The 57,671-nt window shown below is 70.1% G+C and carries 50 protein-coding genes, 3 tRNA genes and 1 pseudogene (1 of these 54 running past the window's edge); 22 read left to right on the forward strand and 32 right to left on the reverse strand.

What is annotated here, in order from left to right; translation table 11 throughout:
- Positions 1–765: 765 nt before the first annotated feature.
- Positions 766–2,226, reverse strand: a complete 1,461-nt coding sequence (locus V2J85_RS15390) for a DUF2252 domain-containing protein (RefSeq protein ID WP_330821907.1) — start codon at positions 2,224–2,226, stop codon at positions 766–768.
- A 424-nt stretch (positions 2,227–2,650) separates the two neighbouring features.
- Entirely contained in the window at positions 2,651–4,000 is a 1,350-nt protein-coding gene (locus tag V2J85_RS15395) for an ABC transporter permease (RefSeq protein WP_261956726.1), read from the reverse strand.
- Between the two features lie 150 nt (positions 4,001–4,150).
- Here V2J85_RS15395 and V2J85_RS15400 point away from each other — a divergent pair, with 150 nt between their 5' ends.
- Positions 4,151–4,585, forward strand: a complete 435-nt coding sequence (locus V2J85_RS15400; protein ID WP_261956725.1) for a MarR family winged helix-turn-helix transcriptional regulator — start codon at positions 4,151–4,153, stop codon at positions 4,583–4,585.
- 183 nt (positions 4,586–4,768) lie between these two features.
- On the opposite strand, the gene V2J85_RS15405 is transcribed toward V2J85_RS15400, so the two are convergent.
- On the reverse strand, positions 4,769–5,131 hold the full coding sequence (locus V2J85_RS15405; RefSeq protein ID WP_330821908.1) for a winged helix-turn-helix transcriptional regulator: 363 nt from the start codon (positions 5,129–5,131) through the stop codon (positions 4,769–4,771).
- A gap of 303 nt (positions 5,132–5,434) precedes the next feature.
- On the opposite strand from V2J85_RS15405, the gene V2J85_RS15410 reads away from it, so the two are divergent.
- Complete coding sequence (locus tag V2J85_RS15410; protein ID WP_261956723.1) at positions 5,435–6,085, forward strand: FMN-dependent NADH-azoreductase; 651 nt, start codon at positions 5,435–5,437, stop codon at positions 6,083–6,085.
- Positions 6,086–6,335: 250 nt separating this feature from the next.
- On the opposite strand, the gene V2J85_RS15415 is transcribed toward V2J85_RS15410, so the two are convergent.
- The gene (locus V2J85_RS15415; RefSeq protein ID WP_261957534.1) at positions 6,336–7,454 is read right to left on the reverse strand and encodes an MFS transporter; all 1,119 of its coding nucleotides are present in this window, start codon (positions 7,452–7,454) and stop codon (positions 6,336–6,338) included.
- A 260-nt stretch (positions 7,455–7,714) separates the two neighbouring features.
- Here V2J85_RS15415 and V2J85_RS15420 point away from each other — a divergent pair, with 260 nt between their 5' ends.
- Positions 7,715–8,650: a LysR family transcriptional regulator gene (locus tag V2J85_RS15420; protein ID WP_330821909.1), complete on the forward strand. Its 936-nt coding sequence runs from the start codon at positions 7,715–7,717 to the stop codon at positions 8,648–8,650.
- Positions 8,651–8,802: 152 nt separating this feature from the next.
- Here the strand turns inward: V2J85_RS15420 and V2J85_RS15425 are convergent.
- Positions 8,803–8,886, reverse strand: a tRNA-Leu gene (locus V2J85_RS15425).
- Positions 8,887–9,519: 633 nt separating this feature from the next.
- Here V2J85_RS15425 and V2J85_RS15430 point away from each other — a divergent pair.
- The 6 genes from V2J85_RS15430 to pknB all read left to right on the forward strand — a co-directional run bounded on the left by V2J85_RS15430 (position 9,520) and on the right by pknB (position 17,606).
- On the forward strand, positions 9,520–10,353 hold the full coding sequence (locus V2J85_RS15430; protein WP_261956721.1) for an FhaA domain-containing protein: 834 nt from the start codon (positions 9,520–9,522) through the stop codon (positions 10,351–10,353).
- A 10-nt stretch (positions 10,354–10,363) separates the two neighbouring features.
- A complete protein-coding gene (locus V2J85_RS15435) occupies positions 10,364–10,894 on the forward strand; it encodes an FHA domain-containing protein FhaB/FipA (RefSeq protein WP_030412306.1) in 531 nt (176 codons plus the stop codon).
- A gap of 132 nt (positions 10,895–11,026) precedes the next feature.
- Positions 11,027–12,598 carry a PP2C family protein-serine/threonine phosphatase gene (locus V2J85_RS15440; RefSeq protein WP_330821910.1) on the forward strand — a complete coding sequence of 524 codons (1,572 nt, stop codon included), beginning with the start codon at positions 11,027–11,029 and terminating at the stop codon, positions 12,596–12,598.
- Positions 12,599–12,621: 23 nt separating this feature from the next.
- Positions 12,622–14,019 (forward strand): FtsW/RodA/SpoVE family cell cycle protein, encoded by a 1,398-nt coding sequence (locus tag V2J85_RS15445; protein ID WP_030412304.1) that lies wholly within the window; start codon positions 12,622–12,624, stop codon positions 14,017–14,019.
- A complete protein-coding gene (locus V2J85_RS15450; protein ID WP_261956719.1) occupies positions 14,016–15,485 on the forward strand; it encodes a peptidoglycan D,D-transpeptidase FtsI family protein in 1,470 nt (489 codons plus the stop codon). Before V2J85_RS15445 ends, V2J85_RS15450 begins: the two co-directional genes overlap by 4 nt.
- Before the next feature lie 147 nt (positions 15,486–15,632).
- The gene (gene pknB / locus V2J85_RS15455) at positions 15,633–17,606 is read left to right on the forward strand and encodes a Stk1 family PASTA domain-containing Ser/Thr kinase (protein WP_261956718.1); all 1,974 of its coding nucleotides are present in this window, start codon (positions 15,633–15,635) and stop codon (positions 17,604–17,606) included.
- Between the two features lie 105 nt (positions 17,607–17,711).
- Here pknB and V2J85_RS15460 read toward each other — a convergent pair whose 3' ends face one another.
- The 6 genes from V2J85_RS15460 to V2J85_RS15485 all read right to left on the reverse strand — a co-directional run bounded on the left by V2J85_RS15460 (position 17,712) and on the right by V2J85_RS15485 (position 22,388).
- Positions 17,712–18,455, reverse strand: coding sequence for a class E sortase (locus V2J85_RS15460; RefSeq protein WP_330821911.1), 744 nt, complete (start codon positions 18,453–18,455; stop codon positions 17,712–17,714).
- Positions 18,456–18,479: 24 nt separating this feature from the next.
- Positions 18,480–19,970 carry a class E sortase gene (locus tag V2J85_RS15465; RefSeq protein ID WP_419836786.1) on the reverse strand — a complete coding sequence of 497 codons (1,491 nt, stop codon included), beginning with the start codon at positions 19,968–19,970 and terminating at the stop codon, positions 18,480–18,482.
- Positions 19,967–20,605 (reverse strand): aminodeoxychorismate/anthranilate synthase component II, encoded by a 639-nt coding sequence (locus V2J85_RS15470; protein ID WP_030412299.1) that lies wholly within the window; start codon positions 20,603–20,605, stop codon positions 19,967–19,969. Before V2J85_RS15470 ends, V2J85_RS15465 begins: the two co-directional genes overlap by 4 nt.
- Positions 20,605–20,778, reverse strand: a complete 174-nt coding sequence (locus tag V2J85_RS15475; protein ID WP_261956716.1) for a hypothetical protein — start codon at positions 20,776–20,778, stop codon at positions 20,605–20,607. The genes V2J85_RS15470 and V2J85_RS15475 overlap by 1 nt, the downstream gene beginning before the upstream one ends.
- Positions 20,779–20,859: 81 nt before the next feature.
- Positions 20,860–21,582 carry a class E sortase gene (locus V2J85_RS15480; protein WP_261956715.1) on the reverse strand — a complete coding sequence of 241 codons (723 nt, stop codon included), beginning with the start codon at positions 21,580–21,582 and terminating at the stop codon, positions 20,860–20,862.
- A 35-nt stretch (positions 21,583–21,617) separates the two neighbouring features.
- Positions 21,618–22,388, reverse strand: a complete 771-nt coding sequence (locus V2J85_RS15485) for a DUF881 domain-containing protein (RefSeq protein ID WP_261956714.1) — start codon at positions 22,386–22,388, stop codon at positions 21,618–21,620.
- Between the two features lie 121 nt (positions 22,389–22,509).
- Here V2J85_RS15485 and crgA point away from each other — a divergent pair, with 121 nt between their 5' ends.
- Positions 22,510–22,764, forward strand: coding sequence for a cell division protein CrgA (gene crgA / locus V2J85_RS15490; RefSeq protein WP_030412295.1), 255 nt, complete (start codon positions 22,510–22,512; stop codon positions 22,762–22,764).
- A 236-nt stretch (positions 22,765–23,000) separates the two neighbouring features.
- Here the strand turns inward: crgA and V2J85_RS15495 are convergent, their stop codons facing one another.
- Both V2J85_RS15495 and V2J85_RS15500 read right to left on the reverse strand, forming a co-directional pair.
- On the reverse strand, positions 23,001–23,918 hold the full coding sequence (locus V2J85_RS15495) for a rhomboid family intramembrane serine protease (protein ID WP_330821912.1): 918 nt from the start codon (positions 23,916–23,918) through the stop codon (positions 23,001–23,003).
- A gap of 205 nt (positions 23,919–24,123) precedes the next feature.
- On the reverse strand, positions 24,124–24,651 hold the full coding sequence (locus V2J85_RS15500; RefSeq protein ID WP_330821913.1) for a peptidylprolyl isomerase: 528 nt from the start codon (positions 24,649–24,651) through the stop codon (positions 24,124–24,126).
- A 301-nt stretch (positions 24,652–24,952) separates the two neighbouring features.
- Between V2J85_RS15500 and V2J85_RS15505 the strand changes: the two genes are divergently transcribed.
- Positions 24,953–25,666 (forward strand): DUF5324 family protein, encoded by a 714-nt coding sequence (locus tag V2J85_RS15505; RefSeq protein ID WP_330821914.1) that lies wholly within the window; start codon positions 24,953–24,955, stop codon positions 25,664–25,666.
- 186 nt (positions 25,667–25,852) lie between these two features.
- Here V2J85_RS15505 and V2J85_RS15510 read toward each other — a convergent pair.
- Positions 25,853–25,925, reverse strand: a tRNA-Ala gene (locus V2J85_RS15510).
- Between the two features lie 127 nt (positions 25,926–26,052).
- Here V2J85_RS15510 and V2J85_RS15515 point away from each other — a divergent pair.
- Positions 26,053–26,601: a helix-turn-helix domain-containing protein gene (locus V2J85_RS15515; protein ID WP_030412291.1), complete on the forward strand. Its 549-nt coding sequence runs from the start codon at positions 26,053–26,055 to the stop codon at positions 26,599–26,601.
- A gap of 41 nt (positions 26,602–26,642) precedes the next feature.
- Entirely contained in the window at positions 26,643–28,022 is a 1,380-nt protein-coding gene (locus V2J85_RS15520; RefSeq protein WP_330821915.1) for a serine/threonine-protein kinase, read from the forward strand.
- A gap of 31 nt (positions 28,023–28,053) precedes the next feature.
- Here the strand turns inward: V2J85_RS15520 and V2J85_RS15525 are convergent, their stop codons facing one another.
- From V2J85_RS15525 to dnaA, 12 genes are all read right to left on the reverse strand, one after another.
- Positions 28,054–29,391 (reverse strand): hypothetical protein, encoded by a 1,338-nt coding sequence (locus V2J85_RS15525; protein ID WP_330821916.1) that lies wholly within the window; start codon positions 29,389–29,391, stop codon positions 28,054–28,056.
- A gap of 32 nt (positions 29,392–29,423) precedes the next feature.
- A complete protein-coding gene (locus V2J85_RS15530; RefSeq protein ID WP_330821917.1) occupies positions 29,424–31,361 on the reverse strand; it encodes a vWA domain-containing protein in 1,938 nt (645 codons plus the stop codon).
- 242 nt (positions 31,362–31,603) lie between these two features.
- The gene (locus V2J85_RS15535; RefSeq protein WP_003958712.1) at positions 31,604–31,738 is read right to left on the reverse strand and encodes a DLW-39 family protein; all 135 of its coding nucleotides are present in this window, start codon (positions 31,736–31,738) and stop codon (positions 31,604–31,606) included.
- 190 nt (positions 31,739–31,928) lie between these two features.
- Positions 31,929–32,002, reverse strand: a tRNA-Ile gene (locus tag V2J85_RS15540).
- A gap of 88 nt (positions 32,003–32,090) precedes the next feature.
- Entirely contained in the window at positions 32,091–32,792 is a 702-nt protein-coding gene (locus tag V2J85_RS15545) for a DUF3566 domain-containing protein (RefSeq protein ID WP_261956707.1), read from the reverse strand.
- Between the two features lie 15 nt (positions 32,793–32,807).
- Positions 32,808–35,402, reverse strand: a complete 2,595-nt coding sequence (gyrA, locus tag V2J85_RS15550; RefSeq protein ID WP_261956706.1) for a DNA gyrase subunit A — start codon at positions 35,400–35,402, stop codon at positions 32,808–32,810.
- Between the two features lie 50 nt (positions 35,403–35,452).
- On the reverse strand, positions 35,453–37,510 hold the full coding sequence (gyrB, locus tag V2J85_RS15555) for a DNA topoisomerase (ATP-hydrolyzing) subunit B (RefSeq protein WP_315975470.1): 2,058 nt from the start codon (positions 37,508–37,510) through the stop codon (positions 35,453–35,455).
- 298 nt (positions 37,511–37,808) lie between these two features.
- Positions 37,809–38,342: a DciA family protein gene (locus V2J85_RS15560; RefSeq protein WP_261956705.1), complete on the reverse strand. Its 534-nt coding sequence runs from the start codon at positions 38,340–38,342 to the stop codon at positions 37,809–37,811.
- Positions 38,339–39,475, reverse strand: coding sequence for a DNA replication/repair protein RecF (gene recF, locus V2J85_RS15565; protein WP_261956704.1), 1,137 nt, complete (start codon positions 39,473–39,475; stop codon positions 38,339–38,341). The genes V2J85_RS15560 and recF overlap by 4 nt, the downstream gene beginning before the upstream one ends.
- A gap of 52 nt (positions 39,476–39,527) precedes the next feature.
- Positions 39,528–40,406 carry a phosphogluconate dehydrogenase (NAD(+)-dependent, decarboxylating) gene (gene gnd, locus V2J85_RS15570; protein WP_261956703.1) on the reverse strand — a complete coding sequence of 293 codons (879 nt, stop codon included), beginning with the start codon at positions 40,404–40,406 and terminating at the stop codon, positions 39,528–39,530.
- 149 nt (positions 40,407–40,555) lie between these two features.
- The gene (gene dnaN / locus V2J85_RS15575; protein ID WP_261956702.1) at positions 40,556–41,686 is read right to left on the reverse strand and encodes a DNA polymerase III subunit beta; all 1,131 of its coding nucleotides are present in this window, start codon (positions 41,684–41,686) and stop codon (positions 40,556–40,558) included.
- A gap of 897 nt (positions 41,687–42,583) precedes the next feature.
- A complete protein-coding gene (gene dnaA, locus V2J85_RS15580; protein ID WP_330821918.1) occupies positions 42,584–44,467 on the reverse strand; it encodes a chromosomal replication initiator protein DnaA in 1,884 nt (627 codons plus the stop codon).
- A gap of 376 nt (positions 44,468–44,843) precedes the next feature.
- On the opposite strand from dnaA, the gene rpmH reads away from it, so the two are divergent.
- The 9 genes and pseudogenes from rpmH to V2J85_RS15625 all read left to right on the forward strand — a co-directional run bounded on the left by rpmH (position 44,844) and on the right by V2J85_RS15625 (position 51,733).
- Entirely contained in the window at positions 44,844–44,981 is a 138-nt protein-coding gene (rpmH, locus tag V2J85_RS15585; RefSeq protein WP_003956500.1) for a 50S ribosomal protein L34, read from the forward strand.
- 23 nt (positions 44,982–45,004) lie between these two features.
- Positions 45,005–45,373, forward strand: a pseudogene (rnpA, locus tag V2J85_RS15590) (ribonuclease P protein component); the annotation flags it as partial.
- Positions 45,374–45,459: 86 nt separating this feature from the next.
- Positions 45,460–45,777, forward strand: a complete 318-nt coding sequence (yidD, locus tag V2J85_RS15595; RefSeq protein WP_030412278.1) for a membrane protein insertion efficiency factor YidD — start codon at positions 45,460–45,462, stop codon at positions 45,775–45,777.
- A 3-nt stretch (positions 45,778–45,780) separates the two neighbouring features.
- Positions 45,781–46,941, forward strand: coding sequence for a membrane protein insertase YidC (gene yidC / locus V2J85_RS15600; protein ID WP_330821920.1), 1,161 nt, complete (start codon positions 45,781–45,783; stop codon positions 46,939–46,941).
- A gap of 14 nt (positions 46,942–46,955) precedes the next feature.
- Positions 46,956–47,462 (forward strand): Jag family protein, encoded by a 507-nt coding sequence (locus V2J85_RS15605; RefSeq protein ID WP_261956698.1) that lies wholly within the window; start codon positions 46,956–46,958, stop codon positions 47,460–47,462.
- Between the two features lie 137 nt (positions 47,463–47,599).
- Positions 47,600–48,325 (forward strand): 16S rRNA (guanine(527)-N(7))-methyltransferase RsmG, encoded by a 726-nt coding sequence (rsmG, locus tag V2J85_RS15610; RefSeq protein WP_261956697.1) that lies wholly within the window; start codon positions 47,600–47,602, stop codon positions 48,323–48,325.
- Between the two features lie 302 nt (positions 48,326–48,627).
- On the forward strand, positions 48,628–49,698 hold the full coding sequence (locus V2J85_RS15615; protein ID WP_078871841.1) for an AAA family ATPase: 1,071 nt from the start codon (positions 48,628–48,630) through the stop codon (positions 49,696–49,698).
- Entirely contained in the window at positions 49,695–50,807 is a 1,113-nt protein-coding gene (locus V2J85_RS15620; RefSeq protein WP_261956696.1) for a ParB/RepB/Spo0J family partition protein, read from the forward strand. The genes V2J85_RS15615 and V2J85_RS15620 overlap by 4 nt, the downstream gene beginning before the upstream one ends.
- 308 nt (positions 50,808–51,115) lie before the next feature.
- A complete protein-coding gene (locus tag V2J85_RS15625; RefSeq protein ID WP_261956695.1) occupies positions 51,116–51,733 on the forward strand; it encodes a GNAT family N-acetyltransferase in 618 nt (205 codons plus the stop codon).
- A 108-nt stretch (positions 51,734–51,841) separates the two neighbouring features.
- On the opposite strand, the gene trxA is transcribed toward V2J85_RS15625, so the two are convergent.
- From trxA to murJ, 6 genes are all read right to left on the reverse strand, one after another.
- Positions 51,842–52,168: a thioredoxin gene (trxA, locus tag V2J85_RS15630; RefSeq protein WP_030412271.1), complete on the reverse strand. Its 327-nt coding sequence runs from the start codon at positions 52,166–52,168 to the stop codon at positions 51,842–51,844.
- Positions 52,169–52,214: 46 nt separating this feature from the next.
- Entirely contained in the window at positions 52,215–53,189 is a 975-nt protein-coding gene (gene trxB / locus V2J85_RS15635) for a thioredoxin-disulfide reductase (RefSeq protein ID WP_261956694.1), read from the reverse strand.
- A gap of 114 nt (positions 53,190–53,303) precedes the next feature.
- The gene (locus V2J85_RS15640; RefSeq protein WP_330821921.1) at positions 53,304–54,278 is read right to left on the reverse strand and encodes an anti-sigma factor family protein; all 975 of its coding nucleotides are present in this window, start codon (positions 54,276–54,278) and stop codon (positions 53,304–53,306) included.
- Positions 54,275–54,970 carry an RNA polymerase sigma factor SigM gene (gene sigM / locus V2J85_RS15645; RefSeq protein WP_261956692.1) on the reverse strand — a complete coding sequence of 232 codons (696 nt, stop codon included), beginning with the start codon at positions 54,968–54,970 and terminating at the stop codon, positions 54,275–54,277. The genes V2J85_RS15640 and sigM overlap by 4 nt, the downstream gene beginning before the upstream one ends.
- Positions 54,971–55,095: 125 nt before the next feature.
- A complete protein-coding gene (locus tag V2J85_RS15650; protein ID WP_261956691.1) occupies positions 55,096–56,805 on the reverse strand; it encodes a serine/threonine protein kinase in 1,710 nt (569 codons plus the stop codon).
- Positions 56,806–56,912: 107 nt separating this feature from the next.
- On the reverse strand, positions 56,913–57,671 hold the final stretch of the coding sequence (murJ, locus tag V2J85_RS15655; RefSeq protein ID WP_330821922.1) for a murein biosynthesis integral membrane protein MurJ. Its footprint extends 1,461 nt past the window's final position; only the last 759 of its 2,220 coding nucleotides appear in the window; its start codon lies beyond the right edge, outside the window — the gene reads right to left on this strand; the stop codon is at positions 56,913–56,915.

Genomic DNA, 57,671 nt, shown 5'->3' on the forward strand with positions numbered 1-57,671 from the left:
GCTAACCGACCACGGACCGTCCTCCACCGACCACCGTTAACCGCTTACGCCCACCGACCGCCGACCGCCGACCGCCGACCGCCGACCGCCGACCGCCGACCGCAGCTAACCGCTTACGCCCACCGCACGCCGCCCGCCGAGACAGCTCGACACCCCCAATCGGCAGCCCTCGCCCTCAGCCACCTCCCCAAACCGCCGGTGTCACCCCTTCACCTCGTCACCAACCGCAAGCTCACGAGTTCCTTCAGGCACGGCCTCGCCGCGTAACGGCCTCCGGCCCCACTCCCTGAGCGGCAGCCGCCATCAGCCACCGCCCTTGCGGCCACCAATCAGCCAGCACCCAACGCCGCCACGGCCCGAGCAGCCGTGATCAAGAGGCCATCGCTGACGGGCGCCCCTCGAGTGCCGAGCGGCCGTCGGGCCACCACGGATCGTCGCGTTGAGTCGCAGCGCGCCGCGCAACCTGTGGCCGCCGCCCGCCCGGATCCGTGGTGTCAGCGTTGTCGGCACCCGCACCGGCCCGCGTACGGCCCGAGAGACAGCTCCACGGTCCACGACCATCCCTCCGGGCCCAGTCCTCAAGGCCCAGCCGCCGCCCCAGCCTCCCCCGGCCGCCGCCCCCAGCCAGCGCCACCATCAACGGTCGACGCTCGTCAGTCCGCTGAGGCACTCGTCGGTCGGCTGAGGCGATCGTCGATCGGGAGAGGCGATCGTCGAAAGAAGCCATCGTCGACGGCAGAGGCGAGCCCGAAGAGATGTGGCGGCTCATACCCCCATTTCTGCCGCCACACGGCCGTTCTTCACTGCTGTTGTCAGTGCCGTGTGGTCCGCTTCCGTGCGGTCTGCGTAGGCGACGGCGAACTTCGCTATGGCCTCGTCCAGTTCCTCGCTCTTGCCGCAGTAGCCGGCCACCAGGCGTGGGTCGGCGCTGTGGGCGTGGGCTCGGGCCAGGAGCGCGCCGGTCATCCGGGCGTAGTCGTCCAGTTGGTCGCCGGTCAGTTGGGCCGGGTCCACGCTGCCCTTGCGGTTCCTGAACTGGCGGACCTGGAAGGGGAGTCCGGCAGCCGGATCGCCCGTCCCCCGGGCGGGGACAGTGGAGCGGATGCCTCCACCCTCGGTCAGGGGTATGTCCTGCACGGTCGTCCAGCCGAGCAGGATGTCGCTGACGACCTGCATCCTCCGCTGGCCGAGCACCACCCGACGGCCTTCATGCGTCACCGCCGGGGACGGGAAGCCGGCCTTCTCCACATACGGTGCCAGTGCGGAGCTGCGGGCCTCCTTCACCTGCAGGACCAGTGGCTCGCCGCGGTGATCCAGCAGCAGCACCACGTACGACCGCAGGCCCACACTGCCCGTGCCGACCACGCGGAAGGCCACGTCGTGCACCGCGTACCGGGCCAGCAGGGGCAGGCGGTCCTCGGGGAGGGTGTCCAGGTAGCTGGTGAGAGAAGCGGCCACGGCTGCTGCTTCGGCGTCCGGCACCCGGCGCAGCACCGGTGGCGCGTCCACGAACCGGCGGCCTCCGTCCGCCGTCCGCTCGGTCGCCTTCGCCGCGAACCGCGCGCTGGTGTTCTTCCGCGCCTTGGCCGACACCCGCTCCAGCGTCCCCAGCAGGTCCCGGGCGTCGGTGTGTGAGACCAGCTCCTCATCGGCGATCGCGTTCCACGCCTCCGTCACCGGCAGCTTCGCCAGCAGCCGCATCGTGCGCCGGTACGCACCCGCCGCGTCCTGGGCGGCCTTGCGGCACTCGTCCTCAGCCGCACCCGCTTCCCGGCCCGCCAGGACCATCGACGTGGCGAGCCGCTTCACGTCCCACTCCCACGGCCCGTACAGGGTCTCGTCGAAGTCGTTGAGGTCGATGACAAGCCCGCCGCGGGCGTCGCCGTAGAGCCCGAAGTTGGCGGCGTGGGCGTCGCCGCAGATCTGGGCGCCGATACCGGTCACCGGATCGGCCGTCAGGTCGTACGCCATCAGGCCCGCGGAGCCGCGGAGGAAGGCGAACGGGCTCGCGGCCATCCGGCCGACCCGTATCGGCGTCAGGTCGGGAAGCCGTCCGGCGTTGGATTCCTCCACCGCCGCCACCGCGTCCGGGCGTTCGGCCGCGCTCGACAGTGCGGATTGCGCGGCACGGGGCAGCCGCTCCCGCAATGCCCGGCCGGCCGCCTTGGGCGACGGGCCTTCTGCATCGGCCTTGGCAAACCCCGGTACGTACGGCACACGCGTCATGGCGGGCCACCTCCCCCTTCAGGACCTTCACGGCTGCGGCGACTTCGGCGACGCCCACCAGGTCGGTGAGGTCGGTCGGCGAATTCTCTGTCACTGGGCACTGCTTACCGGCCGCCGGACGGAACTGCTTCCGGCCTGCCGACGTGCCATGACGGTACCGACGTCGCGTCATCGCGCGCAGGGCCTGTGGATAACTCTGCGTATGCCCATGCGCCGGTCGTTGAGGAGGGGGAGGAGGCCCGGGAACGGGGAGGAAGAGGGGCCCGTCATGCGGTCAGGCGTTGGCGTCAACCCGCAACCCAGACCCAGCCCCGCACCCGCACCCGCACCCACACCCACACCCACACCCACACCCACAGGCTCGCAGCCGTAGCCGTAGCCGCAGCCGTCAACTGCCAACTGCCAACTGCCAAGCCACCGACCACTACACGCCCACCGCCTCCTCCAGTTCTTCCTCCGTCCTCTCTTCCTCCGTGACCCTGTCCGACGAGCCGGTGCCGGGCGCCGCCGCACGCACCGACCGCTGCGGCCCGGGCTCCGGCACCGTTGCCGCCACCGCGGCCGCCGCCACTGCCGCCGCATTGGCCGCCGCTTCCGCCTCCGCGGCCCGCCGGCGCCGCTCGGCCAGCCCCGCCAGACCGACCATCAACACCCCGGCGAGCAGCCAGCCCACCAGCGTCCAGACGTGCCCGGACAGGCCGTAACCGTCGAAGTAGACGTGACTGCGGAGGCCCTCCACGAAGCCGGCACCGTTCCAGAAGGAGTGCAGCGCGGCGAAGAAGCCGTTCTGCATCTCGGGCCGGAAAATCCCGCCGGACGAAGTGAAGTTGAGCATCACGAAGAGGGCCATCACGCCGAGCGTCGTCCACCGCTTGAGGAAGGTGTGCAGGCCGGTACCGATCAGCAGAACGCCGGCGGAGTACAGCCACGCCATGCCCCACAGGCCCCACAGGCCGTGGTCGACGAGGTGGAACACCGGGCCCGCGAACGCCGTGCCGATGAGGCTGACCACGGCGGACGTGCCGATCGCCAGCGCGGCCCGCAGCCGGAGCGGCAGCACGGCGCCGGCGCCGCCGATCACCGCGACCGAGGCGTACGAGCCGATGCTGATCGCGACCAGCAGGAAGAAGATGCCCTGCCCGGTCGGATCGTCCTCGGCGGGCGGTGCGACGTCCGTGACCTTCAGCGGGGCGCCTTGCTGGGCCGCGAGCGGCGTGAAGATCTTCTGCACGACGGAGGCGCTGGTGTCGGATCCGGCGGTGGCGACGAGCAGTTCGGGCACCGCCGGTCCCTGCGCCCGCCCCTGCGTGCCCTCCGGCACCCGTCCCTGTGTGCCCTCCGGCGCCCGTCCCTGCGTGCGCTCCTGGGTCCGTCCCTGTGTGCCCTCCTGCGGCTGGGCCTGCGCGTGCGCCTTCGCGTGCATCACATACGCACCGAAGATGTCCTGGTGCTTCAGCTGCTCGACCGCCGTCGGCCGATCGGGGACCGTACGCGCCTCCAGGTCACCGCCCGACTTGTCGTTGATCGACTGGGCGAGCAGCTGTGCGCCACGGCTCGATCCGACGACCGCGACCGGCAGGTGGTGGGGTGCCGGATGCGCGAACGCGCCCAGGTAGGCGAACCCCATGCCGATGCACATCAGCAGGGGTGTGACCAGGTGCGCCAGGACATGACGGAGCCCGGCCGCGTGGGTGGCGGGGCGGCCGGCGGGTGCGGCGCGGTGGCCGCCGTGGGGCGCACTTCGGTGGTGGTCGGGACGTCGGACCGTACTCATGGGGCGAGCCTTCTCAGCTGAGGGGTTCTGTCGCTGGCTTGGGGGTGGACTGATCGCAACGGTTGGCACATGGAGTGACCGGCGCGATGGTTGGCAAATACAACTCACGCTTACGTTGTACTCTACAACTACATCTACGAAAGGCAACCCGTGCCCCACCGCGACGACTCCGTCGAGACCATCCAGCAGGAGATGACCGCATTCGCCCGACGGGCCCGCGCGACCGCCGCCCGGATGCATCCCGAGCTGTCGCTGGTCTCCTACACCCTGCTTGCACACCTCGATGACCAGCGCGGATGCCGCGCGACGGACCTCGCGGCGCACTACTTCCTGGACAAGTCCACGGTCAGCCGGCAGATCGCCGCGCTGGAGAAGCTCGGTTTCGTCGAGCGCCGGGTCGACCCGGACGACCACCGCGTCCAGGTGCTGCACCCCACCGAGAAGGGCGCCCAGGTGCTCGCCAATGTCACCGCCAGCCGCCGCCAGGCCTTCCACGAGCGCCTGGCCGACTGGGACGAGACCGACCTCGACCGCTTCGCCACATACCTACGGCGCTACAACGCGGCCCAGGAGCGACTGGGCTAACCGGGGTGGTAACTGGGGCAAACAGTCGGGAGGAAGCCTCAGGCCAGACACACAGGACTGGAAGCCCAGACCGAAGCGTCTGCCCGAAGCCCGTACCCGAAGCCCCCCACCCGAAGGCCCCTACCCGAAGCCCCTGGCCACAGGCTCAGGCCACAGACCCAGACCACTGGCCCAGTCCGCCACCTACTTCCGGAACCGCTGCGGACATTGCCCGCCGTCCGCCAGATAGGTCTCCGCCCAGCGCCCCAGTTCCTTGAGGGCGGGGTCCATCGCGAGACCGGCCTCCGTGAGCCGGTACGAGACACGCAGCGGAGGGCCCGCGTCCACTTCGCGCACGAGCAGGCCGACCCCCGCGAGCTCCATCAGCCGGTCGGAGAGCATCCGCTCGCTGATGCCGGGGATCGCCCGTCGCAGGTCGGCGAAGTGCACCGGGCCGGACATCAGGGTGGCGACGATCAGCCCCGTCCAGCGCTTCCCGAACAGCTCGAAGACGCGCGCCATGCCGTCGTCGACCTGCTTACACGTCGCCTCGCTGTGGTCCGCCATACACCCAGCGTACCGCCCTCTTGTTGGCTACTGCAGAAAAGTAAGCTCCTGTGCTATGAATAGTGACGTACGGAATTCAACCAGCTAGCCAAACGTTGGTCATCCCGTGCTCAGCCAGGGACTGCGCAGCAGCCCCTGCGGGGCCCCTGGGGTCCTGAACCGGTGCCGAACCGGGTGCCGAACCCCTGGTGAGGCCCCCCAACAAGCCCCAGCTCCACCTGCTGAACCCGCCCAACCTGCTGAACACCCGCTGCCCCACCCGGCCCCGACCGGCCGGGGGCACCAACCGAAGGAACGATTCCCATGGCCACGCTTCTGCTCATCGACTCGTCCCTCTCCCCCGAGGGCGCCTCCGCCTCCCGCTCGGTCACCGCGGCCTTCCGCAAGACCTGGGAGGAGCAGCACCCCGAGGGCACCGTGATCTATCGCGACCTGGCCGCCGACCCGCTGCCGCACCTCGACGGCGTCGCCGCCTCCGCCGCGTTCTCCGACCCGGCCACCCACACCCCCGAGCAGCAGGCCGCGTTCGCCGTGCGGGTCAAGCTCGCCGAGGAACTGGAGCAGGCCGACGCGGTCGTCATCGCCGCGCCGATGTACAACTTCACGATCCCCTCCACGCTCAAGGCGTGGCTCGACCAGGTGATCATCATGGGCCGCACCGCGGGTGAGGCGCCGTCCGCCAAGGGGACGCCCGTCACGGTCGTCGCCAGCCGTGGCGGCTCGTACGCGCCGGGCACGCCCCGTGAGGGCATGGAGTACGTGCAGAACTACATGGAGGCCGTGCTGGGCGGCGGCATGGGGCTGGACGTCGAGTTCATCGTCCCCGAGCTGACCATGGCCCCCGTCAACCCGGCGATGGCCGACCTGGTGCCGCTGTACGAGACCTCCCGCGACAAGGCCCACGAGGAGGCCGCCGCCAAGGCCAAGGCCCTCGTCGCGCGCCTCGCCGCCTGAGAACGGGAGCCGGGCCCCGAACTCGGGCCCGAGCCCCCGGAACCCCGGAAACGGGACCGCCCAGCCGCGGGCTCCGAGCACGCCACAGCGCCCGGAACCCGCGGCGGGGGCCCGCCGACGCGCTTCACGAAACGCTCCCCACAAAGCACGCCTCACGAAGCACGCCCCACAAAGCGCGCCTCACGAAACACATCTCACGAAACACGCCTCACGAAGCACGCCTCACAAAACGCGCCCCACGAAGCACGCCTCACGAGGAACGGGACAACGTCACCAAGGCGCCCGTCGCCAGTGCGCCGCCCAGCCACATCACACCGGCCGGCCCCCAGCCGTCCGCGGCCCGGCCGCCCAGGAGGGCGCCCAGGGCGATGGCCCCGTTGAACACCGCCACGAACAGCGCGGAGGCGGCCTCCCGCGCACCGGGTGCGGCCGCCGTCAGCCAGGTCTGGGTGCTGACCGAGACGCCCCCGTAGGCCAGACCCCATACGGCCATCAGGACCGCCGGCCCGGCCGGCCCGGTGCCCCGCCCCAGCAGCGGCACCAGCAGGACCGTTCCGGCGAGCACCCCGCAGATCACCAGCAGCGTCGCGCGCGGGGACCGCGCCGCCCCGGCCCCCGCCCCGAAGTTCCCGGCCAGACCGGCGAGGCCGAAGGCCAGCAGCAGCGTGCTGATGTGGCCCGGCTGCACACCGGCCACGTGCTCCAGCACCGGCCGCACATATGTGTACGCCGCGAAATGGCCCGTCACCAGGAGCGCCACCAGCACCAGCCCGGTCCGTACGGGCGCGCCGCGCAGCAGCCCGAGCACCCCGCCGAGGCGGACCGCGGCGGACTCCGGAAGCGGCGGCAGCAGGACGGCCAGCGCGAGCGCCACCAGCGCGCACACCGCGGCCATCCCCACGAACGCGGTGCGCCAGCCGCCCAGTTCGCCCAGGGACGTACCGGCCGGGACCCCCAGCACCGAGGCCGCCGCGACCCCGCTGAAGACCAGGGACGTGGCCGCCGCGACGCGGTGCGCGGGCACCAGCCGCACCGCGAGCCCCGCCGCGATCGCCCACACCCCTCCCATCCCCAGCCCCACCAGCACCCGGGCCACCAGCAGCACCGCGACGTTCGGGGCGTACGCGGCGAGCAGGTTCGCCGCCGTCAGCGTGGCCATCAGAGCGGCCAAGACCGCCCGCCGGTCCCGCCGCCCCAGCAGCAGCGTCAGCAGCGGCGCGGCCACCGCGGCCACCAGACCGGTCACGGTCAGCGTCAGCCCCGCCGTACCGTCCGAGACCCGCAGCTCCCGGCCGATCGGGGTCAGCAGCCCGACGGGCAGCATCTCGGACGTGACGACCGTGAAGGTCGCCGCCGCCAGCGCCGCCACGGCCGGCCAGCCGCCGCCCCGCCCGGCCGCCCTCCCGCCGCCCAACTCCCCACACCGGGACCGTCGTTGCCGCTCGCGGCCCGTCACCTCCACGGGCTTCCCCGCAGCCTCCCCCACGTGCGCCACCGCCGGGCTCACCGCCGGCCCGTCCTCACTGTTCGTCATGCCCCCAGCCAATGCGCGCGCCCGTCGGGGAACAACGGCCAACTCCTCACGCTTCTATGAGCAGAACTCATCGATCCCACGAGTGGGTACACCTCATGACCGCTGCCCCCGGCCTCGAACTCCGCGAGCTGGAGTGCTTCCTCGTGCTGTCCGAGGAACTGCACTTCGGGCGTACCGGCGCGCGGCTGTACGTCTCGCAGAGCCGCGTCAGCCAGCTGCTGCGTTCCCTGGAGTCGCGGATCGGCGCCCGCCTCGTCGACCGCACCAGCCGCCGGGTCCGGCTGACCCCGCTCGGCGAGGAGTTCCGTACGTCGCTGCGCCCCGCGTACGACGCCCTGCGTGCCAGCGTGGAGCAGGCCCGCAGTGCCGCCCGGGGCGTCGAAGGGCGGCTGACGATCGGGTTCCAGGGGACCGCGGACGACCGGATCATGCGGGCCATCGACACCTTCCAGCGCCGTCACCCCGGTTGCGCCACCGAAATCGTCGAGATCCCCCTGTGTGATCCGTTCGGTGCGCTGCGCAGCGGTGCGGTCGACGTCGCCGTGACGCTGCTGCCCATGGCCGAGCCGGACCTCACCCTCGGCCCGGTCTTCTCCGCCCAGCAGCAGACCCTCGCGGTGTCCGTACGGCATCCCCTGGCGTCCCGGACCGCGATCGGCGCCGAGGAGCTTGCCGGCGTCCCGCTGATCTCCCCGGACGGCCCGGCGCCGCCCTACTGGCGCGCGGCCCATGCCCCGGCCGCCACACCGCAGGGCCGTCCCATACCGGCCGGGCCGCGGATCAGCACCCTCCAGGAGGGCCTCACCCTCACCGCGGCCGGACGCGGGGCGATGCTGCTGTGCCGGCCCACCGCGGACTACCACGGCAGGCGCGACCTCACCTTCGTCCCGGTGACCGGACTCCCCGACTCCGTCCTGGGCCTCGTCCACCACACCGCACGCGAGACCGCCCGGATCCACGCCTTCCGCACGGCCGTGACGGACTCGCTACGGCCTGACGACATCCGTGAAGCCGTACCCCTGCGACCGTGACGGAGGCCACACAAGCCGTGCCCGACCCCTCGCCCAGACCCCACCCCGGCCGTGAAGGTGACCGAGGCAACAATGTGAGGAAGGCAACCTGTGCAGGAACAACGAAAGACCCCCGGTCGCCGGATTTCTCCGGAGACCGGGGGTCTCATCTGTGCGCGAGGGGGGAGTTGAACCCCCACGCCCTTTCGGGCACTGGAACCTGAATCCAGCGCGTCTGCCTATTCCGCCACCCGCGCATGGGTGCTGCCGGTTGATTCTCTCACGCGATCCGGGTTGTTCTGTCCGGGTCTTGTGCGAGCGCCTGCCGACATCCAGAACATTAGCACGCTGGCCGGGGTGGGTTCACACGCCTTTCCCCCGGGCCCCTCCCCGCCCGCGTCTCCTGGGACCCGGGCGGGGTCCCCGGCCCGTGCAGCGCCGTACAAGGGCGTGCGGCGCCGGGAGCCGGCGGACACAACTGTGAGGTGACCTGCACCACCGGGAGGTGACGTGCAGCACCACCTACGAGGTGACATGCAGCACCACATACGGGGACAGGCAGGGCCGTGAGGTGACGCACGGAGTCGTGAGGTGGCGTGCGGAGCCACCTGCCGGGCAGGGTGTCCGGGGCCCGGTCCGACTGCGGCCCCGGCCGCCCGGAGTGCTCGGCGGTTGCGGGACACTGTCATCGGGGCACATCTACGATCGCAGTGCACGAGCAGCGGGCAAGGAGCGGACAGGCACCGGGCAACCCTGTGAGAGGCGACACTCGTCCTCAAGGCGGGAAAGGGGAACCAGCCGATTTCCCAAGGCGTGGATACGATCAGTAAGCAGTATCAGGACCACCCGATCAGGACGACACCGACGGAGACTGAGGAAGGAGGTGCCCCGTGGGAGTACTGAAGCGTTTCGAGCAGCGTCTCGAAGGTCTCGTCAACGGCACCTTCGCCAAGGTGTTCAAGTCCGAGGTGCAGCCCGTCGAGATCGCCGGCGCGCTGCAGCGCGAGTGCGACAACAACGCCACCATCTGGAACCGCGACCGCACGGTCGTCCCCAATGACTTCATCGTCGAACTGAGCGCCCCCGACTACGAGCGGCTGAGCCCGTACAGCGGGCAGCTCGGCGACGAGCTGTCGAGCATGGTCCGCGACTACGCGAAGCAGCAGCGCTACACCTTCATGGGGTCGATCAAGGTCCACCTGGAGAAGGCCGACGATCTCGACACCGGCCTGTACCGCGTGCGCAGCCGCACCCTCGCCTCCAGCACGTCCCAGGAGCAGCCCGGCCAGGCGGCCGCGCAGCGCGCCTCGGCGGTCCCGCAGGGCCCGCGTCCCGGCGCCGGCCACGTGAGCCCGCCCCCCATGCCTTCGTCCCCGCCTCCCGGCGGCGCACAGCCCGTACCCCGTGCGGCACCGCCCGGTGCAGGGCCGCAGCCCTACGCGCAGACCCGGCGCTGGATCGAGATCAACGGCACCCGCCACCAGATCTCGCGCCCCACGCTCGTGCTGGGCCGCAGCACCGACGCTGACGTACGGATCGACGACCCGGGTGTCTCCCGGCGTCACTGTGAGATCCGGGTCGGAACGCCCCCCACGATCCAGGATCTGGGTTCTACCAACGGCATCGTGGTAGACGGGCAGCACACCACCCGCGCTAGTCTCCGCGACGGCTCGCGGATCGTCGTGGGCAGTACCACCATCGTTTACCGGCAAGCCGAAGGGTGAAGCGGGGGCAATGTCAGAGCTGACCCTCACGGTCATGCGGTTGGGTTTCCTCGCCGTACTGTGGCTGTTCGTCATCGTGGCCGTCCAGGTCATCCGCAGCGATCTGTTCGGCACCCGCGTGACTCAGCGCGGGGCCGCCCGGCGGGGCGGGCAGGAGGCCCGTACCCAGCGCCAGGCCGCGCCGCCGCAGCAACAACAGCAGCGCCGCCAGGAAGGCGGCCGCGGCGGCAACCGCCAGCGCCGCGGAGCGCCCACGAAGCTCGTGGTCTCCGAGGGGTCGCTGACCGGCACCACCGTCGCCCTCCAAGGCCAGACGATCTCCCTGGGCCGTGCGCACGACTCCACGATCGTGCTGGACGACGACTACGCGTCCAGCAGGCATGCCAGGATCTACCCGGACCGTGACGGCCAGTGGATCGTCGAGGACCTCGGTTCCACCAACGGCACGTACCTGGACCGGACCCGACTGACGACCCCGACACCGATTCCGCTGGGAGCCCCGATCCGCATCGGCAAGACCGTCATCGAGCTGCGGAAGTAGTACGACAATGAGCGAGCGGAGCGAGCGAGCCGCGGCGGTCCACTCGGCGGACCCGGGCGTGCTCCCGACCGGAGGGTGGGCAGTGTGGCCAGGCGAGACCGGCTGTACCCCGAGCCGACGGGTGAGGTGCGCATGAGTCTGTCACTGCGCTTCGCCGCCGGATCGCACAAGGGCATGATCCGCGAGGGCAACGAGGACTCCGGCTACGCCGGGCCGCGGCTGCTCGCCATCGCGGACGGTATGGGCGGCCAGGCCGCCGGTGAGGTCGCCTCCTCCGAGGTGATCTCCACGCTCGTCCAGCTCGACGACGACGTCCCGGGGTCGGACATCCTGACCTCGCTCGGCACCGCCGTGCAGCGCGCCAACGAGCAGCTGCGGGTGATGGTCGAGGAGGACCCCCAGCTCGAAGGCATGGGGACGACGCTGACCGCGCTGCTGTGGACCGGCCAGCGGCTCGGCCTGGTGCACGTCGGCGACTCCCGCGCGTACCTGCTGCGGGACGGTGTGCTGACCCAGATCACGCAGGACCACACCTGGGTGCAGCGGCTGGTCGACGAGGGCCGGATCACCGAGGAGGAGGCCACCACCCATCCGCAGCGGTCGCTGCTGATGCGGGCGCTGGGCAGCGGTGATCACGTCGAGCCCGATCTGTCGATCCGCGAGGTGCGGGCCGGCGACCGCTATCTGATCTGCTCGGACGGGCTGTCCGGCGTCGTCAGCCACCAGACGCTGGAAGAGACGCTGGCCGGCTACCACGGGCCGCACGAGACGGTGCAGGAGCTGATCCAGCTCGCGCTGCGCGGCGGCGGCCCGGACAACATCACCTGCATCGTCGCCGACGTCCTGGACGTGGACGGCAACGACACGATGGCCGGGCAGCTCAACGACACCCCGGTGATCGTCGGTGCCGTCGCGGAGAACCAGAACCAGCTCAACGACCCCAGCACGCTCCAGACGCCGGCCGCCCGGGCCGCCGAGCTCGGCCGTCCGGGCGGGCAGCCGTCCGCGCCCGGTGGTGCCTTCGGGCCGCCCGGGAGCGGTGACCCGGAGGTCGGCGGTCCGCCGCAGGGCTCCTTCGGCGCGTTCATGGACGAGGACTTCGTCAAGCCCAAGCGCGGGCGGTGGCTCAAGCGGTCGCTGTTCGGCGTGCTGGCGCTGGCCGTCGTCGGCGGCGGGCTCTACGCGGGCTACCGCTGGACGCAGACCCAGTACTTCGTCGGTGCCAAGGACGACCACGTCGCGCTGTACCGCGGCATCAGCCAGGACCTCGCCTGGTTCAAGCTCAACGCCGTGGACGAGGACCACCCCGAGATCGAACTCAAGTACCTGCCGCTGTACCAGCGCAACCAGGTCAAGCAGACGATCGCGGTCGACAGCCGCCTGCAGGGCGGCGACAAGGTCACCGAGCTGAGCAAGCAGGCCAACGCCTGCCGCAGCAAGGAGCAGCGGGAGGCCGCCGAGCGCGAAGCGGCGCGCAACAAGGGCAAGGGCCAGGCGGGCACGCCCGCCAAGCCCGGCACGAAGCCCGGCACGCCGACCAAGCCCGGTACGCCGACCACCAGGCCCGGCAGCACGGACAAGTCCGGCACCGGTACGGCGGGGGCGCTGTCGGCGCCCGCGTCCGCGACTCCCACACCCACTCCCAGCCAGGCCCCCTCCGAGGAGCAGCAGAAGCTGGAAAAGAATTGCAGCACCCAGCAGTGAGGGCGTAGGGGGCCGTAGATCTCATGAGCAGTACCACCAACACCACCACCATCGGCACGATCGGAGCCCCGAGCCGCCGCAACACCGAGCTGGCGATGCTCGTCTTCGCCGTGCTGATCCCGGTGTTCGCGTACATCAACGTCGGGCTGGCCAAGGAAGAGGCCGTGCCCGCCGGCGTGCTCGGCTACACGCTGGGCCTCGGCCTGCTGGCCGGCGTCGCCCACCTCGTCGTCCGCAAGTGGGCGCCGTACGCGGACCCGCTGATGCTGCCGATCGCCACCCTGCTGAACGGTCTGGGCCTGGTCTTCATCTGGCGCCTGGACCAGGAGCCGCAGATCAGCACCCCGCAGCTGGGCGGTGCGATGGCGCCGGGGCAGCTGATGTGGTCGACGCTGGGTGTCGCGCTCTTCCTCGGCGTGCTGATCTTCCTCAAGGACCACCGCGTCCTGCAGCGCTACACCTACATCTCGATGGTGGTCGCGCTGGTGCTGCTGATCGCGCCGATCTTCTTCCCGGCCCGTTTCGGCGCGCGCATCTGGATCACCATCCCCGGTGTCGGTTCGCTGCAGCCGGGTGAGTTCGCCAAGATCATCATCGCGATCTTCTTCGCGGGCTACCTCATGGTGAAGCGGGACGCGCTGGCGCTGGCCAGCCGCCGCTTCATGGGCCTGTACCTCCCGCGCGGCCGCGACCTCGGCCCGATCCTGGTGATCTGGGCGCTCAGCCTGATGATCCTGGTCTTCGAGACGGACCTGGGTACCTCGCTGCTGTTCTTCGGCCTCTTCGTGATCATGCTGTACGTCGCCACCGAGCGGACCAGCTGGATCGTCTTCGGTCTGCTGCTCAGCGCGGGCGGCGCGGTCGCCGTGGCCACGTTCGAGTCGCACGTCCAGGTGCGTGTCCACAACTGGCTGAACCCGCTGGAGCTGCTCAACGGCGGTGTCACCGAGACCGCGCAGGCGATGTACTCCTTCGGCTCCGGCGGCATCCTCGGCTCCGGCCTGGGCCAGGGCTACTCCCGGCTCATCGGCGGTATCGCCCCCAAGAGCGACTACATCCTCGCCACGGTCGGCGAGGAGATCGGCCTGGCCGGCCTGATGGCCATCCTGCTGCTGTACGGCCTGCTGATCGAGCGCGGCATCCGTACGGCGCTGGCCGCCCGTGACCCCTTCGGCAAGCTGCTGTCGATCGGCCTGTCCGGCGCCTTCGCGCTGCAGGTCTTCGTCGTCGCCGGCGGTGTGACCGGCCTCATCCCGCTGACCGGTATGACGATGCCGTTCCTGGCCCAGGGCGGTTCCTCCGTCATCGCCAACTGGGCGCTGGTGGCCATCCTGCTGCGCATCAGCGACACCGCGCGGCGCCCGGCGCCGACCCCCGCACCGTCCACCGACGCCGAGATGACCCAGGTGGTCCGCCCGTGAACAAGCCCCTGCGTCGGGTCGCGATCTTCTGCGGCCTGCTCGTCCTCGCCCTGCTGGTCCGCGTCAACTGGGTGCAGTTCGTCCAGGGAGACGAACTGAAGAACGACCCGCACAACCGCCGGGTCGCGATCGAGCGCTACAGCACGCCGCGCGGCAACATCATCGTGGACGGCAAGGCGGTCACCGGCTCGACGACCACCGACAGCGGTGACTTCAAGTACAAGCGCACGTACAAGAACGGCAAGATGTGGGCGCCGGTCACCGGCTATGCCTCGCAGGCGTTCGACGCCAACCAGCTGGAGAAGCTGAACGACGGCATCCTCACCGGCACCGACGACCGGCTCTTCTTCAGCCGCACGGTGGACATGTTCACCGGCAGCAAGCAGAAGGGCGGCAACGTGGTGACCACGCTGGACGCCAAGGCCCAGAAGGCCGCCTTCGACGGGCTCGGGAACAGCAAGGGCGCGGTCGCCGCGATCAACCCGGAGACCGGCGCGATCCTGGCGCTGGCCAGCACCCCGTCGTACGACCCGTCCACCTTCGCCGGCATGAGCGACAAGGACGCCAAGGCGTACAACGGGCTGCAGAAGAAGAACAACCCCGACGAGCCGATGCTCAACCGGGCGCTGCGCCAGACCTACCCCCCGGGCTCCACCTTCAAGGTCGTCACGGCCTCGGCGGCGCTGGAGAACGGGCTGTACAACGACGTCGATGCCGACACCCGCTCGCCGCTTCCGTACACGCTGCCCGACACCTCGGGCGTCGAGCTGAAGAACGAGGGCAGCATCCCGTGTGAGAACGCCAGCCTGCGGCAGGCGCTGCGGTACTCCTGCAACACCGTCTTCGGCAAGATCAGCGCGGACCTCGGCAACAAGAAGATGAAGGCCGAGGCGGAGAAGTTCGGCTTCGACAACGCGAAGATCGACACCCCGGTCCGGGCGGCGGAGAGCATCTACCCGACGGACAACCGGCCGCAGAACGCGATGGCGGGCATCGGCCAGGCCTCCAACCGCGCCACCCCGCTGCAGATGGCCATGGTCGCCTCGGCGGTCGCCAACGGCGGCAAGCTGATGAAGCCGTACATGGTCGACCAGCTGGTCGCGCCGAACCTCAACGTGGTCCAGCAGCACACGCCGCAGGAGATGAGCCGGCCGCTGAGTCCGGAGAACGCTCAGAAGGTCCAGAGCATCATGGAGACCGTGGTCAAGGAGGGCACGGGAACCAACGCGCAGATCCCGGGCGTCATCGTCGGCGGTAAGACCGGTACCGCACAGCACGGCGAGAACAACAAGGACAACCCGTACGCCTGGTTCATCTCCTACGCGAAGACCGACAAGGGCACCCCCGTCGCGGTCGCCGTGGTCATTGAGGGATCCGACACCCTGCGCAACGACATCGCGGGTGGAAAGCTCGCCGCTCCGATCGCCAAGCGCGTCATGGAGGCGGTACTCGAAGGCGAGAAGTGACCCGGGCCATGCCAATACCGGTCGCATATCAGGTTGCGGCTCCGGCCCGGTCCGGTAGGGCGTGCCGGGTACGGTAGCCCGGACAGCACACCGCCGGACCACACACACGGGTGCGGTCGGGACTGACGGAGAGGGCTGGAGAAGCTTATGGAAGAGCCGCGTCGCCTCGGCGGCCGGTACGAGCTGGGCTCGGTGCTCGGCCGAGGTGGCATGGCCGAGGTGTACCTCGCGCATGACACCCGCCTGGGCCGCACCGTGGCTGTGAAGACGCTGCGGGTGGACCTCGCCCGTGACCCGTCCTTCCAGGCCCGGTTCCGCCGTGAGGCCCAGTCGGCCGCCTCGCTGAACCATCCGTCGATCGTCGCGGTCTACGACACCGGCGAGGACTACGTCGACGGTGTCTCGATCCCGTACATCGTCATGGAGTACGTCGACGGATCGACGCTGCGTGAGCTGCTGCACTCCGGAAGAAAGCTGCTGCCCGAGCGCTCGCTGGAGATGACCACCGGCGTCCTCCAGGCGCTGGAGTACTCCCACCGGGCCGGGATCGTCCACCGCGACATCAAGCCGGCCAACGTCATGCTGACGCGCACCGGCCAGGTCAAGGTCATGGACTTCGGCATCGCCCGCGCGATGGGCGACGCCGGCATGACGATGACGCAGACCGCGGCGGTCATCGGCACCGCGCAGTACCTCTCGCCGGAGCAGGCCAAGGGCGAGCAGGTCGACGCCCGCTCCGACCTGTACTCCACCGGCTGTCTGCTGTACGAGCTGCTGACCGTGCGGCCGCCCTTCGTCGGTGACTCGCCGGTCGCGGTGGCCTACCAGCACGTCCGCGAGGAGCCGCAGAAGCCGAGCAACTTCGACCCCGAGATCACGCCGGAGATGGACGCGATCGTCCTGAAGGCGCTGGTCAAGGACCCGGACTACCGCTACCAGTCGGCGGACGAGATGCGCGCCGACATCGAGGCGGCGCTGGAGGGCCAGCCGGTCGCGGCGACCTCGGCGATGGGCGCGGCCGGCTACGACCAGGACCAGCCCACGACGATGCTGCGGGCGCAGGACCCGGCGGGCCAGACCACGATGCTCCCGCCGATGAACCCGGACGACGGCGGCTACGGCTACGACGAGCGGGCCGACCGCCGCCGCGGCGGCGGCCAGAAGAAGAGCAACGTCTCGACGATCCTGCTGGTCCTCGCGGCGGTGCTGGTCCTGGTCGGCGCGATCTTCATCGGTAAGGCGATGTTCACCGGCGGCAAGCAGAACGCCAAGTTCGCCGCCCCGAACCTCGTCGGCCGGACGCTGCAGGAGGCCAAGCAGTCCGGGGTGAACAGCTCCTTCACGGTCGAATCGGCCGGCCGCAAGCCCTGCACCAACGTCAAGAGGGGCCAGGTCACCTCCCAGTCCCCGAAGCCGAACACCCAGATCGCGAAGAACGACACGATCACGGTGACGATCTGCGCGGGGGCGGCCAAGGTGCCGGTCCCGGACGTCAAGAGCCTGCAGTTCGAGGAAGCCGAGCGGGAGCTCCACAACAAGGGCTTCGAGAACGTCAAGCGGGTCGATGAGGAGTCCGACCGTTCGCCGGGCACCGTCATCCGCCAGGACCCGGACGGGCAGAGCAAGGCGACCAAGGACACCGAGATCACCCTCACCGTCGCCAAGGCGAGCCCGAAGGTCAGCGTGCCGGACGTCAAGGGCCAGGACGCGGCGGCGGCCGAGAAGCAGCTGAAGGACCTCGGCTTCCAGGTCACCAAGACCGAGCAGGACGCCCCCGACCCGAGCCAGGTCGGCAAGGTGCTGGACCAGAGCCCGCAGGGCGGCACTCCGGCCAAGAGCGGCTCCACGGTCAACCTGACGGTCGGCAAGGCGGCCGCGCAGACGCCGGTACCGGACGTGCGGGGCCAGAAGCTCAAGGATGCGAAGAAGGCGCTGCAGCAGGCCGGCTTCACCAACATCCAGATCTCCGGTGCGCAGGACGACAACGCCCGGGTGATCAATGAGGACCCCGCGGGCAACACCCCGTCCGACCCGAAGTCCACCACCGTGACGCTGACCACCATCGGCGGCGGGGGCGGGGGCGGCGACAACGGCGGGATAATCGGCGGACCGTTCGGCTGACAGTCGGCACAGCATCACGAGGAAGCCCCGGCAGCCCTTGGAGGGCCGCCGGGGCTTCGTCATGTGCCGGACGGGCGGTACGGGGCCGTTGCGGGCCCTGTGCGGCTAGCGCAGTTCGGCCGGCGGTGTGCGGTCCGCGTCGACCTTTTCCGTGCGTTCCAGCTCGCCCCAGACGATGTAGCGGAAGGTCGAGGTGTAGACCGGGGTGCAGGTCGTGAGGGTGATGTAGCGGCCGGCCTTGTGCTTGCCGGACTCCTTCGGGACCTTGTTGAGGACGTCGACGTTGTACTTCGAGGTCTCGGGCAGGACCGCGAAGACCTTGTAGACGAACCAGGTGTCCTTGGTCTCGAAGACGATCGGGTCGCCGTCCTTGAGCTTGTCGATGTTGTGGAACTTCGCGCCGTGGCCGTCGCGGTGCGCGGCGAGGGTGAAGTTGCCCTTCTTGTCCTGCGGCAGCGCCGACTTGACCGGCTTGGTGTAGTAGCCGGCCACGCCCTCGTTGAGGACCTCGGTGCTGGTGCCCTTCTTGACCAGCACCTCGCCGTTGTCCATCGCGGGGACGTGCAGGAAGCCGATGCCGTCCTTGGTGTCCAGCGCCCCGGGCCCCTTGGGGCCGCTGCTGGCCCAGTGCCGGCGCACCTGGTCGCTCTGCTTGTGCGCCTCGCGGTCGGCGAGGACGTTGGTCCACCACAGCGAGTACGCGACGAACAGGCCCAGGATCAGCCCGGCGGTGATCAGCAGTTCACCGATGACGCTGACGACGGACGCGATGGTCCGGCGCACCCGGCGCGGTGGCGAGGGCGGCGGCGCGGACCGGTCGCTCTCTTCGTCGGTTCCGGTTGCAGTCACCGCGTAGCACCCCTCTTGTTTTCGCTAGCCGCCGAGCGCTTCCGGTTTGCCCTTGCTCCGCGGCCGCTCGTCGACCATCTTGCCCCAGACGATCAACCGAAAGGTACTGGTGAATTCCGGGGTGCAGGTCGTCAGGGTGATGTAGCGGCCGGGCTTGGTGAAGCCCGAACCGGGCGGCACCGGCCCGATCACGCTGGTGTTGCTGGGCGACGTCTGCGGGAGCACGCTCTCCATCTCGTACGTGTAGTACGCGGCCTTCGTCTCGACGATGATCTTGTCGCCCTTGACGAGCCGGTTGATGTAACGGAACGGCTCGCCATGGGTGTTGCGGTGGGCCGCGAGCGCGAAGTTGCCCTTCTTGTCCCAGGGCATCGCCGTTTTGATCCCACTGCTCTTGTCGTAGTGACCGACCATGCCGTGGTCCAGCACGGCATGCTTGTCGGTGCCCTGCGCTATCGGCGCCTTCACATCGAGCTTGGGGATGTACATGATCCCGAAGCGCTCGCCGACGGCGAGGTTCTTCTTCTCCGCACCGCCCTTGTTCCACTCGTGCTCGAGGTTGGTGGCGGCGCCGCCGGCTTCCTCCTCGGCCCGCACATTCGTCCACCACAGCTGGTAGGTGACGAACAGCAGCATCAGCACACCGAGGGTGATGAACACCTCGCCCAGCGCGCGGCTGGCGATCAGGCTGGGGCTGTCCTTCGCGGCACGGGCGGCCTGGCGGGCTTCCACGCGGGAGAGGGGGCGGGTCGGTTCGGAGGCCGTGGCAGCGGGGGCAGCGCCGCTGTGACGGCCGCGCCGTCCGCCTCTCTTCGCGGCCTCCTGAGCGGCCTTACGGCGGGCCGCCCGGCCGCCGGGCGCGGGCGTCTCCGGCGCGCGGGAGGTCGTGGTCGTGGTTTCACGTGAAACACCGTCCCCTGTTTCACGTGAAACGGCGTCGGTTTCACGTGAAACGGCGTCCCGGCCGGCCATTGCGGCCTTGTCCGCCTGGCGCAGTGCCATGGTCTCGTCGTCGTCCCGCCGCGGCCTCGCAGCGGGCGCCGGCGCGGCGGGCGCGGCCGGGACGGGGGCGGGCGCCGTCGGGGGCGTGGCTGCGGCATGCGGCCCGGGTATCGGTTCGCGCGCGGCCGGGGCGGGGCCGCCGGACCGGGTGCGGGGGCCGTACGCCTGGCCGTAGGCGGCGGGGTCCGGGCCGTAGGACCGCGGCGTCCCGGGGTCGGGCCGGGGCGGGGACGGGGGCTGCGGCTCCTGGTGGGGGCGGAACCATGGCGAGGACGGCCCCTCGTCGGCCGGTGGGGCCGCGTGGCGCCGTCGGCGGCCGGTGCCGGGCGGCGGCGCTTCCTGGCTCGGCAGGGGGTCGTTCAGCGGGTCGCTGAGCCGACCCACCGCCGCCTCGAACGCGTCGGGCTGCCCGAGCGGGTCCAGCTGCCCGGCCGGGTCCTGCGGCGCGTACGGCTGTTCCGGCCCGTACGGCTCGTAGGATCTCCCTTCACGCTCGGGGCGTAGGTCGGTCACGCGCCGGCCTTGCCGACCACCGGGGCGAGCCCCGTCGAGCGCTCCACTGCTCCTGCGTCGCCGCATTCGACGAGCCAGTTGGCCAGCATCCGGTGTCCCCACTCCGTCAGCACCGACTCGGGGTGGAACTGCACGCCCTCGACCGGGAGTTGGCGGTGCCGCAGGCCCATGATGATGCCGTCGTGCGTGCGGGCCGTGACCTCCAGCGCGTCCGGGACGGTGGCGGGTTCGGCGGCCAGCGAGTGGTAGCGGGTCGCGGTGAACGGCGAGGGCAGTCCGGCGAAGACGCCCTTGCCGCCGTGCTCGACGAGGGAGGTCTTGCCGTGCAGCAGCTCGGGCGCCCGGTCCACCACTCCGCCGTAGGCCACCGCCATCGACTGCATGCCCAGGCAGACGCCGAAGACCGGGACGCCGGTGTCCGCGCAGTGCCGGACCATGTCGACGCAGACGCCGGCCTGCTCGGGGGTACCGGGGCCGGGCGAGAGCAGTACGCCGTCGAAGCCGTCCTGGGCGTGCCGGGGCGCGACCTCGTCGTTGCGCAGCACCTCACACTCGGCGCCGAGCTGGTAGAGGTACTGGACGAGGTTGAAGACGAAGCTGTCGTAGTTGTCGACGACGAGAATCCGTGCGGTCATCAGAGGGCAGCCATCCCTTCGTCGACAGTGACGTCATTGAAGGGCAGCAGCGGCTCCGCCCACGGAAAGACGTACTGGAAGAGCACGAAGACGACCGCCAGTACGAGCACCATGGAAATCAGCGCCTTCACCCATGTGTTGCCCGGCAGATGCCGCCAGATCCAGCCGTACATGCTGTCGCTGTCCCCTTGCCGATGCCGATGACGATGTCGATTGCGACACCAGAGTAAGGGGCGAGGGCGGGGGCGGGTGGGTCAGCCGGTCAAAGCCGACGGCCTTCCCTGGGCGACGGGTTGGGTGGAATCCAGGTGGGCCCAGGCAATCAGCCGGTGGCTGTGGCCCCACTCCGGTTCGCAGGTGGTCAGCGTGAGGTAGCGGCCCGGGCCGTTGAAGCCGGACTTCCGCGGCACCGGGTCGATCACGCCGATGTCGCTCGGCAGCGTCGTGTACGGGCGGTTGTCGATGCGGTAGGTGAACCAGGTCGTGCCGTCGCTCAGGACCACCGCGTCCCCGGGCCGCAGCTCGGGGAAGTCCTTGAACGGGTCGCCGTACGTGCGGCGGTGGCCGGCCACGGCGAAGTTGCCGAGGTCGCCGAGGCGGGCGGTGCGGGCGTAGTGGCCGAGGCCGCGCTGGAGGGTGCCGGTCGCGGTGCCTTCCAGGACGGGCTTGGCCCAGTCGGCGCCGAAGCGCGGGATGTACATCACGGCGAAGGAGTCGCCCGGCCGGTAGCGGCGGGGTGGCGGGGCCGGGGTGGGGCTCTCCCCGGGCGGCGGCGTGCGGTCGGGGGCGGCCGCCGCTCCGGACGACCACCGGTCGTGGAGCTTGCCGATCTCGCCGTCCATGGCGCTGTCGGCCCGTACGCCGGTCCAGAAGAGCAGGTAGACCACGAAGAGGACGATCAGTGCGCCGGCGGTGAGGCAGATCTCGCTGAGCGTCCGTACGATCCATCGCGCCGTCGTCCGGCTCCGCAGCGTCATCCGGCCCGCCCCTCCCGCCGGCCCGCGGGCACGGCTTACGGCTTCACAGGCTGTGCGTAGTGGAGATCCACTGTGCCGGAGTAGCCGGGCAGAGTCACCGCCTCGCGCTGGTCGACTTTCCAGCCCAGGCCGTAGGCGTTGACGTACTGCAGGTAGTTCTGGATGGCGGGGGAGGCGGTCAGCGCGTTGGTGAGCGCCTCGCGGTCGCCGACCGCGGTGATCTTGTACGGCGGGGAGTAGACCCGGCCCTGGAGGATCAGGGTGTTGCCGACGCAGCGGACCGCGCTGGTGGAGATCAGCCGCTGGTCCATGACCTTGATGCCCTTGGCGCCGCCGTGCCACAGGGCGTTGACCACGGCCTGGAGGTCCTGCTGGTGGATGACCAGGTCGTTGGGCTGCGGCTCGGGGACGCCGGGGATCTTGGCGGTGGCGTTCGGCGGGGCGTCCATGAGCGTGACCGTCACGCCCTGGCCGGACACCGGCTTGGTGCCGGCGCTCTTCTCCAGCGCCCGCAGCTTGGCGTCCTCGGCCTTGGAGCTGCCGTTGTCGCGCCGGGCGAGGCCGTCGACCTCCTCGCGCAGGGTGGCGTTGCGGTCGTCCTGGACGCCGTTCTTGTGGCTGCGTTCCTGGATGAGGTCGGAGAGGCGCAGCATGGAGTCGTCGGAGCGCAGGTTGGTGCCCCGCGCGGTGTCGAAACTCAGCCAGAACAGCAGCCCGGCGAGTGCGAAGACCACGAGCGTCAGCAGCCGGACGGGCCGCAGACGGGCACGGCGGGGAAGGCCGGAGGGGTCGGCGGGATTGCTCAACGTACCCTTACTCCTTACGACGCCGCGGAAGCACTACGCTAACGGACGCCCGGGAAAGGAATCCGACCCCATCGCGTCCGCGCCCGGCGCACACCGCAGCGCATCGACAGGAGAGTTCCTCGTGCCGAAGTCACGGATCCGCAAGAAGGACGATTTCACGCCGCCGCCGGCGAAGACCACCAACCTGAAGATGAACTCCGGTCGGGGTTGGGTGGCGCCTGTGATGCTGGCGATGTTCCTGATCGGTCTTGTGTGGATCGTGCTGTTCTACGTGTCCGAGGGCGATCTGCCGATCGCGGCCATGGGCAACTGGAACATCGTCTGCGGCTTCGGCTTCATCGCGGTGGGCTTCGGCGTATCCACTCAGTGGAAGTAGCGCAAGCCCTGCCCAAGGCCATCCACACGGTTATCCACAGCCGGGGAAAACTTCAGAAGATCTGTGGATAACCCTCCGGCGGTTGACGCCGGTGTGATCGGCCGGGCCCTCGGACCCGGCCGCCTCCTCCCCGCTCCTTCCTGCGGAAACGCAGGTCACAGCGGTCCGGAAGCAGAGTTCCGCACAGCTTGCACAAGATCGGCCACGCACTGTGGACAACGTGTGGGTGACGGCCCTCAGCCCACCAGCTGGAGGGTCCGTACCCACACCACCGCGGCGATCGCCAGCACCGCCACCGCACACGTCGCCACATGCACCGCGTTCCGGCGGTCACGCGGTGCGTGCACCATCCCGAACGCCACCGCGGCGCCCACGATCAGCCCGCCGACGTGCGCCTGCCAGGCGATGTGCGGCCACAGGAACGTGAAGCCCAGGTTGAGGGCGAGCAGGATCAGCACCGGCTTCATGTCGTAGTTCAGCCGGCGCATCAGCACCGCGGTCGCCCCCAGCAGCCCGAAGATCGCGCCGGAGGCACCCAGCGAGGGCTGGTTCTGGGCGGCGAGGAGGTACGACAGGGCGCTGCCGCCCAGGCCGGAGAGCAGGTACAGAGCGGTGAACCGCAGCCGGCCGAGCGCCGCCTCCAGCGGTGGGCCCAGCCACCACAGCGAGAGCATGTTGAACGCGATGTGCGCGACCTGCTGGTGCAGGAACATCGCGGTCAGCAGGCGGTACCACTCGCCCTCGGCGACCCCGACGAGCTGGTAGCGGGCCGGGTCGAAGGCCAGGCCCAGCAGATCGAGCCGGTCGGGCAGCGGGCTCGTCGGGCCGCCGGTTGCCAGCACGGCCACGAACACCGCGGCGTTCAGCCCCAGCAGGATCTTGGTGATCAGCCGCCGGTCGGCCGCGACCGTGCCGCCCGCGAGCGTGCGCGGGGCGGTCGCCCGCGGGGAATGGCCGGTGCCGCTGCCGCCGCGTACGCAGTCCGGGCACTGGAACCCGACCGAGGCGCTGACCATGCACTCGGGGCAGATCGGGCGGTTGCACCGGGTACAGCGGATGCCGCTGGGACGGTCCGGGTGGCGGTAGCAGCCGGGCAGGCCGTCGTCGCCCCGCGCGTCCTGCGGCTCCTGCGGGCTGCCTGGCACCTGGTCCATCGGTCCCCTCGTCCTCTTCAACGTCCACCGGGCGGCATCGAAAAACACGGGCATCGAAACACACCGCCCCTCCCGCCCGCCGCCCGACCACCACCCCCGGACGAGCTGCGCGCCCCGCCTGATGTACGTCCAGGCGGGGCGCAATGGTTCCCCGGACGGGGCCGGGGCGCAATGGTTCCCGGGCCGGGCCCGGCGGCACCGTGGGTCAGCGGGTCTCGACGACCACCGACTCGATCACCACGTCCTGGACCGGACGGTCGGTGCGCGGGTTGGTCTGGGTGGTGGCGATGGCGTCCACGACCTTCTTGCTGGCCTCGTTGCTGACCTCGCCGAAGATGGTGTGCTTGCCGGTCAGCCAGGCGGTCGGGGAGACCGTGACGAAGAACTGGGAGCCGTTGGTGCCCGGGCCGGCGTTGGCCATGGCCAGCAGGTACGGCTTGTCGAAGGCCAGGTCGGGGTGGAACTCGTCGCCGAACTCGTAGCCCGGGCCGCCGGTGCCGTTGCCCAGCGGGTCGCCGCCCTGGATCATGAAGCCGCTGATCACCCGGTGGAAGACGGTGCCGTCGTACAGCGGGGCGGTGGTCTTCTGCCCGGTCTCCGGGTTCGTCCACTCCCGCTCACCCTTGGCGAGCTCGACGAAGTTCTTGACCGTCTTGGGTGCGTGGTTCGGCAGGAGCCGAATCTCGATGTCGCCCTGGTTCGTCTTCAGGGTGGCGTACAGCTGCTCAGCCACGATCAACCTTCCATGAGTCTTTGCTGACGGGCCCCCGATCCTCGCACGAAGAACCCCTCCCGGCGCCGGACCACCACCTCTTACCGGGCTTCGCACTGATTTCGGGCGCGGTCGGCGGCAAAGCGTGGCATCGTCGTCCACAGAGCTCCGGAAGTGTCCGGTATTGACCCGTATGCCACCTTGCGCATGCCGTATGTCGCGCGAACGGGCATGATCTTCCAACGGGTGGACAGGCGACATAGCAGACAAGGGGAACCGACCCCCCGAGCCCCCCGGACACGCCACCGAGGAGGAGGATCCCGTGACCCGCAAGGACAGCGTGCGCACCGCGACCAGTTCGGCCAGGGACAGCGTGCGGCACGCCGCGGAGGCGGTGGCTCCGTATGCCGGTACGGCCAAGGATGCCGCCGTGCACTACGCGCACGAGGCCCGTACGCGCATGGCCCCCAAGGTGGCCGAGGCCGCCCACCAGGCCCGAGTGCAGTACGACGCCCATCTGCACCCGCGCATCGAGCACGCCCGCGGCGCCCTGCCGCCCAAGGTGGACGCGGCGGCGAACCGGGCGGCGCGCCGGACCCGCAAGGCGGCCCGCCAGGCCGCCGACTACACCGCACCACGGCTGGAGCACGCCGTGAGCAGTGCCCGCGCCGCGACCGATCCGGTACGCGAGGAAGCCGTGGCCCGCGGTACCGCCGCGCTCGCCGCGCTGCGCGGCCAGGTGACCGCCAAGGAGATCGCCAAGCTCCAGAAGAAGCACTGCCGCCGCGCCCGGCGGGGCAAGCTCGTCAAGCGCCTCACCGTGCTGGGCGTCCTTGCCGCCGGTGCGGTCGTCGCATGGAAGTGGTGGGACAAGCAGGCCAACCCGGACTGGCTGGTCGAGCCGCCGGCCCCCACCGAGGTCGGCGACCGCGGCGGGCTGAGCGCGGTCGACGGCAGCGAGGGTGCCGCGCTCGATCCCGAGGTCCAGGCCAAGCAGGAAGAGGCCGATGAGCGCGGCGGGGGCAGCACGGCCTGACGCCGGGCACCGCCACAGCACACCGGGCCGCGTCCCCACCCCGTCCGCGGGGCGGCGGGCGCGGCCCGTTCGCCTGCCGGCGTCCGCCGGCCCCGCACGCGGACGGCGATGATGGCCCGTCAATCCCCCAGGGCAGCAAAAAACCCTTCTGACCAGCAATGACGCCGACCGGAAGGGCTTGGGGAGTGGAGCCTAGGGGAGTCGAACCCCTGACATCTGCCATGCAAAGACAGCGCTCTACCAACTGAGCTAAGGCCCCTTCGCGCACCAGGGTACCCGGTGTCCGGGCGCTTTCCCGACCGGGTATCGCCGCACACCGTCGCTCTCCGTAGGATGCTTCGCGAGATTCGCGGCAGCGAAGCGATCGGGGAGACAGGGGAGACGGTATGGACGCAGCACAGCAGGAAGCCACCGCGCGGGCCCGGGAGCTGCAGCGCAGTTGGTACGGGGAGCCTCTGGGCGCGCTGTTCCGCCGACTCATCGACGACCTCGGCCTCAACCAGGCCCGGCTCGCCGCCGTGCTCGGGCTCTCGGCCCCGATGCTCTCCCAGCTGATGAGCGGGCAGCGGGCGAAGATAGGCAACCCGGCCGTGGTGCAGCGGGTCCAGGCGCTGCAGGAGCTGTCGGGCCAGGTCGCGGACGGCAGCGTCAGCGCCGCCGAGGCCACCGACCGCATGGACGAGATCAAGAAGACGGCCGGCGGCTCGGTGCTGAACAACACCGCGCAGCAGACGTCGTCGACGGGGGCGACCACGGTCCGCCGGGTGGTCCGCGAGATCCAGTCGCTGCTGCGCTCGGTCTCCGACGCCGGGGACATCATCGATGCCGCGAACACCCTCGCCCCCACTCACCCCGAACTGGCAGAGTTCCTCCGGGTCTACGGTGCCGGTCGCACCGCGGACGCGGTCGCCCACTACGAGGCGCACCAGAGTTAGCCACAGGGGACTTCGCGGGTACAGGAAGCGGACGGGGCGCAATGGGTGAGATCTTCGCCGGCCGGTACGAGCTGATCGACCCGATCGGGCGCGGCGGGGTGGGCGCGGTCTGGCGCGCCTGGGACCACCGGCGGCGGCGCTATGTGGCGGCGAAGGTGCTCCAGCAGAGCGATGCGCACACGCTGCTGCGCTTCGTCCGTGAACAGGCACTGCGGATCGACCATCCGCATGTGCTGGCCCCGGCGAGCTGGGCGGCGGACGACGACAAGGTGCTGTTCACCATGGACCTGGTGAGCGGCGGCTCGCTGGCCCATCTGACCGGCGATTACGGGCCCCTGCCGGCGCGGTTCGTGTGCACGCTGCTGGACCAGCTGCTGGCCGGGCTGACCGCGGTGCACGCCGAGGGCGTGGTGCACCGCGACATCAAGCCGGCGAACATCCTGCTGGAGGCCACCGGCACCGGCCGTCCGCATCTGCGGCTGTCGGACTTCGGCATCGCGATGCGCAAGGGCGAGCCGCGGCTGACCGAGGCCAACTACGTGGTGGGGACGCCCGGTTACTTCGCTCCGGAGCAGCTGCTGGGTGCCGAACCGGACTTCCCCGGCGACCTGTTCGCGGTCGGACTGGTCGCGATCTACCTGCTCACCGGCGTCAAACCGGATCCGGAGGCGCTGATCGGGCACTTCGCCGACGGGATCCCGAACGCGCCCGAGGGCGTACCGGAACCGCTGTGGCAGGTGCTGGCGTCCCTGGTGCACCCGAACCCGGACGCGCGGTTCAAGACGGCCACCGGGGCGCGCAAGGCGATCCTGTCGGTGGTCGAGCTGCTGCCGGAGGCGACGGTCGAGGACGAGGTCGTCGAGGTCTTCGACCACATCGGGCCGCTGCCGGCCGGCTTCGGGCCGGACGGGCCGCTGGCGACCGACGGGCCGGACGAGCCCACGCAGGACGACGGACCCGCGGCGGCCGGTGCCGGGACGGCCGGTTCCGGGACGGCCGGTGCCGGGACGGCCGGGCGCGGCACCCTCACCGGCCCCGGGGCGGCCGGGCGGAGCTCCTTCGCCGGTACCGACAGCTTCCCGCTCGCCCCGCCGGAACCGCGCACCCCGCCGGAGCCGACCACCCCGCCGACGCCCGCTCCCCTGCCCCGGCCGGTCCCCGCGACGCCCCCGCCGCCTCCGGTGCCGGCGTACGAACCGACCGCCGCGGTCCGCCCCGAGGCGGCCGCCACCCGTCCCTACACGGCGGGCCCGCACCTGGTCCCCGGGCAGCCGCCGGCCGGTGTGCCGGCCGCCGCTCCGGCCGTGGCGCCGCCCGCCCCGTACCGCAAGCCGGGACCGCCCCCGAAGGTCGCGGTCCCGGTGCTGATCGTGGCGCTGCTGTGCATCGCGGTCGGCGTCTGGGCGCTGCTCTCGGCCTGAGGCCGCGCCCGGACCGTCCGGACCCCGCGACTCACCGGCCTCCCGGAGGGCCGAACTGTCGCTCCTCCAACGACCGTTGAGCCGGCGGGCCGGCCGCCGCGGACCGCCTGGCCACCAGCGTCCACGCCCCGAGCCCGGTCAGCAGCACCACGCCCGTGCCGATCCCGGCGTACGCGACCGTCATCAGGGTGCCGCTCCGCGCCGAGTCCTCCTGTGCGCTGCGGCCGTTCCGCGCTGCCTCCCGGTCGTCGGGTGTGACGGAGAAGTCCTGGGTGGGGGAGGCGTATTCAGGGCCGGGCTTGGGCTTCTGGCGGACGTCCACCCGCAGCGTGAGGTCGGCGCCCTTGGCGAAGTACGGGGCGGTGTTGGGGTTGAGGCTCACTTCCAGGTAGTACCAGCCGGCGAAACGCATCGCGCTGACCGCGTCGGTCGGGTTGAAGCGGTTGCCGTAGTCGACGGGGGCGGTGAACTTCTTCGCGGCGGCCCCGTTGTCGTACGCGACGAAACTGTCGTTGCCGACCGCACCACGGGCCGGGTTGTAGACGCTCAGCCCGAGCGCGTTGGCGAGGAAACGCGAGGTGCCGGTGGTCGAGTTGGGCAGCTCCGCGCTGAGGTTGAGTTGCTGGCCCCAGTCCACCGGAACGCGGTAGAAGCGGGTCTCGCCCGGCTCGATGTGGTCCTTCCACACGCCGGTGGCGACCGGGCCCGCGTCGTTGAAACCGGTGCCGCCCTTGGCCCGGCGCTTGGTGGGGGCGGTCCGTGCAGGGGGCGTGGCGGTGGACCAGGTGCCCGGCTGCGGACGAGGAGGGGTACTGCCCTTGATCGGGGGCTCCTCCAGGTAGTCCAGCTCGACCGGCCAGGCGTCGGGCCCCGAGGTCACGGATCCCTCCCGGGTGAGCACGACGAAGTACGGCCCGGCCTTCTGGCACTGGGTGCGGTCGCTACCGATGCGGCGGGTGGCGTAGTCGGCGATCGGATACGCCATTCCGCCGCCGTGGAAGGACGGTGTCGCATCCGTGCCGCAGGGCTGGCCGCTGCTGTCCTGGACGCTGACGGTGAACTGGTCCTTGTAGTCCTCGACCTTGGTGCCGGGCCGGGGCGCGGCGACCACCGAGAAGTAGGCATTGGTCGTGGCGTCGAGGGTGACCGCGTAGTACTTCTGCTGGCCGCGCCGAAGAGTGTCGGTGTGCAGCCCGGGCTTGAGCTCGGGGGCGTCCGCCCGGCTGGGGCTGCCCTTGACCGCCGTGGCGTCGTCCGCCGTCCGGTAGCCGGGCACGGTCGCGGCCGAGGCCACGCCCACCGCCCCGGGCAGTACGGCGACCGCGGCCAGCGCCGTCAGCGCGGCGGCCGCCCGTCCGCCGTGTTTCACGTGAAACACGGTCCGCCTCGCCGTGCGTACGGTCACCACGAGCCACCCCTCTTCGGATCCGAATTCCCGCCGCCGGCCGACGGTTTCCGGCGGGCCCGTACGTAGGCCAGTGCCAGACCGGCCAGCAACAGGACCCCCACTGCACCGACGGCAACGGCCACGACGCGTCCTGTGGACCATCCTCCACCGTCCTGTGCGGCACCGTCCGTCCGGGCCCCGGGAGTCCGCCCGGAGGCAGCACCGGTGACGGTGGCCGCGCCGGCCTCGGGACCGGCCTTCTCCTTGCCCAGCACCGCGACCCTCAGCACCACACCGATGCGCGGGTTCTGGGCGATCTCGGCGGCCTTGGCGCCCAGCGTCACGGCGAGGTAGAAGTCGCCCTTCTGGTGCACGGGAATGACGTTGGGGTGGCCTTCGTAGCGGTTGGTCCAGGCGACCGGGACAGTGCCCATGGCGAGCGAGGCCGGCCGCCCGTCGTACGGCACCGAGACGTCGAACTCCCCGGTGCCGCTGCCGACCGGCGTACGGGCCGGCGTGTAGACCTGGGTGCCACCGAACGAGGTGGTGGCGCTGTGGCCCCTCACCGTCGGTTCGTTGGCGAACTCCACGTCGTAGCGCAGCTGCTGTCCCCAGCCGACCGGAACCTTGTACCAAAGGGTCTGGGCCGGAAGGAGCCTGTCCCGCCAGACGCCCGGGTGCAAGGTGCGCGCGTCGTTGAAGCCGGTGCCGCCGGTGACGTCCCGGGGCTCGCTGGTGGGCAGGGTCGCGTCCTTGCCCCCCGCGCCGTACTCGGGCTCCGACTGTGCGGGGGTGACGCCCTTCGTCAGTCGTGGTTCCACGTGAAACGTCAGCTCCATCGGCCAGCGCGCGGCGTCCGAACCCTCGGCGGCCTTGCGCTCGACGACCAGCCAGTACCGGCCCGCCTTGTCGCAGGTACCTGTGCCCGTCTCCGAGGGGACCCGGCTGACGGCGGACGTCAGTGGCGTGGCGCCCTCCGACTGCCCGAACATCGCGGTACTGGACTCACAGGCGCTGTCGGTGCTGTAGGCGATCCGGGTGCGCACGGTGTCGAGGAGGCCGACGGTCGCCCCGGCCTGCGGCACCACGGTCGCCGAGAAATCGGCCGTCGAGGCGGCGTCCAGATCGACCGCGTAGAAGCGCTCCTCGTTGGGCCCGATGGAGTCCAGGTACTGACCGGGAACGAGGTGCGGGGCGCTGCTCTTCGTCGCCGTGCCGCGGACCTGCTTCCCCTTGAACCGGTAGCCCTCCGCGGAGAGTTGGCCGGCCCGCTGGAGCTGGCGGGCGAGCGCCCGGGCGTCCGGGGCGTCGTAGTAACGGCCGTTGCCGGCCTTGGCGATGCATTCCAGCTGTGCGCGGGCCTTGCCGGCCACCTGGAAACCGATGGCGTCGATGTGCAGATCGACGCCGGACGCGGCGAGTTGGGCCGCGACCTTGCACGGCGGCGGTGCCTGGCAGTTGTCCTCGCCGTCGGAGATCAGCAGGATCGTGCGCTTGCCGACCGAGCCGCCGGCCGGCCGGGGAAGGTCATCGGCCGCCTTGCGCAGCGACAGCCCGATGGGGGTGTCGCCCTTCGGCCGGACGCCCGCGACGGCCCGCTTCAACCCCGCCCGGTCGAGCGCGCCGACCGGCCGGACGAGCCGGGTGTCGTCGCAGCCCTTGGGTTTGTCGGCGCCGTAGACCCGCAACCCGGTCGGATAGCCGTCCGGCAGGGCGTCCACGACGGCGCCCACGGCCTTACGGGCGGCGGCGATCCGGGTGCTGCCGGCCCCGTCACTCCCGCTCATCGAGCCGGAGGAGTCGAGCACCATCACCATGCCGCTGCCCGCCGCGGCCGGCGCCGCCTCGGCTGTCCCCGCGGCGATGGCCTGAAACGGTGCGGCTACGGCGGCCAGGGCCAGCATCAGCCCGCCGAGCAACGCCACCGCCCCTCTGCGTGGTCGGTGTGCCATGCCTTGTTCCCCCTGGAGTCCTGCTGGTTACGTCACAGACAGAATCTTTGCTTATGCAAGCTAATGGTGTGCGATAGCAAACTCAAGAGGATCACTGTCACGGTCCCGCAACGACGATCAGCCACCCCGGCCCACTCCCCGGCACCCCCTCGCACCCCGCCCCGCCCGCCCCCGGACATACGAAACCCCGACTGCCACCGGGCAATCGGGGTTCGTACGAACTTGCTGTACGTAGGTGGGTCTCAGACACCCGAACCTGCGGGCACGGAGTCGGTCGCCTCCGTCCACAGATCCTGCTCGGCGCGATCCGCCTGGATCTGGCGGTACACGAGGAGCCCGCCGATGGCGGCCAGTGCGACCAGGAGAAGCTTCTTCACCGCGCGACCTCGTCTTTCGTTGACGTAGGGGACCTATGTCGGCCGATGATACACACCGGCCGATACCGATCGGTTACCTAGCTCGCAGTCGGCAACACCTCGTTCGCGGGCGCCCGCCGCGAGCCAACTTCCGCACCGGAACAACGAATCGGCCCGGCGGGGAGTTCCCCGGCCGGGCCGATCGGTGCGGTGCGGCTACCAGGACTTGAACCTGGGGCCTCTTCCTTATCAGGGAAGCGCTCTAACCGTCTGAGCTATAGCCGCGCGTTCGCTGCACCGAAAGATTAGCGCACTTCAGAGGCGTTCCCAAAATCGGTTCCGGGAGCCCCCCGGACGCCCCGTCGTGCGGGCCTCATTCGTCCTCGGCGAGGGTCAGCTCCACGCCCCCGACGAACCCGGCCGAGAGGTTGTAGATGAAGGCGCCGAGGGTGGCCAGCGCGGTCGCCAGCACCACGTCGATCACCGCGATGATCCCGGTGAACAGCAGCACCCGCGGCAGCGACAGGAACGTCTGCAGATCGAAGCCGCCGCCGTCGCCGGAGCCGGTGGCCTCGCTGATCGTCCCGCCGACCGTGGAGAAGACGCCCATCGCGTTCATGACCATCCACAGCACCGAGACGGCCACGACCGTGCAGATGCCCAGCGCGATGGAGAGCAGGAAGCTGACCTTCATCACCGACCACGGATCGGCCCGCGCGACCCGCAGCCGGGCCTTGCGCGTCCGCGGGGCCGTAGCGGCGCCCGTACGGGGCTTGCGGACCGTCTGGGGCCCGCCGCCCTGCCCACCGGCGGTGGAATACGCCTGGGGCGGCTGGTACGGCGCTTGCGGGCCCTCTGCGGCCTGCTGGGCCGGATCCTGCGGCCGGGGCTGCGGCTGCGGCTGTGGCTGGCGGGTGTCGCTCACGGGTCCCCCCTGGTGCGCGCCCTCGTGTCGGGGGCCGTCGGCAGAAATGGCGGAGCCACGGGCGCTGTCCTCCGTCACGGTCGCGGGTCCCGACGGGGAGTCCTTCCCGACTCCCCGTCCACCCGCCGCAGCGCCCGTGGCTCCACTCATGACCTACTCCTCGTGCTACTCCGCCGGGGGCTCGGTCACCTCTGCCGCCTCGGTCCCGGGCTCCTCCCCGTCGACCTCTTCGGCTTCCCGGCCGGCCTCGGCGTTCCGTGCGATGCCCACGACGGCATCGCGCTTGCCCAGGTTGATCAGTTGGACGCCCATGGTGTCACGGCCGGTCTCCCGGACTTCGTTGACCCGCGTGCGGATCACGCCACCGCCGAGCGTGATGGCCAGGATCTCATCGGTCTCCTCGACGACCAGCGCGCCGACCAGCGAACCCCGGTCCTCGACGATCTTGGCGGCCTTGATGCCCAGACCGCCGCGGCCCTGGACGCGGTACTCGTCGACCGCGGTGCGCTTGGCGTATCCGCCGTCCGTGGCCGTGAAGACGTAGGTGTTCGCGCGGACCACGTTCATCGAGAGCAGCTCGTCGCCCTCGCGGAAGCTCATGCCCTTCACACCGGAGGTCGCCCGGCCCATCGGCCGCAGCGCCTCGTCGGACGCGGTGAAGCGGATCGACTGGGCCTTCTTGCTGATCAGCAGCAGGTCGTCGGTCTCCGAGACCAGCTCGGCGCCGATCAGCTCGTCGTCCGAGCCGTCCTCCTGCTCGCGCAGGTTGATCGCGATGACGCCACCGGACCGCGGCGAGTCGTAGTCCTTGAGCGGCGTCTTCTTCACCAGGCCGGCCTTCGTGGCGAGGACCAGGTACGGCGCGGCCTCGTAGTCGCGGATCGCCAGGATCTGCGCGATCTGCTCGTCCGGCTGGAAGGCGAGCAGGTTGGCGACGTGCTGACCGCGGGCGTCGCGGCCCGCGTCCGGCAGTTCGTAGGCCTTGGCGCGGTAGACCCGGCCCTTGTTCGTGAAGAACAGCAGCCAGTGGTGGGTGGTGGAGACGAAGAAGTGGTCGACGATGTCGTCTTCCTTGAGCTTCGTGCCCCGAACGCCCTTGCCGCCGCGCTTCTGCGAGCGGTAGTCGTCCGTCTTCGTGCGCTTCACATAGCCGCCACGGGTGATCGTGACGACGATGTCCTCCTCGGCGATGAGGTCCTCGATGGACATGTCGCCCTCGAAGGGCACCAGCTTGGAGCGCCGGTCGTCGCCGAACTTCTCGACGATCGCGGCGAGTTCCTCGCTGATGATCTGGCGCTGCCGCTCGGGGGAGGCCAGGATCTGGTTGTACTCGTTGATCTTGCGCTGCAGCTCGTCGTGCTCGGCGGTGATCTTCTGGCGTTCCAGGGCGGCCAGCCGGCGCAGCTGCATCTCCAGGATCGCGTTCGCCTGGATCTCGTCGATCTCCAGCAGGCCCATCAGGCCCTCGCGCGCGACCTCGACCGTCTCACTGCGCCGGATCAGCGCGATGACCTCGTCGATGGCGTCCAGGGCCTTGAGCAGACCGCGCAGGATGTGCGCCCGCTCCTCGGCCTTGCGCAGCCGGAACTTCGTCCGGCGGACGATGACCTCGATCTGGTGGGTGACCCAGTTGCGGATGAACGCGTCCAGGGAGAGCGTGCGCGGCACGCCGTCCACCAGGGCGAGCATGTTCGCACCGAAGTTGGTCTGCAGATCGGTGTGCTTGTAGAGGTTGTTGAGGACGACCTTGGCGACCGCGTCCCGCTTGAGGACGATCACCAGCCGCTGGCCGGTGCGCGAGGAGGTCTCGTCGCGGACGTCGGCGATGCCGCCGATCTTGCCGTCCTTCACCAGGTCGGCGATCTTCTGGGCGAGGTTGTCCGGGTTGACCTGGTAGGGCAGCTCGGTGACCACCAGGCACTGGCGGTTCTGGATCTCCTCGACCTCGACGACCGCGCGCATGGTGATCGAGCCGCGGCCGGTGCGGTAGGCCTCCTCGATGCCCTTGCGGCCCACCACCAGCGCGCCAGTGGGGAAGTCCGGGCCCTTGACCCGCTCGATCAGCGCGTCCAGCAGCTCCTCGGGGGAGGCCTCCGGGTGCTCCAGCGCCCACTGGGCACCGGCGGCGACCTCGCGGAGGTTGTGCGGCGGGATGTTCGTCGCCATGCCGACCGCGATACCGGCCGAGCCGTTGATCAGCAGGTTGGGGAAGCGCGACGGCAGGACCGTCGGCTCCTGGTTGCGGCCGTCGTAGTTGTCCTGGAAGTCGACGGTCTCCTCGTCGATGTCCCGGAGCATCTCCATCGACAGCGGCGCCATCTTGCACTCGGTGTACCGCATGGCCGCGGCCGGGTCGTTGCCCGGGGAGCCGAAGTTGCCGTTGGAGTCGACCAGCGGCATCCGCATCGACCATGGCTGCGCCAGACGGACCAGCGCGTCGTAGATGGAGGTGTCGCCGTGCGGGTGGTACGTACCCATGACGTCGCCGACGACGCGGGCGCACTTGTAGAAGCCCTTCTCGGGGCGGTACCCGCCGTCGTACATCGCGTACAGGACGCGGCGGTGGACGGGCTTGAGGCCGTCCCGGACGTCCGGCAGCGCACGCGAGACGATGACGGACATCGCGTAGTCGAGGTAGGAGCGCTGCATCTCCGTCTCGAGCCCGACGGGCTCGACGCGCATCCCGACGCCTTCGATGGCGGCGGGCGCGCCCTCGGCGGTCACGCCGTCCGGGGTCACAGGGGAATTCTCGTCGGCCATGGTGGTTCAAAGTCCTTTCGAGCTGCGGCTGTTGTTCGGGCCGACAGGGCTCAGATGTCGAGGAAGCGGACGTCCTTGGCGTTGCGCTGGATGAACGAGCGGCGTGCCTCGACGTCCTCGCCCATGAGCACCGAGAACAGGTCGTCGGCGCGGGCCGCGTCGTCCAGCGACACCTGGCCGAGCACACGGTGGTCGATGTCCATCGTCGTCACCCGCAGCTCCTCGGCGTTCATCTCGCCGAGACCCTTGAACCGCTGGATCGAGTCCTCACGGATCCGCTTGCCGTTCTGCTTGCCGAGCTCGACCAGCGCGTCCCGCTCCGAGTCGGAGTAGGCGTACTCGAAGTCGTCCCGGCCCCACTTGATCTTGTACAGCGGCGGGCGGGAGAGGTAGACGTGACCGGCCTCGACCAGCGGGCGCATGAAGCGGAACAGGAAGGTCAGCAGCAGGGTGTTGATGTGCTGGCCGTCGACGTCGGCGTCCGCCATCAAGATGATCTTGTGGTAGCGGAGCTTCTCGATGTCGAAGTCCTCGTGCACGCCCGTGCCGAAGGCCGAGATCAGCGCCTGGACCTCGTTGTTCTGCAGGATCTTGTCGACCCTGGCCTTCTCGACGTTGAGGATCTTGCCGCGGATCGGCAGGATCGCCTGGTACTCCGGGTTACGGCCGGACTTGGCCGAGCCGCCGGCGGAGTCACCCTCGACGATGAAGATCTCGCACTTGGTCGGGTCGTTGGACTGGCAGTCGCTCAGCTTGCCGGGCAGCGACGCGGTCTCCAGCAGGCCCTTACGGCGGGTCAGATCGCGCGCCTTACGGGCGGCCACCCGGGCGGTCGCCGCCTGGATGCCCTTGCGGATGATGTCCGCGGCCTCGTTGGGGTTGCGGTCCAGCCAGTCGTTGAGGTGCTCGTGGACCACCTTCTGGACGAAGGTCTTCACCTCGGTGTTGCCCAGCTTGGTCTTCGTCTGGCCCTCGAACTGCGGCTCGGCCAGCTTGACCGAGATGATCGCCGTCAGGCCCTCGCGGATGTCCTCGCCCGTGAGGTTGTCGTCCTTCTCGCGGAGCAGCTTCTTGTCGCGCGCGTAGCGGTTGATCAGGCCGGTCAGCGCGGCGCGGAAGCCCTCTTCGTGGGTGCCGCCCTCGTGGGTGTGGATGATGTTCGCGAAGCTGTAGACACCCTCGCTGTACTGGGTGTTCCACTGCATGGCGAGGTCGACGGAGAGGTTCCGCTCCTTGTCCTCGGCCTCCACCGAGACGACCGTCGGGTGGACCAGCTCGCCCTTGCGGGAGTTGAGGTACTTCACGAAGTCGACGATGCCGCCCTCGTAGTGGTACCGCACCGAGAGCGGCTTGCCGTCCTCGTCCACGTGGTCCGGGCGCTCGTCCTTGAGCGAGATGGTCAGCCCCTTGTTGAGGAACGCCATCTCCTGGAAGCGCCGGGACAGCGTCTCGAAGCTGTAGGTGGTGGTCTCGAAGATCTCGCCGTCGGCCCAGAAGGTGACCGAGGTGCCGTGCTCGTCGGTCGCCTCGTGCTGGGCCAACGGGGCGGTGGGCACGCCCTGCTTGTACTCCTGGGTCCAGCGGTAGCCGTCCGTGCAGATCTCGACCGCGACGCGGGTCGACAGGGCGTTCACGACGGACACGCCCACGCCGTGCAGACCACCGGAGACCGCGTACCCGCCGCCGCCGAACTTGCCGCCGGCGTGCAGGACGGTCAGCACGACCTCGACGGCCGGCTTGTTCTCGGACGGCACGATGCCGACGGGGATACCGCGGCCGTTGTCGACGACGCGCACGCCGCCGTCGGCCAGGATCGTCACGTCGATGGTGTCGGCGTGGCCCGCCAGCGCCTCGTCGACGGAGTTGTCGACGACCTCCTGCACGAGGTGGTGCAGACCGCGCTCACCGGTGGAGCCGATGTACATGCCGGGACGCTTGCGGACCGCGTCCAGGCCTTCGAGGACGGTGATCGCGCTGGCGTCGTACGACTTCTCCTCCGAGGAGTCGCCCATGGCGCCGGCAGGAACCCCCTCCTCTTCGGTAGAAGCCGTGTTGTTCTCGTTGAGGTCGCCGGAGTCGGCCACGAAGCGCCCTTTCTGGCACAGCACAAGCCCCTTCCGCGCCTGTGCGGGTCACCCCGGGAAAACAGGCGGGAGCGGCTGCGTCGTTCGACATGTTCCGCGAGTGGGCGGGATTGCTACCAGTGTACCGGTGGCGCCGACACTCATGGGGGTTTGCAGGCACCTGAGTCGTCATGTGCCGCCCTGAACCGCCGTCCGCCGACTCCCCATATTCGAGACGGGGCCCCAGGACGCTCAAACGGGCACTCAGCGCTTCCGGCTGTCAACCGGCGGCTACCGTGAGCGGAGTCTCACCCGCCGCAGTGGTTCACCCGTGTCCTACGGCCTATCCGTAGGTGTCGCCCGGACCCTTGCTGCCGGGCGCGCGCAGCGCTCCGTAACGGCGGGCGGGACCGCCCGGACCGAGCACCTTGAGCATCTTGACCGTGCCGTGGCCCAGGTCCTCGTTGAGCCGGGCCACCAGCTGGGGGGCGAGCAATCGCAGCTGGGTCGCCCACGCCGTGGAATCGCACTGCACGGTCAGCACCCGGGCGTCCTCGTCGTAGCGCTGCGGCTCGCAGTGCTGCGCCACCTCGGGGCCGACCAGCTGCGGCCAGCGGCCCATCACCCCGCCGACCGCGGCCGGGGTCTCCCAGCCGCGCTCCGTGATCAGCCGGTTGATCGCCGCACCGAGCGGCAGCGGATCGCGGCCGTCCGCCCGCGCGCCGGAGCGCAGGCCCCCGCGCCGGGCCTGCTTCTTCTGCTGCGCGGCCGCGCCCCGCGCCCGCGCCTGCTCCTTCGCGGCCACCAGCGCCTGCCGGGCCAGGTCCACGCCGGACAGCTCCGGGGGCTCGGGCCGGTCGGACTGCTGCTCGCTCACGGGGTCACCTTCTCGACGGCGCCGTCAAAGACCGCGTAGCGCGCCCCGACCAGCACCCCGGGCACGTCGTCGTCGACCGCCGCCGTCACCAGCACCTGCTCGCCCGGGGCCACCAGCTCCGCCAGCCGCTCCCGGCGCCGCGCGTCCAGCTCGGCGAAGACGTCGTCCAGGACCAGCACCGGTTCGTTGCCCTCGGCACGCAGCAGGTCGTACGAGGCCAGCCGCAGCGCCAGCGCGTACGACCAGGACTCGCCGTGGCTGGCGTAGCCCTTGGCCGGCAGCTGGCCGAGCTTCAGCACCAGGTCGTCGCGGTGCGGGCCGACCAGCGTCACCCCGCGCTCGATCTCCTGCTTGCGGGCCTCGCCGAGCGCGGCCAGCAGCACGCCGTACAGGTCCTCACGGGATGTCGCGCCGGCCATCGCCTCGCCCGCCGAGGGACGGTACTCCAGCGTCAACGGGCCGCCGCCCGGGGCGAGTTGCTCGTACGCCTTGTCGGCGAGCGGCTGCAGCGCGGCGATCAGGTCGAGGCGCTGCGCCAGCAGTTCGGCGCCGGCCCGGGCCAGATGCTGGTCCCACACGTCGAGCGTCGACAGGTCCATCTGCCGCCCGCCGTGCCGCCGCGCCAGCGCCGCGGTCTTGAGCAGGGTGTTGCGCTGCTTGAGGACGCGGTCGTAGTCGGCGCGCACCCCGGCCATCCGGGGCGAGCGCGCGGTGATCAGCTCGTCCAGGAACCGCCGGCGCTCGCCGGGGTCGCCCTTGACCAGCGCCAGGTCCTCCGGCGCGAACAGCACCGTCCGCACGATGCCCAGCACATCACGCGGTCTGACCTGCGAGGACCTGTTGATACGGGCGCGATTGGCCTTGCCGGGATTCAGCTCCAGCTCGATCAGCTGCTGCCGCTCGCCCTGCGCGACGGCGGCCCGGATGACCGCCCGCTCGGCGCCCATCCGCACCAGCGGCGCGTCCGAGGAGACCCGGTGGCTGCCGAGCGTGGCCAGATAGCCGACCGCCTCGACGAGATTGGTCTTGCCCTGCCCGTTGGGGCCCACGAACGCCGTGACGCCCGGATCGAGCGGGACCTCGACCCGGGCGTACGAGCGGAAGTCGGCGAGCGACAGATGCGTCACGTGCATGGCGGTGCGCCGACCTCCCCCGGCTGCGTGGTGGTGCCAGTACTGCTGGTGGTTACTTCTTGCTCTCGACCGCGTGGCCGCCGAACTGGTTGCGCAGCGCGGCGATCATCTTCATCTGCGGCGAGTCGTCCTGGCGGGACGCGAAGCGGGCGAAGAGCGAGGCCGTGATCGCGGGCAGCGGCACGGCGTTGTCGATGGCGGCTTCCACAGTCCACCGGCCCTCGCCGGAGTCCTGTGCATAACCGCGCAGCTTCTCCAGGTGCTCGTCGTCGTCGAGGGCGTTGACGGCCAGGTCGAGCAGCCAGGAACGGATGACCGTGCCCTCCTGCCAGGAGCGGAAGACCTCGCGCACGTCCGTGACGGAGTCGACCTTCTCCAGCAGCTCCCAGCCCTCGGCGAAGGCCTGCATCATCGCGTACTCGATGCCGTTGTGGACCATCTTCGCGAAGTGGCCGGCGCCGACCTTGCCGGCGTGCACCGAGCCGAACTCGCCCTCGGGCTTGAGGGCGTCGAAGATCGGCTGCACCTTGGCGACGTCGTCCTTGTCGCCGCCGTACATCAGCGCGTAGCCGTTCTCCAGGCCCCAGACGCCACCGGAGACGCCGCAGTCGACGAAGCCGATGCCCTTGGCCTTCAGCTCCTCGGCGTGCTTCTCGTCGTCGGTCCAGCGGGAGTTGCCGCCGTCCACGACGATGTCGCCGGGCGAGAGCAGCTCGGCCAGCTCGTCGATCGTGGACTGGGTGGCGGCGCCGGCCGGCACCATGACCCAGACCACCCGCGGACCCTTCAGCTTGTCCACAAGCTCCTGGAGGCTGTTCACATCCGCCAGGTCCGGGTTGCGGTCGTATCCGACGACGGTGTGGCCGGCGCGGCGGATGCGCTCGCGCATGTTGCCGCCCATCTTGCCGAGACCGACGAGACCGAGCTCCATCAGAGACCCTCTTTGCACGTAGTCGTTGCTGTTCGTACCCGAGTCCGAGCCTACGCCCGCAGGTCCGCGCACACCTGTGGGCTCAGCCGCTCATCAGGGCCCTTCAGCCGGTCGCCGCAAGGGCCCCGCCGCGAGCGCGCTTCCGGCCGTCAGCCCGACAGCCGCACGGGCATGATCAGGTACTTGTAGGCCTCGTCCGCCTCGGCGTCCTTGGCGGGGCGGCCGCTCAGCAGCGCCGGCTTGGTGGACGTCGTGAACGACAGCTGCGCCACGGGGGAGTCGATCGCCGACAGGCCCTCCAGCAGGAAGCCCGGGTTGAACGCGATCGAGATGTCGTCGCCGTCCAGATCGGCGTCGACCCTCTCCACAGCCTGTGCATCGTCGCTGGAGCCGGCCTCAAGGATCAGCACGCCCTGCTCGAAGCTCAGCCGGACCGGGGTGTTGCGCTCGGCGACCAGCGCCACACGCTTGACGGCCTCGACGAACGGAGCGGTCTCGATCACCGCGACCGAATTGAACTCGGTCGGGAAGAGCGTGCGGTACTTGGGGAGGTCGCCTTCCAGCAGACGGGTCGTCGTCCGCCGCCCGGCGCCCTCGAAGCCGATCAGGCCCTCGCCCTGGCCGGAGCCGGACAGCGCGAGCGTGACCGTGTCGCCGCTGCTCAGGGACTTGGCGGTGTCCAGCAGGGTCTTGGCCGGGACCAGCGCGACCGCGGAGGCGTCCGGGCTCTCCGGCTTCCACAGGAACTCGCGGACCGCGAAGCGGTAGCGGTCGGTGGAGGCCAGGGTGACGGTGTCGCCCTCGATCTCGATGCGGACGCCGGTGAGCACCGGGAGGGTGTCGTCACGGCCGGCCGCGATGGCGACCTGGGCGGCGGCCGCGGCGAAGACCTCGCCGGGGACCGTGCCGGTCGCGGTGGGCATCGCCGGCAGGGACGGGTACTCCTCCACAGGAAGGGTGTGGAGGGTGAACCGCGAGGAGCCGCAGACCACGGTCACCCGTACACCGTCGGTGGAAATCTCCACCGGGCGGTTGGGGAGGGCGCGGCAGATGTCGGCGAGCAGCCGGCCGGAGACGAGGACCGTGCCCTCCTCCTCGACCTCGGCCTCCACCGAGACCCGCGCCGAGACCTCGTAGTCGAAGCCGGAGAGGCTCAGTGCGCCGTCCTCGGCCTTCAGCAGCAGGCCCGCGAGGACGGGCACCGGCGGACGGGCCGGGAGGCTCTTGGCCGCCCAGGCCACTGCCTCCGCGAGTACATCGCGCTCCACCCGGATCTTCACCGGAAACCGCCTCCTGCTGTTGCTGGCTTACGCCCTGCTGGCCTTCGTCGTCGGCTCAGTTGCCGGAGACCAGTCTGACGCACGCCACCGACAGTCGGTGCGGCTCGGGGTCAAGTCGACTCGGGCGACGTCGGACGCCGGGCCGCCGAGTTGTGCACAGGCCCCGTTTCCGAACGAGTTCCCCGGTAGATATCCGTGGTCGTAGTAGTAGGCCCTGTGGAAACCGTGGACAACTGCGTCCGCGCAGGTCAGCGTCAGTTTTTTGTCCACCGTGGCTGTGGGCGGGGGCCGTGGATAAGTGGCCCGTGCTGTGGACCGCGGAAAGTTCTGCACACCCGATGCACAGGAGACGGGCAGTTCTCCCCAGTGCCATCCCCAGCTTTACCCACGTTCCCCACAGCCCAACCCATCACCTTGGTGTGACCGCTTTCACTCAGCCCGGTGAGAGGGGGTGTTGCGTTGCCGAACAGTGGACAGGGGTGTGGAGAAGCTGGGGATTGCTGGGGACAACGGCGGCTCACCTGTGGGCGGGCGGTGGACAAGAGATCCACCGTCCTGTGGACGAAATTTTTGTCCACAGCCTGTGGAGAGCGCTTGGCCACAAATCCACACCCGGCTGACCTCCTCCGATCTCTCCTCCGAGGGCCCGGCTGTGGATCCCACAGGGATAACTTTCCTCTCCCCAGGGTGTGGACGGAAGATTCTTGCCCAATCTGTGGAGAGAGGCCGTGACCAGGCGCGGAATCGAACACGGCCGGCGGCGCTCCACAGCACGGGGACGGCGGCGCGGTGCGTCGTACACCGCGCCGGGCGGCCCCGGAACGGCGAAGGGCGCCCGGGAGCGGGTCCCGGGCGCCCTGGGCGCGGTCGGTCCGAGGCGGCGCGTCGGCCGCGCTCTCAGCCGTTCTTGATGCGGTTGGTCAGCTCGGTGACCTGGTTGTAGATCGACCGCCGCTCGGCCATCAGCGCGCGGATCTTGCGGTCGGCGTGCATCACGGTCGTGTGGTCCCGGCCGCCGAACTGCGCGCCGATCTTCGGCAGCGACAGGTCCGTCAGCTCGCGGCACAGGTACATGGCGATCTGCCGGGCGGTGACCAGGACCCGGCTGCGGGACGAGCCGCAGAGGTCGTCGATGGTCAGGCCGAAGTAGTCGGCGGTCGAGGCCATGATCGCGGTGGCGGTGATCTCCGGAGCGGCGTCCTCGCCGCCGGGGATCAGGTCCTTCAGCACGATCTCGGTGAGCCCCAGGTCCACCGGCTGCCGGTTGAGCGAGGCGAACGCGGTGACCCGGATCAGGGCGCCCTCCAGCTCGCGGATGTTGCGCGAGATCCGGGACGCGATGAACTCCAGCACCTCCGGCGGGGCGTTCAGCTGCTCCTGCACCGCCTTCTTGCGGAGGATCGCGATCCGGGTCTCCAGCTCGGGCGGCTGGACGTCGGTGATCAGGCCCCACTCGAAGCGGTTGCGCAGCCGGTCCTCCAGGGTGACCAGCTGCTTGGGCGGCCGGTCACTGGAGAGCACGATCTGCTTGTTGGCGTTGTGCAGCGTGTTGAAGGTGTGGAAGAACTCCTCCTGCGTCGACTCCTTGCTCGCCAGGAACTGGATGTCGTCGACCAGCAGGATGTCCATGTCGCGGTAGCGCTTGCGGAACGCGTCCGCCTTGCCGTCGCGGATGGAGTTGATGAACTCGTTGGTGAACTCCTCCGAGCTCACGTACCGCACGCGGGTGCCGGGGTAGAGGCTGCGCGCGTAGTGCCCGATCGCGTGCAGCAGGTGGGTCTTGCCCAGACCCGACTCCCCGTAGATGAACAGCGGGTTGTACGCCTTGGCCGGGGCCTCGGCGACGGCGACCGCGGCGGCGTGCGCGAAGCGGTTGGAGGCACCGATGACGAAGGTGTCGAAGAGGTACTTCGGGTTCAGCCGGGCGGTGGGCTCACCCGGACCGGTGGCCGGCGCGGGCTGCGCGGCGAGCGGACCCGGGGCGCCGCTGGGCGCCGGCAGCGCGGCACCGGGGCCGGAGCGGCCGTTGTGGCCACCGGGCTGGTGCTCGGGGAGGTCGCGGCGCTGCGCGTCGTACGGGGAGCGCGCACCGTCGGAGTGCTGCGGGACGCCGCGGTCCTGGCCGCGGTAGTCGGGCTGCGCCTGCTGGTGCTGCGGTACGTGGGGCGCCGACGGGTACGGCTCGCGCCACTGCTCCGCGGACGTCTCGCGCTCGGGGAAGCCGCCCAGGTGCTGCTGCTGCCAGCCGTAGTCGTCGCGCGGGCCGGGGCCGCCGGGGGCCACGTGCTGCGGCCAGGCGCCGGGTTCGTGCCGCGGCTGCTGGTAGTCCGGGTAGGCGGGACGGACGCCGGGCAGGTCGTCGCCCTGGTGCCCGTAGCCCTGCCGGCTGTCGTGCCGGGGCTCGTAGTCGTACGTCTCGTGCTGCTGCGGCGCCGGGTGCTGCTGGTGGTGCGGCTGCTGCTGGGGCGACTGGTGCTGCACGGGCGCGGACGGCGCCGGCGGCTCCTCGGAGGAGTCGTCGACGGTGATCGCGATCCGGATCGGGCGGCCGCACTCATGGCTGAGGGCCTCCCCGATCAGCGGCGCCAGCCGGCCTTCGAGCACGCCCTTGGCGAATTCGTTGGGCACGGCGAGCAGCGCGGTGTCGGCCACCAGCGCCAGCGGCTGGGTGCGCTTGAGCCAGTCCTGGTCCTTCGGCTTGAGGCCGTCGGCCTCCGCACGAAGAAGATGATCGAGCACGCGCGGCCACACTGCGGCAAGATCGGCAGGTACATCAGCCACAGGGCACGCTCTCTCACAGTCCCACGAATGTGTGATTCTCAGGACGGGCGGGAAGGAATCGGAGTTCAGCCACGGTAGTCAGGGCGGGCCTGGGGATTCAAGTCGTTGTCCACAGGCTGTGCATAGTGTGTCCTGACGACGTGCCGTGCGGGCTCACATGGAGCCGGTTTGACCGGATGGCGTAGCCGCGCGTACCGTGACCAGGTCGAGTTGTCGATGGCTGCTGCCGCCTGCCTCCGATGGGCAAAGATCGCGCTCTGGTGATCGTGTAGCGGTGCACTTAGGCGTTGCGAGCTACTCGTGGGCGCACGGTGACAGCCAACGACGCCCCACATCTGTCTCTCCTTGAGACAACAAGCATTCCTGGAGCCCCCGAGTGAGCAAGCGCACCTTCCAGCCGAACAACCGCCGCCGCGCGAAGACCCACGGCTTCCGTCTGCGCATGCGGACGCGTGCCGGCCGCGCGATTCTCGCGTCGCGCCGCAGCAAGGGTCGCGCCCGCCTGTCGGCCTGAGCAGCCCGACCTAGGTCCATGACGTGCTGCCTACCGAAAATCGGCTGAGGCGGCGCGAGGACTTCGCGACCGCGGTACGCCGGGGACGCAGGGCCGGGCGCCCGCTCCTTGTCGTGCATTGTCGTAGCGGTTCAACGGACCCGCACGCAGCGGGGGAATGTGTTCCCCCGGCGCGTGCGGGTTTCGTCGTGAGCAAGGCCGTTGGCATCGCGGTCGTCCGCAACAAGGTCAAGCGGCGCCTTCGCCATCTCCTGCGCGACCGGCTGGACCGGCTCCCCGCCGGTAGCCTGGTTGTCGTACGGGCCCTGCCCGGCGCGGGCACCGCGGACCACGACGAGCTGGCCCGCGACCTGGACGCCGCCCTGGAGCGGCTGCTGGGAGGGTCGCCGAGAGGCTCCAACCCCGCGGGGGCCGCGACCGGCAGTGGTTGTGCCGCGGACCCCCGGAACCCCGGCCGGGGCCCGGGAGGGAGCGCACAGTGAAGTACCCGCTGCTGCTTTTGATCAAGATCTACCAGTGGACCATCAGCCCCCTGCTGGGGCCGGTCTGCAAGTACTACCCGTCGTGCTCGCACTATGGCTATACGGCCATCGACCGGCACGGCGCGGTGAAAGGGACTGCGCTGACAGCTTGGCGCATCCTGCGCTGCAATCCGTGGTCGCTCGGTGGCGTCGACCACGTCCCTCCCCGGAAGCGTCCGGTCTGGCACCAGCGGCTGAGGAGCCGTCTGGGCGGGACTGCCGTCCATGAACCCGCCGCCCAGCCCGAGACTCAGCCCAACGCCCAAGGAGCCTGATTCGTGGACACGATCCTGAATCCTCTCTATTACGCCGTTTCCTGGATCATCGTCCAGTTCCACTCGTTCTACAGCCTGGTCTTTGATCCGAACAGTGGTGCGGCGTGGGGTCTGTCCATCGTCTCGCTGGTGGTGCTGATCCGTATCTGCCTGATCCCGCTCTTCGTGAAGCAGATCAAGTCGACGCGGAACATGCAGGCGCTCCAGCCGAAGATGAAGGCGATCCAGGAGCGCTACAAGAGCGACAAGCAGCGCCAGTCCGAAGAGATGATGAAGCTCTACAAGGAGACGGGCACCAACCCGCTCTCGAGCTGTCTCCCGATTCTGGCCCAGTCGCCGTTCTTCATCTCGCTGTACCAGGTCCTCAGCCACATCGCGAACGGCAAGACGGTCGGTTTCATCGACCAGACGCTGCTGCAGAGCGCGCAGAAGGCGCACATCTTCGGCGCCCCGCTGGCCGCGAAGTTCATGGACAGCGCGGCGAAGATCGAGAGCCTCGGTGCCTCGGTCACCAACGTCCGCGTGGTCACGGTCATCATGATCGTTCTGATGTCGGCGTCGCAGTTCTACACGCAGCGCCAGCTGATGACCAAGAACGTCGACCTCACGGTGAAGACGCCGTTCATGCAGCAGCAGAAGATGCTGATGTACGTCTTCCCGATCATGTTCGCCGTCTTCGGTATCAACTTCCCCGTCGGTGTCCTCGTCTACTGGCTGACCACCAACGTGTGGACCATGGGCCAGCAGATGTTCGTCATCCGTCGTAACCCGACCCCGGGCAGCAAGGCGTTCGCCGAGCGCCAGGAGCGGCTGCGGGCCCAGGGCAAGCTGGTCGAGAGCCCGGCCGAGGTCGCGGCGAAGAAGGCCGTCGAGGAAGCGCGCCAGAACCGCCAGCAGCCCAAGCGCCAGACGAAGGCCAAGCGGCAGACCGGCGCTACGCCGGCCGGCGGTGCCCAGGCCCGGACGCAGAACCGTACGCGGGCCGGCTCGGCGGGCACGGCGGACGGCTCGGCGGGCTCCGGCCAGGGTGGAGCGAAGAAGCAGTCGCTGGAGAAGAAGTCCGCGCAGGACGGCACCGCGCAGAGCGGCTCGTCCGGGTCCCGCTCCGCGAAGTCCGGCCAGCGCAAGGGCCAGCAGCGCCCCAAGCACCCGTCGAAGAAGTAAGAAGGAGTCCTTTCGTGACGGACACGACCCCTGCCACCGAGGGCACCGACACCCTGACCCGCCTGGAGCAGGAAGGCGAGATCGCGGCCGACTACCTCGAGGGTCTGCTGGACATCGCCGACCTCGACGGTGACATCGACATGGACGTCGAGGCCGACCGCGCCGCGGTGTCGATCATCAGCGACTCGACCAGCCGCGACCTGCAGAAGCTGGTGGGCCGCGACGGTGAGGTGCTGGAGGCGCTGCAGGAACTGACCCGGCTGGCCGTGCACCGGGAGACCGGCGACCGCAGCCGTCTGATGCTGGACATCGCCGGCTTCCGGGCGCGCAAGCGCGAGCAGCTCACGGCGATCGGTGCGAAGGCGGCCGAGGAGGCCCGCGGTACCGGTGAGCCGGTGAAGCTGGACCCGATGACGCCGTTCGAGCGCAAGGTCGTGCACGACGCGGTGGCGGCGGCCGGCCTGCGGAGCGAGTCCGAGGGTGAGGAGCCGCAGCGCCGAGTGGTTGTCCTCCCGGCCTGACCGCTCAGCGCTTCCGTTTTTTTCTTTGGCCCCGTCTGCTCGCAGGCGGGGCCAAAAGTTGTCAGCGTTCTGTGTTATTCCGGGTGCGTGACCCGGGTTCCCGGCAGGAAAAGCAGTCCAGAGGAAGGGCGGTTCCCGTGACGGAGGCAGCAGCGGAGCTCCCTCCTGCGCCGAAGGCGGCACAGGAGGTATTCGGTGAGCGCTTTCCGGAGGCCGTGCGGTATGGCGAACTGCTCGCCGACGCGGGGGTGACGCGAGGGCTGATCGGGCCGCGGGAGGTGCCGCGGCTGTGGGAGCGGCATCTGCTGAACTGCGCGGTGCTCTCCGAGGTCGTGCCCGAGGGCGTCTCGGTCTGTGACGTGGGCTCGGGGGCCGGGCTGCCCGGCATCCCGCTGGCTCTGGTGCGGCCGGACCTGAAGATCACGCTGCTGGAGCCGCTGCTGCGGCGGACGAATTTCCTTCAGGAAGTCGTCGAGCTGCTCGGCCTCGACCACGTGACGGTCGTGCGGGGCAGGGCCGAAGAGGTCATGGGCAAGCTGCCGCAGGTGCATGTGGTGACCGCGCGGGCGGTGGCTCCGCTGGACCGGCTGGCCGGCTGGGGCGTTCCGCTGCTGCGTCCGTACGGCGCGATGCTGGCGCTCAAGGGCGATGCCGCGGAGGAGGAGCTCAAGGGTGCCCGGGCCGCGCTGAGCAAGCTCGGTGTGGTCGACACCTCGGTGCTGCAGGTCGGCGAGGGCATCGTGGATCCGCCGACGACGGTGGTGCGGGTCGAGGTGGGCGAGAGCCCCGGCGGTGTGCGCTTCGCGGCGAAGCGGGCGAAGGCGGCGCGGGCCAGCCGTCCGACGAGGGGGCGCCGGCGCTGAGGCATCAGCCGGAGCCGTGGAGACCGGCGTGGGGAGAGGGAATCCCGTTCCGCGAAATAGGGGAAGCGGCATTTCCTTAAACCCCATCAAAACGGCACAAGACGGAGTGTCGCGGCTCATTCGGACGCGACGCTGGCATCGTGTTTCACGTGAAACGTCGCTCTCTGCTGCAAGGGATCATCGGCCGTGGTCGTGCGGCTGCCGCGCCGCGCGACCGTAGACCCACACGGGTAACGGAAGTATCCACAGACGTGGATTTGTCCACAGGAGAACGGACCTCACTGGTTCACGACGCCGAAAGCATGGCAGGCTCTGACCATTGCGAGCCTGATGTCGAGGAGAGTGAATCCTTGCGGTCCGACGCCAACATCGCGGGACCGATGACCGATCCGGTCCCCGGTCCCCGTAGCGAGTCGTTCGGGGACGACGTTTCACGTGAAACGCCGCCCCCGATGGACGACACCCCGATCGGTCGTGCAGCTCAGCTGGCGGTAGAGGCCCTCGGCCGCGCGGGCGAGGGGCTTCCCCGGCCCGAACAGACCCGGGTCATGGTCGTTGCCAACCAGAAGGGCGGGGTCGGTAAGACCACGACCACCGTGAACCTGGCGGCCTCCCTGGCCCTGCACGGGGCACGGGTTCTGGTCATCGACCTCGACCCCCAGGGCAATGCGTCGACGGCGCTGGGGATCGACCATCACGCCGAAGTGCCGTCCATCTATGACGTGCTGGTGGACAGCAAGCCGCTCTCCGATGTGGTACAGCCGGTCGTGGATGTGGAGGGGCTGTTCTGTGCGCCCGCCACGATCGATCTGGCCGGCGCCGAGATCGAGCTGGTCTCGCTGGTGGCCCGGGAAAGCCGGCTGGACCGGGCCATCAAGGCGTATGAACAGCCGCTGGATTACATCTTCATCGACTGCCCGCCCTCGCTGGGCCTGTTGACGGTCAATGCGCTGGTCGCGGGGGCCGAGGTGCTGATTCCGATTCAGTGCGAGTACTACGCACTGGAGGGACTGGGGCAGCTGCTGCGGAATGTCGACCTGGTGCGGGGTCATCTCAACCCGCAGCTCCATGTCTCGACGATTCTGCTGACCATGTACGACGGACGCACCCGGCTGGCCTCCCAGGTCGCCGACGAGGTCCGTAACCACTTCGGTCACGAGGTGCTCCGTACCAGCATCCCCCGCTCCGTGCGGATCTCCGAGGCACCCAGCTATGGGCAGACAGTGCTCACCTATGATCCCGGATCCAGTGGTTCGCTTTCGTATCTCGAAGCGGCCCGGGAGATCGCGCTGCGTGGGGCCCCGCAGACCGGGGGCCAGGGCCTCAGCGTCACCTATGAAGGACAGCACAGCATCTCGGAGGGGACTCAGTGAGCGAACGACGTAGAGGCCTGGGCCGTGGGCTCGGGGCGCTGATCCCCGCGGCACCGCAGAGCACGGACCATGCCGGGCCCGCGGTGGGGCAGGGAGCGACATCACCCTCGTCCGTACCGGTCCTGGCGCCGGAGCGAGGGGTGGCCGCCGCCAAGGTGACCTCGCTGCCGACGCACGGTGTTTCACGTGAAACGGAAGCGCCGGCAGCGGTGGAGCCGTCGGCGGACGGGGTATCGGAGGTGGCGGGTGCGCACTTCGCCGAGGTGCCGCTCGATGCCATCACCCCGAACCCGCGCCAGCCGAGAGAGGTCTTCGACGAGGACGCCCTCGCCGAACTGATCACCTCCATCAAGGAGGTGGGCCTGCTCCAGCCGGTGGTGGTCCGTCAGACCGGGCCCGGCCGTTACGAGCTCATCATGGGGGAGCGCCGCTGGCGGGCCTGCCGTGAGGCGGGGCTGGAGAAGATTCCGGCGATCGTGCGGGCGACGGAGGACGAGAAGCTCCTCCTCGACGCGCTGCTGGAGAACCTGCACCGGGCCCAGCTCAACCCGCTGGAAGAAGCGGCCGCCTATGACCAGCTGCTCAAGGACTTCCAGTGCACGCATGACGAGCTGGCCGACCGGATCGGGCGCTCGCGTCCGCAGGTCTCCAACACGCTGCGTCTGCTGAAGCTCTCGCCGTCCGTGCAGAAGCGGTTGGCCGCGGGGGTGCTCTCGGCGGGTCATGCCCGGGCGCTGCTCTCCGTGGAGGACTCCGAGGAGCAGGACCGTCTCGCGCGCCGCATCGTCGCCGAGGGGCTGTCGGTGCGTTCAGTCGAGGAGATCGTGACGCTCATGGGGTCGACCCCCGCGAGCCAGAGCAAGGCGAAGGGGCCCCGTGCGGGTACCCGGGTCTCCCCCGCACTCACCGGACTCGCCTCCCGGCTCTCCGACCGCTTCGAAACGCGGGTGAAGGTCGACCTGGGCCAGAAGAAGGGCAAGATCGTCGTCGAGTTCGCCTCGATAGACGATCTGGAGCGCATCCTCGGCACTCTCGCCCCCGGCGAAGGTCCCGTCCTGGGTCAGTCGCTGGCCGAGGAGAACGATGAGGAGACCGGCGAAGAGCAGTGAGCTGACGCCTACGGCTCCCGGGCGGGCCGTGTTCCGGAGTCCATACCGGAACACGGTCCGCCCTTTGCTCTCTCGCGCTACCCGTGCCCGTAAAGGGTGGATACGATGCGTTCGGGTATGGCACGCATCCACGTGGAGACGCCTCACATCGAGGAGAGGGCCATGCGATCGGTGAGCCGCACCGGAATGCTGGCAGCGGGCTTCGGCCTGGCAGCCGTCGGAGGGTTCGTTGGTGGTCTGCTCAGGGAGCCGGCCGTGCTGACGGCACTGCGCGGTGCGGCGGGCGAGAGAAGTGAGGACCTGGTTCCATGGGCCGTCGGCTCGTACCGCTCACGCTGGACAACCTTCCGGATCTCCCCAAGCGCTGCCGCTCCTGTGTCTTCTGGGAGCTCGACCCCGTCAGCGGCGAGGCCGCGGTAAAGGCGGGACGTCCCGAGCTGGAGAAGGAAGCCTGGATCTCGGCGGTCCTGCTGGAGTGGGGATCCTGCGGGCGGGTCGTCTACGTCGACGAGGTGCCGGTGGGGTTCGTGATGTACGCCCCGCCGGCCTATGTGCCGCGCTCGACCGCCTTCCCGACCAGCCCCGTATCGCCGGACGCGGTGCAGCTGCTCACCGCATGGCTGATGCCCGGATACCAGGGCCAGGGGCTGGGCCGGGTCATGGTTCAGACGGTTGCCAAGGACCTCACCCAGCGAGGGTTCAAGGCGATCGAGGCGTTCGGCGATGCCCGCTGGACCGAGCCGGCCTGTGTGCTGCCCGCCAACCATCTCCTCGCGGTGGGCTTCAAGACCGTACGGCCTCATCCCCGTTTTCCGCGGCTGCGCCTTGAGCTGAGGACCACGATCTCGTGGAAGGAAGATGTGGAGATGGCACTCGACCGTCTGCTGGGTGCTGTCCAGAAGGAGCCCGCTCTGCGGCCGCTGTAGCGCACGATGTTTCACGTGAAACGAGGCTCTGTTTCACGTGAAACGGAGAACGGGCCCGTCCTCGGTGAGGAACGGGCCCGTTTCACGTGAAACAGACGATGAGGTGACTCAGGCGAGGTAGTCCGCCAGGTCGCGCTCGATCGCGGCCTTCGGCTTGGCGCCGACGATGGTCTTCACGACCTCGCCGTCCTTGTAGACGTTCATCGTCGGGATCGACATGACGCCGTACTTGGCGGTGGTCGCCGGGTTCTCGTCGGTGTTCAGCTTGGCGATGACGATCTCGTCGTGCTCCGCGGCAATGGCCTCCAGGGAGGGGGCGACCTGGCGGCACGGGCCGCACCAGGTGGCCCAGAAGTCCACGAGGACGGGCTTGTCGCTCTTGAGGACGACCTCTTCGAAGTTGGCGTCCGTGACGGTCACCGTGGCGCCGGCCATGGCAATCTCCTTATTGGGTGGGTGGTGGGAAAGCTGGGGCCGCGGGTCAGGCGGCCGGGGTCTTCTCGGGCTCCGGGGTCGACTCGCCGTCCGCCAGCGCAGCGAGGTACCGCTCGGCGTCGAGGGCGGCGGAGCAGCCCGTGCCGGCCGCGGTGATCGCCTGGCGGTAGGTGTGGTCGACCACGTCGCCGGCCGCGAAGACGCCCGTCAGGTTGGTGCGGGTGCTGGGCGCGTCGACCTTGAGGTAGCCCTCGTCGTCGAGGTTCAGCTGGCCCTTGAAGAGCTCGGTGCGCGGGTCGTGGCCGATCGCGATGAAGAGGCCGGTGACGGGGAGCTCCGAGGTCTCGCCGCTCTTGAGGTTGCGCAGGGTCAGGCCGGAGAGCTTGCTCTCGCCGTGGATCTCGGCGACCTCGCTGTCCCAGACGAACTTGATCTTCGGGTCGGCGAAGGCACGCTCCTGCATCGCCTTGCTGGCCCGAAGGGTGTCGCGGCGGTGGACGACCGTGACCGACTTGGCGAACCGCGAGAGGAAGGTGGCCTCCTCCATCGCGGTGTCGCCGCCGCCGATGACGGCGATGTCCTGGTCCTTGAAGAAGAACCCGTCGCAGGTGGCGCACCAGGACACGCCACGACCGGAGAGCTCGTCCTCACGGGGCAGACCGAGCTTGCGGTGCTGCGAGCCGGTGCTGACGATGACTGCCTTCGCGCGGTGCACATTGCCGGCGGTGTCGGTGACCGTCTTGACGTCCTCGCTGAGGTCGACCGAGACGATGTCGTCGGGCACCAGCTCGGCGCCGAAGCGCTCGGCCTGGGCGCGCATGTTGTCCATCAGGTCCGGCCCCATGATGCCGTCGCGGAAACCGGGGAAGTTCTCCACGTCGGTGGTGTTCATCAGCGCGCCTCCGGCGGTGACGGCACCTTCGAAGACCAGCGGCTTCAGGGACGCGCGGGCGGTGTAGAGCGCTGCGGTGTAGCCCGCGGGCCCGGAGCCGATGATGATCACGTTGCGGACGTCGCTCACGGGTGTCTTCCTTGTCTCTGCCGACTGCTTGCTGGGGCTCTCGGAACTCTCACCCCACCCAACGGATCCTACGGGGCGTGCATTCCCGGAGTGTCACAGCGCACTACTCGTCGTTCAGTCTCGCGGGTACGAGTGCGACAGCAGGACCTTTCCGGGGGCCGGGGGCGTGGCCGAGACACAGGAGGACGAGACCACGTACGCCGAGACGCGCTTGGCGTCCGCCGGGTCCGGCAGAACGACCAGGAAGGCGTCCTTGTCCTGGTAGCGGGTGCGGCTGGACGCGAGCGGGGCTTCCGGGCGGCCGATGCCGAGGCGGACGCAGGACGGAATGGTGTCGGCACTGCCCCGCAACGGGGTCTCGGGAGAGCTGCGGGCACCGATGTCCGGCGATTTGTGCGAGCTCTTGGTCGCCAGCAGGGCGTGGACGTGGGAGCCGAGATTGGCGGCGGTCAGGCCGGCCGCACCGCCCGAGCCCTTCTCGGTGGTCGCCGTGGTCCGATGGGGTCCGGCCTGCGTCCCCTCCGTGGCGGCGTTCTGCAGGAGCAGGCCACCGACGCTGAAGAGGGCCGCTGCCGCGGCGGTGCCGAGCAGCACCCGCGGCCAGCGACGTGCCCGGGAGGCCCGGCCGCCGCGTGTCTGCCGACCCGGTCCGGAGGATCCAGTGGGACGCCCGGCGGGGCGGGTGATCGGCGCGCCGCGGGTAGGTGTCTCGGGCTCGGTTTCACGTGAAACAGGAGCGGGGCGCTCGGTCGTCTCACGGGCCGTCGTGGTACGCGTCACCGTTTCGCTGGTCGCTGTTTCACGTGAAACATGCGCCGCGGAGCCCGGAACGGTGGCATTGAGAAGCGCCTCGGCCGCGAGGGCGGCATCGATACGCCCGGCGACATCAGTCGGCATACGCATCGGCCCGGGGAGCCTGCCGAGCATCCCCCGGATCTCCTCCAGGGAGTCGTAGACGTCCTCGCACAGGGCGCAGCCGGCGAGGTGGGCGCGCAGTTCCGCGCTGCGCGAGGGGGAGAGCAGCCCGTCCGTGAGGTCGGAGATCTCGGAGACCTCCGGGTGCTCACCCGTGCCGGTCGTCGACGTCACGCTCGCCCACCTCCGCCCTTCACGGCACCTGTGTCCGTCGGTCCTGCCGTCGGTGGGACGGATGTCCCCTGCGCCCGGTTCCTTCCCCGGCTCGCCGGGTTGCTACCCCCGCCGTCAGCCCGCAGATGGGTGACCAAGGGGAGGAGGCGGGCACGGCCGCGTGCGCAGCGGCTCTTCACCGTTCCGGTCGGGATGTCGAGGATCGCGGCTGCCTCGGCGACGGGGTAGCCCTGCATGTCGACGAGGACGAGGGCGGCGCGCTGTTCCTCGGGGAGGGTGCGCAGGGCGCGGAGCAGCTCACGGTGCAGGTCTTGGCGCTCGGCGGGGACCGCGGCGGACTCCTCGGGTTCGAGGAGCTGCTCCAGCCGCTCGGTGTCGGCAACCGGCGCGGTGCGCCGGGAGGCGGCCTTGCGGGCCCGGTCCAGGCAGGCGTTGACCGTGATGCGGTGCAGCCAGGTCGTCACTGCGGACTGTCCGCGGAAGGTGTGGGCCGCGCGGTAGGCGGAGACCAGGGCGTCCTGTACGGCGTCCGCAGCTTCCTCACGATCACCGAGAGTGCGCAGCGCCACCGCCCAGAGCCGGTCGCGATGACGCCGGACGATCTCCCCGAACGCATCGGGGTCGCCCTTCACGTGCAGCGCAAGGAGATCGGCGTCGGTTGGTGTCGAAGCCTCGTCGCTGTCGGTGGACACGGGCCCCCCGGCCGTAGCTGCCTGATCTCGGTCCCATTGAAGCCCGCCGGGTGGGGAAAGTAAATGTGCCGAGGGGCGTTGATCAGCAGGCGAGCGACCCGTTTCAGCCGCTCGCCCGCTATCGGTCAGCCCGTCACCTTGATCTCGGAGATCCCGCCGCGGAACCAGTCGTCGCCGTCGCTCGGCAGCTCGGTGATGTGGACCAGCAAGTAGCGCGTCTTGACGGCCTTGTCCAGCTTCACCGACAGCTTCTCACCAGCCTTCGCCGGCTTGGAGAGCCGCTGCGAGAAGTCACTGAGCACTGCCGGGCTCGATGCGGACGGCGCCGCCGCCAGAACCTCGGCGGTCTGGCCCGGACGGTACATGCTGACCTCTACGCCGGAGACGTCCTTGGCGCTTCCGAGGTCTATGACGATGCCGCTGCCGTCCTTGCGGGCCGGCAGGTTCCCGAAATTCGCCCATCCCTTGAAGCGCTTGGTCACCCACGCCGTCGAGGGATTGTCGTCCGTCGCGTTCGACGCCTGGTCCCCGGAGAACGCCGATACCAGCGGAGAGAACTCCGTGGCACTTTGGATCGCCAGCGGAGCCGAAGGCTTCTTCTTCTTGGTGCCACCCTGCGACTGCGAGTTCCCCGGATCGTCCTGGTCCTTCTCGCGCTTCAGCAGGGTGTCCGCGAGCTGCCAGCTGCCCAGGCCCAGCGCCGCGATGAGCAGGGCGGAGACGGACCACTTCAGGGCCCGGCCGGTACGGCTCTGGAGCGGGGGCGGCGGAGTGGCGATCACCTGCGTCGGGCGGCCGGCCGAGGCGTTGTGGGACGCCGTCTGCCGGTAGCTGCCCTGCTGGTAGCCCGTGCGCTGGTACGGCGGGGGCGTGCTGAACGCGGTCTCCGGGGGCCGGATGCGGGGCATCGCCGCGACCGCCTTGGACAGCTCCTCCGGCGTGGTGCACGGCTGCTCCTGGCGGGAGGCCGTGGCGCCGTCGTTGATCAGCGCGCGCATGGCGAGCTCGGAGAGGCCGCGGTGGACACCCGCGCGCACCTGGTCGGGCGCGATCAGCCCGACGCCCTTCGGCAGCCCGGTCAGGCCGTGCGCGTCGTTCTCGTACGGCCAGCGCTGGGTGAGCGCGGCGTACAGCAGGGCGCCGATCGCCTCGGTGTCCGTGCGCTGCGGGTGTTCGCAGGTGATGCCGCGGAGCGCGGCCATGACGGCCAGGCCGCGGATGCGGTACTGCCCGGATTCGGTCCGCAACACCGAGCTGGGGGTGATCCGGAGGTGGGCCAAGCCCTCGCGGTGTGCGGCGGCCATGGCCTGGGAGACCTGGCTGACGAGCTGGTACGCCTCGTGCGGCTCCAGGGGGCCGTTGGCGAGGTGGGTGGTCAGCTCGGTGGCGTCCGGAAGCCACTCGTGGACGACGTAGACGAGGTCGTTCTCCTCGACGGCGTCCAGGACCTGGACGAACCGGGGGTCGCCGAGCAGCGCCGAGGAACGGGCCGCGGAGAGCACCGGCCGGGCCCTCGGATGGTCGGCGGGCAGGATGTGTACGCCGACGGCGCGGCGCAGCTTTTCGTCGACCGCACGCCAGCTGCTGAATCCGTCCAGACGGGTGACGCACTCTTCGAGGCGGTAGCGTCTGGCGAGCTTGTGGCCGCTGTGCAGATCCGGTGGCTGGGCTTCGTCCGCCGCACGCGTCTCGTCGGTGCGTGCCGCGTCCTCGTCCCTGCCGGATACCTTCTCGGCCTTAGCACCGTCGTCCGTGACCTTGCCCGCCTTGGCGGTCAGCGGCTCTTCGCCGCTCGTGTCGGCCACGTCGACGGCAGCCGTGCTCCGTTCCGCCACCGTCGTTCCTGCCTCCCCATCCGTTGCAGGCTCAATGAGCCAAGACAATTGTGCCCACAGTCCGCCACTATGCACGACACACGGTGGCAGTCGATGGTTGTGCTCAATCAACGCCCAAGCTTTGACCGGACCATGCCGACCAGGGCGTTCATTTCCTCGATGCGCATTTTGCGTGCGGCGACGTAGAACACGCCCAGAAGGGCGGCGGCGCCGGCGATCAGCGCGGCCAGGGAGCCGATGAGCCCACTGCCCAGCGTCTGCATGATCGCGTACACCAGGATGCCGGAGACGAGTGTGGCCGGGATGCTGGCGCCCGCCAGCCGTGCGTAGGTCCGGACGACGTGCGCCGTGTCGAGGTCACCGTCCATCCGCCTGCTCAGCCGCTGCCAGGCCACCCCGACGCCGATGATGTACGCCAGGCCGTAGGAGGCCGCCATGCCCACCACGGCCCAGCGGGCGGGCAGGACCAGGAAGCAGAGCCCGGAGGCGGCGGCGTTGACGGCGGCGACGATCACCGTGTTGTAGAAGGGGGTGCGGGTGTCCTCGTACGCGTAGAAGGCGCGCAGGACGACGTACTGCACCGAGAACGGGATCAGGCCCACGCCGAAGCCCATCAGCATGTAGCCCATCGGTACGCCGGCGCCGGACGAGCCGTAGACCAGGGTGCACAGCGGGACGCCGAGGGACAGGAAGCCGAACGCGATCGGGACGATGGCGACCGCGGAGGTGCGCAGGCCCTGCGACATGTCGTCCCGGACGGCGCCGGTGTCGCCGTCGTGCGCGGACCGGGCCAGCCGCGGCAGCAGCGCCGCCATGACGGAGACGGTGATGATCGCCTGCGGCATGTTCCAGATCAGCTGGGCGCT

It is taken from the genome of Streptomyces bugieae, assembly GCF_036352915.1.
GTDB classification, from domain to species: Bacteria; Actinomycetota; Actinomycetes; order Streptomycetales; family Streptomycetaceae; genus Streptomyces; species Streptomyces endophytica.

Coding starts and splice junctions, on each gene's coding strand:
- V2J85_RS15435 (WP_030412306.1), top strand. CDS start 10,364: ATGTCAGAGCTGACCCTCACGGTCATGCGGTTGGGTTTCCTCGCCGTA.
- V2J85_RS15475 (WP_261956716.1), bottom strand. CDS start 20,778: ATGTACGGCTGGATCTGGCGGCATCTGCCGGGCAACACATGGGTGAAG.
- V2J85_RS15470 (WP_030412299.1), bottom strand. CDS start 20,605: ATGACCGCACGGATTCTCGTCGTCGACAACTACGACAGCTTCGTCTTC.
- V2J85_RS15480 (WP_261956715.1), bottom strand. CDS start 21,582: ATGACGCTGCGGAGCCGGACGACGGCGCGATGGATCGTACGGACGCTC.
- trxA (WP_030412271.1), bottom strand. CDS start 52,168: ATGGCCGGCGCCACGGTGACCGTCACGGACGCCAACTTCGAAGAGGTC.
- V2J85_RS15615 (WP_078871841.1), top strand. CDS start 48,628: ATGGCAGGCTCTGACCATTGCGAGCCTGATGTCGAGGAGAGTGAATCC.
- gyrA (WP_261956706.1), bottom strand. CDS start 35,402: ATGGCCGACGAGAATTCCCCTGTGACCCCGGACGGCGTGACCGCCGAG.
- V2J85_RS15395 (WP_261956726.1), bottom strand. CDS start 4,000: ATGAGTACGGTCCGACGTCCCGACCACCACCGAAGTGCGCCCCACGGC.
- V2J85_RS15515 (WP_030412291.1), top strand. CDS start 26,053: ATGGACGCAGCACAGCAGGAAGCCACCGCGCGGGCCCGGGAGCTGCAG.
- pknB (WP_261956718.1), top strand. CDS start 15,633: ATGGAAGAGCCGCGTCGCCTCGGCGGCCGGTACGAGCTGGGCTCGGTG.
- V2J85_RS15530 (WP_330821917.1), bottom strand. CDS start 31,361: ATGGCACACCGACCACGCAGAGGGGCGGTGGCGTTGCTCGGCGGGCTG.
- V2J85_RS15405 (WP_330821908.1), bottom strand. CDS start 5,131: ATGGCGGACCACAGCGAGGCGACGTGTAAGCAGGTCGACGACGGCATG.
- V2J85_RS15495 (WP_330821912.1), bottom strand. CDS start 23,918: ATGGACCAGGTGCCAGGCAGCCCGCAGGAGCCGCAGGACGCGCGGGGC.
- V2J85_RS15410 (WP_261956723.1), top strand. CDS start 5,435: ATGGCCACGCTTCTGCTCATCGACTCGTCCCTCTCCCCCGAGGGCGCC.
- V2J85_RS15520 (WP_330821915.1), top strand. CDS start 26,643: ATGGGTGAGATCTTCGCCGGCCGGTACGAGCTGATCGACCCGATCGGG.
- V2J85_RS15440 (WP_330821910.1), top strand. CDS start 11,027: ATGAGTCTGTCACTGCGCTTCGCCGCCGGATCGCACAAGGGCATGATC.
- V2J85_RS15420 (WP_330821909.1), top strand. CDS start 7,715: ATGACCGCTGCCCCCGGCCTCGAACTCCGCGAGCTGGAGTGCTTCCTC.
- V2J85_RS15390 (WP_330821907.1), bottom strand. CDS start 2,226: ATGACGCGTGTGCCGTACGTACCGGGGTTTGCCAAGGCCGATGCAGAA.
- V2J85_RS15625 (WP_261956695.1), top strand. CDS start 51,116: ATGGGCCGTCGGCTCGTACCGCTCACGCTGGACAACCTTCCGGATCTC.
- gnd (WP_261956703.1), bottom strand. CDS start 40,406: ATGGAGCTCGGTCTCGTCGGTCTCGGCAAGATGGGCGGCAACATGCGC.
- recF (WP_261956704.1), bottom strand. CDS start 39,475: ATGCACGTGACGCATCTGTCGCTCGCCGACTTCCGCTCGTACGCCCGG.
- V2J85_RS15445 (WP_030412304.1), top strand. CDS start 12,622: ATGAGCAGTACCACCAACACCACCACCATCGGCACGATCGGAGCCCCG.
- V2J85_RS15545 (WP_261956707.1), bottom strand. CDS start 32,792: ATGAGTGGAGCCACGGGCGCTGCGGCGGGTGGACGGGGAGTCGGGAAG.